56 protein-coding genes and 2 tRNA genes are annotated in these 55,862 nt (G+C 38.9%); 29 read left to right on the forward strand and 29 right to left on the reverse strand.

The features are described 5' to 3' along the window. The 3 genes from MVE01_RS05795 to truD form a co-directional block, all read right to left on the reverse strand. A partial coding sequence (locus MVE01_RS05795; RefSeq protein ID WP_472561228.1) for a hypothetical protein occupies positions 1-200 on the reverse strand: 200 nt, incomplete at its 3' end. 9 nt (positions 201-209) lie between these two features. Then, positions 210-1,976 (reverse strand): M30 family zinc metallopeptidase, encoded by a 1,767-nt coding sequence (locus MVE01_RS05800; RefSeq protein ID WP_472561229.1) that lies wholly within the window; start codon positions 1,974-1,976, stop codon positions 210-212. A gap of 210 nt (positions 1,977-2,186) precedes the next feature. Next, positions 2,187-3,257: a tRNA pseudouridine(13) synthase TruD gene (truD, locus tag MVE01_RS05805; RefSeq protein ID WP_472561230.1), complete on the reverse strand. Its 1,071-nt coding sequence runs from the start codon at positions 3,255-3,257 to the stop codon at positions 2,187-2,189. A 173-nt stretch (positions 3,258-3,430) separates the two neighbouring features. Between truD and MVE01_RS05810 the strand changes: the two genes are divergently transcribed. Both MVE01_RS05810 and MVE01_RS05815 read left to right on the forward strand, forming a co-directional pair. Next, positions 3,431-4,108: a phosphoglycolate phosphatase gene (locus MVE01_RS05810; protein ID WP_472561231.1), complete on the forward strand. Its 678-nt coding sequence runs from the start codon at positions 3,431-3,433 to the stop codon at positions 4,106-4,108. Between the two features lie 83 nt (positions 4,109-4,191). Next, a complete protein-coding gene (locus MVE01_RS05815) occupies positions 4,192-5,634 on the forward strand; it encodes an NAD(P)-binding protein (RefSeq protein WP_472561232.1) in 1,443 nt (480 codons plus the stop codon). Here MVE01_RS05815 and MVE01_RS05820 read toward each other — a convergent pair. Beyond that, positions 5,627-6,448: a thiamine-phosphate kinase gene (locus MVE01_RS05820; RefSeq protein ID WP_472561233.1), complete on the reverse strand. Its 822-nt coding sequence runs from the start codon at positions 6,446-6,448 to the stop codon at positions 5,627-5,629. The genes MVE01_RS05815 and MVE01_RS05820 overlap by 8 nt on opposite strands. Positions 6,449-6,598: 150 nt before the next feature. Between MVE01_RS05820 and MVE01_RS05825 the strand changes: the two genes are divergently transcribed. From MVE01_RS05825 to MVE01_RS05845, 5 genes are all read left to right on the forward strand, one after another. Then, positions 6,599-7,648: a hypothetical protein gene (locus MVE01_RS05825; RefSeq protein WP_472561234.1), complete on the forward strand. Its 1,050-nt coding sequence runs from the start codon at positions 6,599-6,601 to the stop codon at positions 7,646-7,648. A gap of 171 nt (positions 7,649-7,819) precedes the next feature. Beyond that, positions 7,820-9,535: an FAD-binding protein gene (locus tag MVE01_RS05830; RefSeq protein WP_472561235.1), complete on the forward strand. Its 1,716-nt coding sequence runs from the start codon at positions 7,820-7,822 to the stop codon at positions 9,533-9,535. Positions 9,536-9,544: 9 nt separating this feature from the next. Next, complete coding sequence (locus tag MVE01_RS05835; RefSeq protein ID WP_472561236.1) at positions 9,545-10,600, forward strand: succinate dehydrogenase/fumarate reductase iron-sulfur subunit; 1,056 nt, start codon at positions 9,545-9,547, stop codon at positions 10,598-10,600. Between the two features lie 9 nt (positions 10,601-10,609). Next, a complete protein-coding gene (locus MVE01_RS05840; protein ID WP_472561237.1) occupies positions 10,610-11,494 on the forward strand; it encodes a CoB--CoM heterodisulfide reductase iron-sulfur subunit B family protein in 885 nt (294 codons plus the stop codon). 133 nt (positions 11,495-11,627) lie between these two features. After that, positions 11,628-12,011, forward strand: a complete 384-nt coding sequence (locus MVE01_RS05845) for a class II SORL domain-containing protein (protein ID WP_472561238.1) — start codon at positions 11,628-11,630, stop codon at positions 12,009-12,011. A gap of 72 nt (positions 12,012-12,083) precedes the next feature. Here the strand turns inward: MVE01_RS05845 and MVE01_RS05850 are convergent, their stop codons facing one another. Continuing rightward, positions 12,084-12,242, reverse strand: a complete 159-nt coding sequence (locus MVE01_RS05850; protein ID WP_472561239.1) for a hypothetical protein — start codon at positions 12,240-12,242, stop codon at positions 12,084-12,086. Between the two features lie 64 nt (positions 12,243-12,306). Between MVE01_RS05850 and MVE01_RS05855 the strand changes: the two genes are divergently transcribed. From MVE01_RS05855 to MVE01_RS05875, 5 genes are all read left to right on the forward strand, one after another. Beyond that, positions 12,307-13,662, forward strand: a complete 1,356-nt coding sequence (locus tag MVE01_RS05855; RefSeq protein ID WP_472561240.1) for a hypothetical protein — start codon at positions 12,307-12,309, stop codon at positions 13,660-13,662. Continuing rightward, positions 13,663-14,472 carry a hypothetical protein gene (locus MVE01_RS05860; RefSeq protein ID WP_472561241.1) on the forward strand — a complete coding sequence of 270 codons (810 nt, stop codon included), beginning with the start codon at positions 13,663-13,665 and terminating at the stop codon, positions 14,470-14,472. Positions 14,473-14,500: 28 nt separating this feature from the next. Beyond that, on the forward strand, positions 14,501-15,688 hold the full coding sequence (locus MVE01_RS05865) for a S41 family peptidase (protein ID WP_472561242.1): 1,188 nt from the start codon (positions 14,501-14,503) through the stop codon (positions 15,686-15,688). A gap of 24 nt (positions 15,689-15,712) precedes the next feature. After that, the gene (locus MVE01_RS05870; RefSeq protein ID WP_472561243.1) at positions 15,713-16,384 is read left to right on the forward strand and encodes a uracil-DNA glycosylase; all 672 of its coding nucleotides are present in this window, start codon (positions 15,713-15,715) and stop codon (positions 16,382-16,384) included. A 70-nt stretch (positions 16,385-16,454) separates the two neighbouring features. Next, on the forward strand, positions 16,455-18,257 hold the full coding sequence (locus MVE01_RS05875; RefSeq protein WP_472561244.1) for a sensor domain-containing diguanylate cyclase: 1,803 nt from the start codon (positions 16,455-16,457) through the stop codon (positions 18,255-18,257). A 32-nt stretch (positions 18,258-18,289) separates the two neighbouring features. Here MVE01_RS05875 and acs read toward each other — a convergent pair whose 3' ends face one another. After that, on the reverse strand, positions 18,290-20,239 hold the full coding sequence (gene acs / locus MVE01_RS05880; protein ID WP_472561245.1) for an acetate--CoA ligase: 1,950 nt from the start codon (positions 20,237-20,239) through the stop codon (positions 18,290-18,292). 118 nt (positions 20,240-20,357) lie between these two features. Next, positions 20,358-21,392, reverse strand: a complete 1,035-nt coding sequence (locus tag MVE01_RS05885) for a bifunctional 3,4-dihydroxy-2-butanone 4-phosphate synthase/GTP cyclohydrolase II (RefSeq protein WP_472561246.1) — start codon at positions 21,390-21,392, stop codon at positions 20,358-20,360. Positions 21,393-21,543: 151 nt separating this feature from the next. On the opposite strand from MVE01_RS05885, the gene MVE01_RS05890 reads away from it, so the two are divergent. Further along, positions 21,544-21,618, forward strand: a tRNA-Gln gene (locus MVE01_RS05890). A 78-nt stretch (positions 21,619-21,696) separates the two neighbouring features. Then, positions 21,697-21,773: transfer RNA gene (locus MVE01_RS05895), tRNA-Met, on the forward strand. Between the two features lie 3 nt (positions 21,774-21,776). Here the strand turns inward: MVE01_RS05895 and MVE01_RS05900 are convergent. The 12 genes from MVE01_RS05900 to MVE01_RS05955 all read right to left on the reverse strand — a co-directional run bounded on the left by MVE01_RS05900 (position 21,777) and on the right by MVE01_RS05955 (position 30,617). Then, positions 21,777-22,013: a hypothetical protein gene (locus MVE01_RS05900; RefSeq protein WP_472561247.1), complete on the reverse strand. Its 237-nt coding sequence runs from the start codon at positions 22,011-22,013 to the stop codon at positions 21,777-21,779. Continuing rightward, the gene (locus tag MVE01_RS05905) at positions 22,003-22,935 is read right to left on the reverse strand and encodes a hypothetical protein (protein WP_472561248.1); all 933 of its coding nucleotides are present in this window, start codon (positions 22,933-22,935) and stop codon (positions 22,003-22,005) included. The genes MVE01_RS05900 and MVE01_RS05905 overlap by 11 nt, the downstream gene beginning before the upstream one ends. 16 nt (positions 22,936-22,951) lie before the next feature. Beyond that, the gene (locus tag MVE01_RS05910; protein ID WP_472561249.1) at positions 22,952-23,527 is read right to left on the reverse strand and encodes a replication endonuclease; all 576 of its coding nucleotides are present in this window, start codon (positions 23,525-23,527) and stop codon (positions 22,952-22,954) included. A 1-nt stretch (position 23,528) separates the two neighbouring features. Continuing rightward, a complete protein-coding gene (locus MVE01_RS05915; protein WP_472561250.1) occupies positions 23,529-23,747 on the reverse strand; it encodes a hypothetical protein in 219 nt (72 codons plus the stop codon). A gap of 22 nt (positions 23,748-23,769) precedes the next feature. Beyond that, a complete protein-coding gene (locus MVE01_RS05920) occupies positions 23,770-24,969 on the reverse strand; it encodes a type II secretion system protein GspD (RefSeq protein WP_472561251.1) in 1,200 nt (399 codons plus the stop codon). Further along, on the reverse strand, positions 24,938-26,152 hold the full coding sequence (locus tag MVE01_RS05925; protein WP_472561252.1) for a zonular occludens toxin domain-containing protein: 1,215 nt from the start codon (positions 26,150-26,152) through the stop codon (positions 24,938-24,940). Before MVE01_RS05925 ends, MVE01_RS05920 begins: the two co-directional genes overlap by 32 nt. Beyond that, on the reverse strand, positions 26,152-26,529 hold the full coding sequence (locus tag MVE01_RS05930; protein ID WP_472561253.1) for a hypothetical protein: 378 nt from the start codon (positions 26,527-26,529) through the stop codon (positions 26,152-26,154). Before MVE01_RS05930 ends, MVE01_RS05925 begins: the two co-directional genes overlap by 1 nt. A gap of 86 nt (positions 26,530-26,615) precedes the next feature. After that, on the reverse strand, positions 26,616-28,154 hold the full coding sequence (locus MVE01_RS05935) for a hypothetical protein (RefSeq protein ID WP_472561254.1): 1,539 nt from the start codon (positions 28,152-28,154) through the stop codon (positions 26,616-26,618). Between the two features lie 133 nt (positions 28,155-28,287). Then, the gene (locus MVE01_RS05940; protein WP_472561255.1) at positions 28,288-28,638 is read right to left on the reverse strand and encodes a hypothetical protein; all 351 of its coding nucleotides are present in this window, start codon (positions 28,636-28,638) and stop codon (positions 28,288-28,290) included. A gap of 185 nt (positions 28,639-28,823) precedes the next feature. Continuing rightward, a complete protein-coding gene (locus MVE01_RS05945) occupies positions 28,824-29,000 on the reverse strand; it encodes a hypothetical protein (protein WP_472561256.1) in 177 nt (58 codons plus the stop codon). Between the two features lie 141 nt (positions 29,001-29,141). Beyond that, complete coding sequence (locus MVE01_RS05950; RefSeq protein ID WP_472561257.1) at positions 29,142-29,510, reverse strand: hypothetical protein; 369 nt, start codon at positions 29,508-29,510, stop codon at positions 29,142-29,144. A 117-nt stretch (positions 29,511-29,627) separates the two neighbouring features. Continuing rightward, positions 29,628-30,617, reverse strand: a complete 990-nt coding sequence (locus MVE01_RS05955) for a tyrosine-type recombinase/integrase (RefSeq protein ID WP_472561258.1) — start codon at positions 30,615-30,617, stop codon at positions 29,628-29,630. A gap of 106 nt (positions 30,618-30,723) precedes the next feature. Here MVE01_RS05955 and MVE01_RS05960 point away from each other — a divergent pair, with 106 nt between their 5' ends. The 4 genes from MVE01_RS05960 to MVE01_RS05975 all read left to right on the forward strand — a co-directional run bounded on the left by MVE01_RS05960 (position 30,724) and on the right by MVE01_RS05975 (position 34,268). Then, positions 30,724-30,924 (forward strand): helix-turn-helix domain-containing protein, encoded by a 201-nt coding sequence (locus MVE01_RS05960; RefSeq protein WP_472561259.1) that lies wholly within the window; start codon positions 30,724-30,726, stop codon positions 30,922-30,924. A gap of 4 nt (positions 30,925-30,928) precedes the next feature. Beyond that, the gene (locus MVE01_RS05965) at positions 30,929-31,738 is read left to right on the forward strand and encodes a topoisomerase DNA-binding C4 zinc finger domain-containing protein (protein ID WP_472561260.1); all 810 of its coding nucleotides are present in this window, start codon (positions 30,929-30,931) and stop codon (positions 31,736-31,738) included. A 459-nt stretch (positions 31,739-32,197) separates the two neighbouring features. Then, positions 32,198-33,526, forward strand: coding sequence for a sulfurtransferase (locus MVE01_RS05970; RefSeq protein ID WP_472561261.1), 1,329 nt, complete (start codon positions 32,198-32,200; stop codon positions 33,524-33,526). A gap of 151 nt (positions 33,527-33,677) precedes the next feature. Continuing rightward, positions 33,678-34,268, forward strand: a complete 591-nt coding sequence (locus MVE01_RS05975; protein ID WP_472561262.1) for a superoxide dismutase — start codon at positions 33,678-33,680, stop codon at positions 34,266-34,268. On the opposite strand, the gene MVE01_RS05980 is transcribed toward MVE01_RS05975, so the two are convergent. After that, complete coding sequence (locus tag MVE01_RS05980; protein WP_472561263.1) at positions 34,253-35,011, reverse strand: TIGR01458 family HAD-type hydrolase; 759 nt, start codon at positions 35,009-35,011, stop codon at positions 34,253-34,255. The two genes, MVE01_RS05975 and MVE01_RS05980, sit on opposite strands and share 16 nt — an antisense overlap. Positions 35,012-35,176: 165 nt before the next feature. Here MVE01_RS05980 and sufB point away from each other — a divergent pair, with 165 nt between their 5' ends. The 5 genes from sufB to MVE01_RS06005 are packed head-to-tail and all read left to right on the forward strand — an operon-like array spanning position 35,177 to position 39,472. Then, positions 35,177-36,610, forward strand: a complete 1,434-nt coding sequence (sufB, locus tag MVE01_RS05985) for a Fe-S cluster assembly protein SufB (RefSeq protein ID WP_472561264.1) — start codon at positions 35,177-35,179, stop codon at positions 36,608-36,610. Then, the gene (gene sufC, locus MVE01_RS05990; RefSeq protein ID WP_472561265.1) at positions 36,607-37,362 is read left to right on the forward strand and encodes a Fe-S cluster assembly ATPase SufC; all 756 of its coding nucleotides are present in this window, start codon (positions 36,607-36,609) and stop codon (positions 37,360-37,362) included. The genes sufB and sufC overlap by 4 nt, the downstream gene beginning before the upstream one ends. Next, complete coding sequence (locus MVE01_RS05995) at positions 37,359-38,549, forward strand: SufD family Fe-S cluster assembly protein (protein ID WP_472561266.1); 1,191 nt, start codon at positions 37,359-37,361, stop codon at positions 38,547-38,549. The genes sufC and MVE01_RS05995 overlap by 4 nt, the downstream gene beginning before the upstream one ends. Continuing rightward, entirely contained in the window at positions 38,546-38,977 is a 432-nt protein-coding gene (locus MVE01_RS06000) for a SufE family protein (RefSeq protein WP_472561267.1), read from the forward strand. Before MVE01_RS05995 ends, MVE01_RS06000 begins: the two co-directional genes overlap by 4 nt. A gap of 12 nt (positions 38,978-38,989) precedes the next feature. Then, the gene (locus MVE01_RS06005; protein ID WP_472561268.1) at positions 38,990-39,472 is read left to right on the forward strand and encodes a metal-sulfur cluster assembly factor; all 483 of its coding nucleotides are present in this window, start codon (positions 38,990-38,992) and stop codon (positions 39,470-39,472) included. 16 nt (positions 39,473-39,488) lie between these two features. Here MVE01_RS06005 and MVE01_RS06010 read toward each other — a convergent pair whose 3' ends face one another. The 4 genes from MVE01_RS06010 to MVE01_RS06025 all read right to left on the reverse strand — a co-directional run bounded on the left by MVE01_RS06010 (position 39,489) and on the right by MVE01_RS06025 (position 45,094). Further along, positions 39,489-40,601: an OprO/OprP family phosphate-selective porin gene (locus tag MVE01_RS06010; protein ID WP_472561269.1), complete on the reverse strand. Its 1,113-nt coding sequence runs from the start codon at positions 40,599-40,601 to the stop codon at positions 39,489-39,491. Then, complete coding sequence (locus MVE01_RS06015; RefSeq protein ID WP_472561270.1) at positions 40,598-42,076, reverse strand: Pycsar system effector family protein; 1,479 nt, start codon at positions 42,074-42,076, stop codon at positions 40,598-40,600. The genes MVE01_RS06010 and MVE01_RS06015 overlap by 4 nt, the downstream gene beginning before the upstream one ends. A gap of 117 nt (positions 42,077-42,193) precedes the next feature. Beyond that, a complete protein-coding gene (gene polX / locus MVE01_RS06020) occupies positions 42,194-43,912 on the reverse strand; it encodes a DNA polymerase/3'-5' exonuclease PolX (RefSeq protein WP_472561271.1) in 1,719 nt (572 codons plus the stop codon). Between the two features lie 6 nt (positions 43,913-43,918). Beyond that, positions 43,919-45,094: a hypothetical protein gene (locus tag MVE01_RS06025; RefSeq protein WP_472561272.1), complete on the reverse strand. Its 1,176-nt coding sequence runs from the start codon at positions 45,092-45,094 to the stop codon at positions 43,919-43,921. Between the two features lie 356 nt (positions 45,095-45,450). Between MVE01_RS06025 and MVE01_RS06030 the strand changes: the two genes are divergently transcribed. Continuing rightward, a complete protein-coding gene (locus MVE01_RS06030; protein ID WP_472561273.1) occupies positions 45,451-46,929 on the forward strand; it encodes a DEAD/DEAH box helicase in 1,479 nt (492 codons plus the stop codon). Here MVE01_RS06030 and MVE01_RS06035 read toward each other — a convergent pair. Next, entirely contained in the window at positions 46,926-47,159 is a 234-nt protein-coding gene (locus MVE01_RS06035; RefSeq protein ID WP_472561274.1) for a GIY-YIG nuclease family protein, read from the reverse strand. The genes MVE01_RS06030 and MVE01_RS06035 overlap by 4 nt on opposite strands. Positions 47,160-47,212: 53 nt before the next feature. Next, positions 47,213-47,596 (reverse strand): hypothetical protein, encoded by a 384-nt coding sequence (locus MVE01_RS06040; RefSeq protein WP_472561275.1) that lies wholly within the window; start codon positions 47,594-47,596, stop codon positions 47,213-47,215. 193 nt (positions 47,597-47,789) lie between these two features. On the opposite strand from MVE01_RS06040, the gene metG reads away from it, so the two are divergent. Together metG and MVE01_RS06050 are read left to right on the forward strand one after the other, a co-directional pair. Continuing rightward, entirely contained in the window at positions 47,790-49,769 is a 1,980-nt protein-coding gene (metG, locus tag MVE01_RS06045) for a methionine--tRNA ligase (protein ID WP_472561276.1), read from the forward strand. Then, positions 49,718-50,749, forward strand: coding sequence for a hypothetical protein (locus MVE01_RS06050; RefSeq protein ID WP_472561277.1), 1,032 nt, complete (start codon positions 49,718-49,720; stop codon positions 50,747-50,749). The genes metG and MVE01_RS06050 overlap by 52 nt, the downstream gene beginning before the upstream one ends. A gap of 46 nt (positions 50,750-50,795) precedes the next feature. Here MVE01_RS06050 and MVE01_RS06055 read toward each other — a convergent pair whose 3' ends face one another. Next, a complete protein-coding gene (locus MVE01_RS06055) occupies positions 50,796-51,449 on the reverse strand; it encodes a class I SAM-dependent methyltransferase (protein ID WP_472561278.1) in 654 nt (217 codons plus the stop codon). Between the two features lie 87 nt (positions 51,450-51,536). Between MVE01_RS06055 and MVE01_RS06060 the strand changes: the two genes are divergently transcribed. Further along, entirely contained in the window at positions 51,537-52,634 is a 1,098-nt protein-coding gene (locus tag MVE01_RS06060; RefSeq protein WP_472561279.1) for a TRAP transporter substrate-binding protein, read from the forward strand. Between the two features lie 4 nt (positions 52,635-52,638). Then, entirely contained in the window at positions 52,639-53,010 is a 372-nt protein-coding gene (locus MVE01_RS06065) for a YbbD-related protein (protein ID WP_472561280.1), read from the forward strand. On the opposite strand, the gene MVE01_RS06070 is transcribed toward MVE01_RS06065, so the two are convergent. Both MVE01_RS06070 and MVE01_RS06075 read right to left on the reverse strand, forming a co-directional pair. Further along, entirely contained in the window at positions 52,999-54,003 is a 1,005-nt protein-coding gene (locus MVE01_RS06070; RefSeq protein ID WP_472561281.1) for an AAA family ATPase, read from the reverse strand. The two genes, MVE01_RS06065 and MVE01_RS06070, sit on opposite strands and share 12 nt — an antisense overlap. Beyond that, positions 54,000-55,388: a hypothetical protein gene (locus MVE01_RS06075; protein ID WP_472561282.1), complete on the reverse strand. Its 1,389-nt coding sequence runs from the start codon at positions 55,386-55,388 to the stop codon at positions 54,000-54,002. Before MVE01_RS06075 ends, MVE01_RS06070 begins: the two co-directional genes overlap by 4 nt. A 241-nt stretch (positions 55,389-55,629) precedes the next feature. On the opposite strand from MVE01_RS06075, the gene MVE01_RS06080 reads away from it, so the two are divergent. Next, positions 55,630-55,862, forward strand: a 233-nt coding sequence (locus tag MVE01_RS06080; RefSeq protein WP_472561283.1) for a hypothetical protein, incomplete at its 3' end; no start/stop codon positions are given.

The following is a 55,862-nucleotide window of genomic DNA, read 5'->3' on the forward strand; positions in this document are numbered from 1 at the left end:
TTTTGTCTTTTTCCAAGGTTAAATGTTTTTGCATTCTGTATCTTGTAACTCTTATGACTTTTTTGATCTTCGATAACCAGATAGCTATGCGGAGCAGAGCCTTTTACATAAAGCCCTCCTTCAAGTTCCAGATCACCGTTTTGTGTGCATCCCATGAGTGCTCCAAGTGTTAATATGTATACTATGATCTTTTTCTTCATTATTCATCCTTATTTGGCAATAAGCGTAGCTTCTGTTGTACCGTTAAGCGTAAGATCAATCGTTACTGTACCTGTTAGATTCTCATCTACTTTATAATAGTAGTTTCCTTGAGCTTGTACTGTTCCTGCACTTGTTTTAATATTTGGCTGAGGATCATAGTTAAAGAAATTAATAGAGCCAAGGTCATATGTACTCTGATTGTATGTATCTTCTGTGAAATCACCTGTATTGTATGTTGGTAAATCTTGTGCCAGATTATCATTATCTGAAAGCATGACTGCAATACCCCATTCTGTAAGCAGGTCATCAAATGTTTTATTTTCTGCTCCAGGATACTTATGTATAGCATCCATAATGGCATCTTCATGCTCTTTATTATTATGGACAATATCATGCAACACTTTGGCACCACCATAGTTACGTGTTAAAAAAGTACCAAAAGCATTTACTTTAGAGTAATCTGCCAAAGAATTATACCATGCTGTTAAAGAGAGTGTATTATTTTCATTGAAAAGAGGGTATCTTCCTTTTGTGTTACCACTGTTACCGGCACTTCCGTCAGTATCTACAACACCTCTTGGTCCAGTATGGTGAATCTTCGTTGCAACAAGATCTTCTGTTGTCTCAGAGAGCATCTCATTGATCCATGTATCATCTGAGGCATCTAGTAAAACCGTTTTTTGATAGAAGTGGATCATATGCTGAAACTCATGTGCCAGCGTTGAGTACATCTCTTTTTGCCAAAAGTCCCCATTATCCGTATTGGCAAACATAACGGCATCAGCATAGAACATGATCCTTTCATTTGATCCACTTTCATTTGATTGTTTATAATTATCTTTTGCGTGAAAGTATCCTACAATTCCACCTGATGGACTGTTGTCATTACCTATATCTGTAAGGAGAATTGTTATTTCATCATTTGATCCTATAAGATAGCTGTCTTTTGAAGAAGCCTCACTTCCCCACTCTTCTCCAAAAATATTGGTGACCCAGTCATAGATGTCATTATCTGAACCTACTTTTAAAAAGTTATCTGCCAATTCATCTACCATTGTCTGTGTTACACATCTTGATTTTCCACATCCGGTACCAAAGCTGTCATCAGAAACCCAAACATTAAGTGTTTTATTACCAAAATCCGTAGGAACATTTGAAACTACTTTTTTCAATGTTGCCCTTGTTGTTGCTCCATTTGAAGATTCATCCATATAAAAAGTTTCTGAATCTCCTACACTTTTATTTGATTTGGGAGTTACTGCTATTTGTTTTTCTTGATAATCATTGGTTTCATTTCTTTGAATGAATGTCTGCAATTTAGAATTAAACTTTTGTATATATGCTGGCGCATGAAGGATTTTTGCTTGCTTAACAAGTGGCGTAGACATCAGTCTTTTATTTTCCTGAACTGATATTACTTTTGCATTATGCGTGATCGTTGGGTATGCATTATGATTTTTATCATAGTTGCTTAAAAGCACATAGAGACTTTTAGGTTTATTTCCTATATTTACAGTTACATGAATACTATCTTTTCCCAGACTTTCAACTTGATTGTCCTTAGTAATAGTTATAGTTTTTGAGGATGTAGTTGTACCTTCATCTTCTGTGTTGTTACTTCCACCACTGCTACCTCCAGATGTACTATCTGGATTTGATGATATAGGTGTACCACTATTTCCACTTGCAGGAGCAGAACTACCACCCCCTCCTCCACAGCCAATGAGCACAACTGATGCAGCAACTATAGAGAGATATTTAAATTGTAAACGCATTAAGATCCTTTGTTAAAAAGTAGTATCAAATCAAGAAAGTGTATTGAATAATTGTGAGCAAATCATGTATTCAACTACAGGCAACCGAAAATATCTCTAAAGATAATCGGTTTTCTTTACTTACCTCACGGAATGCTCAGCTTTTTCTGTATTGATCTTATCATTATAGTCAAAAAATATAAGAAAAAAGTCAAAAACATAAAACTTTTCTTAAAATGCATTCTCTCCGCAAAGCACATCGAGTACATTGGTCGCATAAGAACCTTTTGGAAGCGTAAAACTCAGCTCATAGTGTGCTTTCTCTTCTATGTAGTTTTTCTTTATTTCTGTAACCTGTATCCAGGCATAGCGTCTGGCTCCGTAGAGTTTCATCTCTTCATCGAACTGTGCTTCAAAAAGCCTTGCCGCTCCTGCTGCCCTTTTGGTCTTATTCCCCGGAATGAGCCCTGTAGGAGCGATGTCTTTAGTTTCAAATCGTTCCGCCTCTTTTGCCAATTCTTCCACTTCAAAAAGCCGTCCGTAAGGGTAGTGCATCATCAGGTCACCTTCCAAAAGTTTAAAGAAATTTGGCTGCTCTTTTGTACCTTTTAAAGAGCCTTTGGGCAGTTTCAAGACCTGTTCTGTCTCCTCTTCGCTGAACTTTTCGAGTAAAAGACTCAATTCCATACGTTTACAGAGCCATTGGTTGTAGAGGTAACTCTGGTAGGACCCCATAAGAAACTCACGGGTCTTCCTGTCACGCATTTTCAGTGTTCCTTCTATGAGCTTTTTGCCATCTATCCAGTTGTCACCGTTGTTTCCAAAACGCTGATGACCAAAATAGTTTGGTACTCCATTGGCTTTGATCCATTTTAACACAGAGTCAAGTTTGTCTTTTTGCACACCCAGTACTTTTTTCAGGCGTATGTTGAAACGGTTCCCTTTCAAGTGTCCTACACGTATTTTGTTGTTATGGCGTGTGGTCTCCAGTATCTTTATATTCTCATGGGAAAAAGTACCGAGTTTCTCTTCAAGCTTGGCAGGAAGTGAAATGTACTGTATCGTCATGGCATATTTGTCTTTAAGACCGGCATATCCGATGTCACGGCGTCTAAGCCCTATGTGGTTGGAAATGGCATCAAGCATCTCCCAGGTGGTCATCTCTTTTTTACGTACCTTGAGTACAAGGTGTTCCCCCTCACCTGTAAATTCATAAAGTGGGATCTCTTCGACAGTAAAGTCACGAGCAGAGGAGTTAAAGACGAATTCGTTTTTGACATTGAGTGGGTAAATGAGTTTCATATTTTACAACTTTTTGATTAAATGGTTTTTTTCCTTCACGGATCGCTTCGTTCACAACGTTACTCTTCCGCATTTACAAATATGAAACTGTTCATATTTGCTAAAAAATTCTCATATTTTACCCAAAATCTGTATAATCACTGGAAATAATAAAAATAATTTTAGGACAGACCTTGAAATTTAATCATAAAACAGCCATACATTTCGACCTTGACGGTACACTCATCGACAGTGTACCTGACTTGGCATTGGCGGTCAATGAGATGCTTCAGGCATTAGAAAAAGAGATTTTCAGTGAAGATATTATCCGTTACTGGGTAGGTAACGGTGCTCAAACTCTGGTAAAACGTGCCCTGCTTGGCAAAAGAGAGATTGAGAACGAGACTATAGATGAAGCAGACTTCAAAGAGGCTCACCGCATCTTTTTAAATGCGTATGCCGATCACCTCTGTGAAGCAACACGCCCCTACCCACATGTTATAGAGACATTGCAGGCACTCAAAGACAAAGGCTACCGCCTGAGTATCATCACAAACAAGCCTTTGCAGTTCGTTGAACCCATTCTTCGGGGACTTGGATTGAATGATCTTTTTGAAACCTGTCTGGGTGGTGATTCACTGAAACAGAAAAAACCTGATCCTATGCCGTTGCTGCATGCATGTAGAGAGATGGACACAAGCGTAGGATCATCCCTCATGATAGGTGATTCCAGAAACGATATTCTGGCTGCCAATGCCTGTGGTATGCAAAGTATTGGTGTTACATATGGATATAATTACGGAGAAGATATCGGAGTATATAAACCTGATTTGATAATAGATGACTTTGGAGAACTGTTAAAGTTCCTGTAGGGTGTTGTCCCCTGACAACACCTTTTATCGGGTATTTATTTTGGTGTTGTAAGGGTACAACACCCTACATGAAAGGAAAGATATTGTCTAACAAACAAACAAAAATAGCTATAGTTGGCGGTGGTATCGCAGGCAGTACTGCTGCGTTACTGCTCTCGCAGACCGATGTAGAGATAACCCTCTTTGAAAAGGCACCAAGTCTGGTCAGCGGTCCGCCCTTTTGTCACTTGCATGCCGGAGGGAACCTCTATCCTGAGATCTCCGATGAACAGTGCCTTACTCTCCTAAAACAATCCATTGACTTTGCCAGACTGTACCCGCATGGGGTTGATCACCGTCCAACGGTCATTGCCCTGCCTGAGTATTGCAGCAGACGAACCAAACATCTGCTGCCACGTCTGCAGAAGTTACAGGCATACTATAAAGCATTGATCGAAGAAGATATGAAGAACAAGGTATTTGGTGATCCCTCTGTTTATTTTAAACTTTATGAGCGTGCTCAAATAGAAGCACTTAAAGACAAGGAGCCCGTTACCATTCCAAAAACCCTTGATGAATGGATGATTCCATTTGCAAAAGAAACCGATCTGGAGAAGATACAGTTTCCGGTTATTTTGGTACAGGAATACGGACTTAACCTCTTTCGTATAGGTGCGAGGCTTATGCTCTCTCTTGATGCACATCCTTCTGTCAATCTGAGACTATCAACGACTGTTACACAGATAGAAAAAGAAGAGGCTCAATGGATACTCCATTCAAACACTCAAAACAGAGACCGGACAGAAAATTTTGACTACCTGATCAATGCTGCAGGCTACCAGACAGGAAAAATTGATGATATGGTCAATGTATCATGCCAGAGAATGGTTGAGTTCAAAGCTGCCTATGTCAGCCAATGGGCGCATGAATCCACACATCTCTGGCCGGAGATCATCTTCCAGGGAGAGCGCGGTACCCCTCGGGGAATGGGTCAGTTCACTCCTTATCCGCATGGGTATTTCCAACTGCACGGTATGACCAAAAACATTACACTTTATGAAGGAGGACTGGTTGCGAACACGGCTTTGAGCTGTCAGCCCAAACTGCCGCAGAATTTCATAGAAAAAATAGAAAACAGTTGGTCTTGGGAAGAGACCGTGGAACGCACAGAAAAAGCAATCGAACATCTCGCACGATTCATTCCCTCATTTACTACGGCAAAAGTAGGCGCAAAACCACTCTTTGGGGCACAACAGATCCCTGGTACCGACCCTACTCTGCGTGTAGCCGAAGTTGCCTTTCCACGATCCCGTTATGCACGCTGTGAGATCGTCAAAGTCTCCTCCACCATCGACATGTCCCATGCTATTCTTGATGATCTGATCAGACAGGGGCTGACAAAAGCTTCTGTATATAACACTATGGCACTTGAAACTATGCAGAAAATAAAGGAAGAGAACATAACAAAACAAGCAGAAGTGCTTTGTCAAATGAGAGAATATCCCAAAGCATTGGCACACCGATGCGTACCGGAAATATCTAATTGAAGTGGTGGCTCAGGCAGGTAAAACGCTCCCTGTTTTTAGCCACTTTTGCAAAGACAGTCAGCGGTGTTCCTGTTTCTTTTGCTATCTTTTCCAAAGTTTCCAGATATTTGGGATCAAAACCAACCAGCATCTCATATTCTTCTCCGCTAAGCCCTTCCCTATCGCTTACAGGCGCCAGAGAGGCAAATCCATATTTATTAATATCTAATAGCTTGTTCGTGTCACAGTAGAGTCCGTCAGAGATATCCATACCTGCATGAAGTAACGGCCTTGATTTTGTGATGAATTGGGCTCTTAGTCGAGGTTCAAAAAAACGTGAATCAGAAGCGATCTTTTCACCTCTGTAAAGTGCATCAAGATCACGTTTGCTTTCGCCCAGTATTCCCGTATAGGCAAGGAGGTCACCTTCTTTTAATCCTTTTCTTAAAAGAGGGTTGTCACTCTTGGAAATAATAGTAATGGAAATATGCAGTTTATCTCCGCCTATGGTATCACCGCCTATGATCTCACAATCAAACTCTTTTGCGGTAGATTCCATACTTTTGGTTAATTCATCTATTTCATTCTTGGTCATCTCTTTGGGAATCGAGACCGTGACAAGGGCAAACTGCGGCTTGGCATTCATAGCAATGGCATCAGAGATATTGACAAGCATTGCTTTTCGCCCTATTTGTGCCACAGACATCCACGTACGTTTAAAATGTACATCTTCAAAGAAAGCATCCATACTATAGAGAGTATCCCCTATCACAGCAGCATCATCACCAATATACTTTGAACTTAGTTTGCTGATAAGGTAATGTTCTTTGTCCATACTTTTTCTTTTATTCCATATTAGATTGGCAAAATTGTAACATACTTTGGAGGATTTTGAGCAGAATTTTTTTATTCATAGCGAATTAAGAGTGTATTGTCGATATAATCATTGTTATTACCGCACCAAGTATAATCATAAGGAAAAACCATGCAGCATACATTAAATATAAGAGTATTTTTCTTTAATGCCAAAACAGACTATTTGCCATATTACAAGAACTTTACCATGACACTGAATGAAGATGACAGAATTCAAACAATGTTGGGTGAGATCAAAAAGCAGAATAAAGATTTTGCCTATCCTTCTGAAAAATTGATCTTAAAACTCAACGATCTTGTAGTTGACGGCAATGAAACCATAGGAAATGTTGTAAAAAAACTGGGAACTTCCCTACAGATTGATCCTGTACTCTCTTACCGTTCAAACCACTGTCTCATCATCAATGATGAAGACTTTATGAAAAGCTATGCACTCCTGGCACCTTACGCAACAGAGGATGACGAAGCCTATTATAAATCACTCTATGCAACACATTATTCATCTGAGACCTTTAGATTTTCACATGACTACATTGGGGATGCCGTACTGCTTTTGGCTCATAGAATAATAGAGAACGGTTCAGAACACAAAGAGGCTGTTTTAAAAGCTGTCTCTGACCCCTATGACGGTCTTGTTGCCTGCGAGTATGAAAACAACCTTTTTCATGCCCGGAACCATACTTCAGTCATAGACGCATTGAACAGTATGGTTACGCATCCAGACAGGAGCAGTTTTTTAGATAAGATAGCAACAAAACTTTCTAAAAAAGCACTTTGCTACTTTAATAAAGAGTCAATTGAGGGTGTACACATTGCTTGTTATGCAGGGTATACCGGCATATTGGATCATGTACATGAAAAGATCATAGAAAATCATGCAAAAGTGATCCGTTTTTCAAGAGAGGGAAAAGGCTGTGGTCGTTCACTGATAGGGAAACAGGATAATCTTGCCTACCTGAAAGCAGCCACAACACTTTTAGGGGCATTAGATGCCGGTGCAGAACTTCTGGTTGTTGCTGACATTGATGATCTTGCAATGTTCAAGAGGCATTTTGCTTCTATACAAAAACGTATTGGAAGAGAGATTCCTCTTCCTCTTATTTCTTATGAAACTTTTCTTGATCTTTGCGAACAAAGTATTAAAACGGCAGCAGTTTAAAATAATTCTAACTTATTATATCTATTAGCTTATATTTTATCCTCTTTTAAGGGGGTGAAAATGTGTAACACCTCCCTCATTCTTTTGCCTTATATCCTCTTTTATTAATCAAACTTATACCAAACTGAAGCTATAATGAAGCCAAATCGTACAACAAAGGACATAGCAACTATGAGTATTAAAATCTATGAATACGATGCTGTCATTGTCGGTTCGGGATTGGCAGGGCTGGCAGCAGCCAAAGAGCTGACCGAAGCGGGAAAAAAGACAGCAGTCATAACGAAACTTCATCCTCTCAGAAGCCACTCCGGTGCAGCACAGGGCGGGATCAATGCCGCACTTGGAGCTGAAGACTCTACAGAACTTCATGAGTTCGATACAGTAAAAGGTTCTGACTATTTAGCAGATCAGGACTGTGTAGAGCTTATGTGTACCAAAGCACCTGAGACTATTCGCTGGGCAGAACAGATGGGATGTGTCTTCTCTCGTAAAGAAAATGGTGATATTGCCATAAGACCATTTGGAGGGCAGAGCAAACCCAGAGCCTGTTATGCAAAAGACAGAACCGGTCTTGCCCTCCTTCAGGCGATCTACGAGCAGGCATTTCGTGCAGGTGTAGAGATCTTCGATGAATGGTATGCTGCTGATCTGCTTTATGAAGATGGAAAGGTCTCTGGTGTTGCTGCATACGACATACGTAATTCACAACCGGCGATCTTCAATGCAAAAGTAACTATGTTCGCAACAGGTGGTCATGCCAGAGCCTACCGCTTTAACTCCAATGCCCATGCCAATACGGGGGATTCACTCTCTATCGTAGCACGTCACGGTCTTCCGCTGGAAGATATGGAATTCGTACAGTTTCACCCAAGCGGACTTGGAGGTTCAGGAGTACTCATCTCTGAAGCAGCCCGTGGAGAAGGTGGACGTCTGTTCAACTCCAAAGGTGAGCGTTTCATGGAAAAGTATGCACCCAATGCTATGGAGCTTGCATCACGTGATGTGGTAAGTCGTGCTATCATGGAAGAAGTGCGTCAGGGACGTGGTGTAGGAAAAGACGGACAGTCTGTCAATCTTGACCTGACACACCTTCCAAAAGAGATCATTCTCGAGAGACTGCCGGAGCTTAGAGAACTTGCCATTGCCTTCCAGGGGCAGGATATGCTCAAAGAGCCTATCCATATCTCTGCTACAGCACACTACTCAATGGGTGGGATCCCGACAAATATCAACTGTCAGGTAAGAAAAAATCCTGAAGAGTTGGTAGAAGGCTTTTATGCTGCGGGTGAATGTTCCTGTGTCTCTGTACATGGTGCAAACCGCCTTGGAGCAAACTCCGTACTTGAAGCCCTGCTCTTCGGTCGCCATGCCGGAGAAAATATGGTAAAAGCACTGGATGAAGGTATTACCCTTCGAAAAGCACAAGAGACAGATGCTGACAATATGCTGGAAGAAGTAAATAGACTCAAAACCTCTAACGGTATGGAAAGCGTCCCCGTACTCAGAGCAGAACTTCAGGCAGGAATGACGGCAGATGCAGGTGTCTTTAGAAGCAAAGAGTCTCTTGAAAGACAACTCAAACTCATAGACAAATTGCTTAAAAAGTTTAACAATATCCGTATTGATGACAAATCAAAAACATTTAACACAGACTTGCAGGAAGCCATTGAGCTTGGGCATATGCTTGAGTTCAGTAAATTTATTGTTGTAGGTGCACTTGAACGTGAAGAGAGCCGTGGCGGTCACTACAGAGAAGACTTCCCTACCAGAGATGATGAAAAGTTCCTGAAACATACCTATGCCTATATGGATAAAGATTTCAACATTACTACCGAATGGGGTGATGTTGTTCTTGGTAAGTTTGAACCAATGGAAAGAAAGTATTAGGAGAAGATGATGAGTACACATACTGAAAAAACTGTAGATGACTATAAAGCATTTGATACTGATGAGCTTGACACTTTTCAGCCTACACGTAAAGTTACATTAAAAACATTCAGATTCAATGCTGAAACAGACTATCTTCCTTATTACAAAAAGTATGAAATGGAAGTAGGGAAAGATGAACTTGTTCTCGACCTTCTCAATCGTATTAAATGGGAACACGACGGAAGCTTCTCTTACAGACGTTCATGCAGGCACGGTATCTGCGGTGCCTGCGGCATCAAAGTCAATGGTAAAGCCACCCTTGCATGTAAGCAGAATGCTATGGAGCTCATTAAACTTTTTGGTGATGAACTGCTCATTGAACCGCAAAGCAAAAAGCGTGCAGTAAAAGATATGATCATCGATAAAAAAGATTTTTGGGACAAACATGCAGCTGTAACACCCTATGTGGTAAGAGATGTACCTGCACGTCCAGAACATGAGACACAGATGAGTCCAAAGCAGGAGCATATGTTCCTTGATGCCGATCTCTGTATCCAATGTGGTGCCTGCCACTATTCATGTCCTGCTCTGGAAGCAAACCCTGAATACTTTGGTCCGGCAGCATTGACAGCGGCATACAGATTTTCTATTGACCCAAGAGATGAGTTCAGTAACGAAAGACTTAAAACAGTAGGAGAGATGGGACAAGGTGTCTGGGACTGTGTCAAATGTTTCGAATGTACAGAAGCCTGTCCAAAAGACATCAACCCTATGGAGAAGATCACAAAACTTCACAATATGCAGTTTGAGCGCGGTGTGGCTGTCAGCAATGTGGCTACACGTCACGCAGAAGGATTCCTCAGAGGTATGAAAAAATACGGTTATCTTGATGAAGCAGATATCGTAACCTACTCAGAGGGTTATTTGGGCATGTATAAACATCTCGGTGCAGCAATAAAAATGATGCGATCAGGCAAGATCCATTGGCATTCAGGTATTCCGTTCATTGACAGTGTCCCTAAGATAAAGAATCTGGATGAAGTCCAAAAACTGATTCAAATATCACAAACGAATAAGCTATAAGGAGAGAAGATGAGCACATTAAAATATGCACTATTTACAGGATGTACGGCAAAACAGTCTACACCCGAACTACTCTCGTCTACTCTTGCAGTAGCTGAGAAACTTGGCATTGAGATCACGATACTGGAAGAAGCAAGCTGCTGCGGTGCCAGTCATCTGCAGGACTTTGATGAGTTTTTGGCACATGTACTCAATGCACGTAATATTTGTTATGCGGAAAAGCTTGGTATGACGATGATCACTATTTGTAATACATGTCAGCTTAACTCTGCCATGACCAAACATGCACTCGATACTGACCCAGAACTAAAAGCACGTGTTAATGAAAAATTGGCAGAAGTTGGGCTTGAATATAAAGGAACAAGTGAAGTAAAACATTTCCTTTACTGTCTAATAGATGAATATGGTCTTGAAAACATTAAAAATCAGGTACAGGTGCCGCTTAGCCACCTGAACATTGCACCATTCTACGGATGTCACAACATTAGACCATCTGAGTTACACGGTACATCCAATGGCAATGAAAATCCATATGCCCCTACTTCACTTGATCAACTCATTGATGCACTTGAAGGACATCCTGTAGACTACGACCACAAAAACAAATGTTGTGGTTTCCATGTAGAACTTCAAGCTAACCATACTTCTGAGGTCTTGGCAGGAAATGCCATGGTAGATGCCATTGATAACAATGCTGACATCATGGTGACCCCTTGTCCTCTTTGTCACCTGAAAATGGATACCTATCAGGATGATGTAGGTAAAGTGATCGGCAGAGATATTGAATTACCGGTACTGCACATGCCTCAAATGGTTGCACTGGCACTTGGCTGCTCTGAAAAAGAGATAGGTCTGAACTTCCACGTACGTAAAGCTACACATCTTACTGCATAAGTTCTGAAACTGTAGGATCTCTTTGATCCTACACAGATACTTCCAATATTTTATTAAATGAGATAAAAAAACTCCTATTTAACTTTTTTTATGCTATAATTGTTCCATTCAAATTAAATAAAAGGATTTAAACATGCCAAAAATCAATAAATACGTAGACATATCAGAAGTAGAGAGAGAAGCAAAAAAAGACCTTATCGACAGACATTCACCTTTCATTCACTGTGCGGACACTGCTGTTGCAGGTGAGCCGTTTGAAGTAACAGTAAAAATGGGTAACGAATACACACACCCGGATGATTATGATCACTTCATTGAGTCCGTAACACTGTTTAACGGTGAAACAAAACTTGCTGAAGCTGTCTATGTTCCCGGTGCACTCGGAAACACTAAAGCACACAATACAACGACATTTACCATTATTCCAACAGGCAAGAAACTTAACCTTGTAGCACATGGTTACTGTACAAAACACGGTATCTGGGAAGGTACAGCTGTTGAAGTAACAGTTAACTAATCAAAGAAGAAGGGGTGAGAAAACCTCTACCTCTTAATAGAACCCTCTGAATGTCTAGATTATTCAGAGGATTCAATAATCTATTCCCTCTTCAGGAAGCCCCTGCTTCTCATAATCTAGCTTCTCTTTTTTACACCCTTGGGTTTTTGATTCACAATATTTGTTATAAGCTGTTTTTGCAAGTACCAGTAGCAGTACAAGAACAATAAAAATTAAAAATGATTTCTTCATACCCTAACTATAGCAAAATATTTTTAGATATAATAATACAATCAATATTTGGGGAGTCGTTTACATGGAAAACATCATCGCATTTATCATGCAGCATCAGATCGAGACAATATTGCTTGTTTTTGGCATTATTTTATTGGCATTTTTTATTACACACTGGCCGGAAGTAAAATTTTGGTGGCTTAACTTCACCTATAATTTTCCAATTTTCGGGAAAATATCAACTTTAGCAAAAGATATAGAAGGATTTGATGAAAATCACAAGTGGTTCTATTCGGAGGAGAGACTCTGTCGTGACTATTATAATTTTTACGAAAAAGTAGATAAGGACTCCGAGAGTTTTGATGAAGCCAAAGCCTATCTGCATGCCGCAGGTGAACTCGGACGCAAACCTACCCCTACATTTATCTGGATCATGATCTTTATTCTTGTCATTGTAGAGGCATTTGGATTTGCCTATGTTCTGGCAGGGTTCACCATTCCCGGTGCTTCTGAAGCCACGCAGCAGAAGGGTGCAGTAGGTGTAGCAGCAATGCTTGCCATTTTACTGGTATGGCTTACACACCTGACAGGACAGGAACTGCATAAAAATACACTTATCAAAAAAATACGCCGCTGGTATAAAAATGACAATGCTGGAGGAAGCAACTGGAGAGACCTTAAACCTGATGAACAACTCATTACTATAGACAATACTTTTAATGACGAGAAATCCCCCAACTATATTCGTATGCTCAACCGTCTGGATGTGAATGATAAAGTCAAAGCAACCTATATAAAAACGATCCTGACCCTCATATTTATCTTTGCTGTTGCCATTGGAGCGACCTATATCAGACATCAGGTACTTACACAGGAGATAGCCTCTTCACATGAGGCTGCTATGAATATCTTTAATGATGATGCCTCTCCGTTTGGCAGTACAGATGCATCTGGTGATGATGAGATCGGTGCGCTCTTTGGGGATGATGATACAAAAGGTGCAGAGGATGACCTGGCATCACTTTTTGGCGACGGTAACAAGGCTGCAACTTCAAACACCAAGAAACAGAGCAACGCATCTATAGAGGATGAGACCAACCAAAAAGGCGGTGATGCTACCTTTGTTATATTGGGTCTGCTCTTTGTATTTATTCAGATACTGGGGATTTTCTTTGGTATGCATTATGATTATGCGGGGCGTGAGTCCAAAGAGGCCTATGAGTGCCTCAGAGGATTTGCAACAAAAAAAGCTTTCCTTTCATTCTATGAAAAGGCTAAAACACATATTGCAAGGGTTGCACAAAAACAGCTTCAAAAACTACAGCATAAAATGAACATTATCAATGACAATTCAGGAACAGATGCGGAAACCACCGCTATTTTGAGGAACAATAAAGACAGAACGTTTAAACAATACCTTTCATTTGAGGATAAATAGATGAAGAAACTACTACTTCTACTCATGACATTAAGTGCCCTGCTCCTGGCAAGAAATGATGTGCCAAGCTGCTATGATGCACTGAAAATCGATGGACCCAAAGGTGCTGCAGAAAAAGAACTTTTCATATTGGTTGACCAAACGACACAACTTGATAAAAATATGATGATCTATACCTATAAAAACATGATGAAGTTCATGAAAAACAGCTACAGGGTGACTATTGCATCATTTTCAGCCAATGCCAACGGGAAATATACCGATGTAGCCTACTCGGGAAAGCTTGAGGCTCTGCTTCCAAACAGTGCAAAGCATGAGATCGCCAAGAAAAAACTGCGCAAATACCAGGGCTGTATGAACAGTCAGTACAGGTACGCAAAGAAAAAAGCGACCAAAGCTCTGGTACATGTCCTTAAAGGAGCCAATAAAAAACTTCCTCACTCTGACATCATTAAATCACTCAACGATATTGCAAAATATATTATCAAACCTTCACAGAGTCATGAAAAAGTAGTACTTTTGGTCTCTGATATGATGGAACACTCCTCCATTACCTCTTTTTACACCAAAGGAAAACTTAAAAAAGTAAATACGGACAAAGAGATGAAAAAAGTCAAAAAGAGCGGATATATGACAGATTTCGATGGTGCAAAAGTCTATGTGATCGGTGCAGGTATGGTAGGAAAAAACAGTTACAGAGATTCTAAAACACTTAAAGCGCTTACAAAGTTCTGGGAAGCGTATTTTGCTGCAAGCAATGCACAGTTGAAAGCTATAGGTACACCGATGCTGTTGGAGGATCTCAATTGAGCTTCCGGCAGCGTAAAGGAATTCTTGTATGACAAATAGATTTCTCTTCACATTTATTCTTCTCCTCTCTGCACTTTTCAACTCCTGTGGTTCCAACTCACATTCAGATGGAAGCTTGCAACTCTTTTCTTCACAGGAAAAACAGTTTGTACACACACTTTTTTTAACAGAATACCTCTGGTATGACAAAGTGGCATCAAACGTAGATTATACGTTGTTTACAGAACCACAGAAGATGATAGACGGACTTAGAGTAAATCCTCCTGACAGATGGAGCTTTTTTATGACTGCTCAGCAATATGAGGATTTTGCAAATCAAAAAACAGTTGGTTTCGGCTTTGGATTTACTGCTGATCTTCAGATCTTTCTCGTACGCATTGGCTCTCCTGCATATGGCAAACTACAACGTGGAGACAAGATCATTCAACTTAATGGAGAAGACGCAAGCAGTCCTCTTATTCAAGAGTCCAGTCAAAGAGTTAATAACGCGACTACTTTTACTGTACTTAGAAACGGTAATATGATAGATGTTACGATTACACCAAGGGAGTACAGTTTTAAAGTTTCTTTGGGAAAGATCATACTGCAAGGTAGTAAAAAAGTCGGATATCTTCGATATGACGCTTTTACAGAGAGTTCCGTAGCTGAATTTGAAACAATTTTTACCACCTTCCACAATCAACATATTGATGAACTTGTGATCGACCTACGGTATAATGGCGGAGGTTCTCTTGCTGCGACAAGCAGCCTTATGGACAATATTATCAGCAACCATCCCGGAGAAAGGCAGATGTACCTGGACTGGAATGCAAACTATAAAAGCAGAAATACAAAGTATACTTTTGAGGATGCAGACTTACAGGATGGTAATGAACTTACTATGCAGCGTGTTGTTTTTCTTGTAACAAAAAACTCCGCCTCAGCCAGTGAAGCACTCATTAATGCACTTAAACCCTATTTGGGTGAGGCAAATGTTATTACTATCGGGGAAGAGACACATGGGAAGCCTGTAGGTATGTCCGGTCGCACTTTTGGTAAAAACTACTATTTCCTCATCAACTTTTTTGTAAAAAACAATGTTGAAAAAACAACTTCTTTTGACGGTATACCTGTTACATGTAAAGCCAAAGACAATATGGATCATATCATGGGTGACACAAATGAAAGTATGCTTTCTACTGCACTCTATTACCTTCAAAACAGTAGCTGTCCATAAGATGCATAGGAGTATAATACTCCTATGAAAAACCTCAAAAATGCACTTCTGCTTAAACAGCTTTATCAACTCAAACAACTCGGTTTCAACTATACATCTGTATTTCCCTATAAAGAAGAAGAATCCAACCTTCTACTTCCTAATACACTTGAAAAACTGAAAAAGCAGGCATTGGAATGCCATCTGTGTGAACTGAGCAAAAGCCGTACGCATGTTGTGTTTGGAGAAGGTGATCCGCACGCAGCATTGATGTTTGTAGGAGAAGCACCGGGAAGTAGTGAAGACAGTATGGGTAAACCTTTTGTAGGACGTTCCGGAGAACTGTTGACAAAAATGATAGAGAATGTACTACATCTAAAAAGAGAGAATGTCTATATTGCAAATATAGTCAAATGCCGTCCACCAAATAATCGCACCCCTACCCCGATAGAAGCACATACCTGTCAGCCCTATCTGTTAAAGCAGATCGAACTTATTAAACCTAAACTCATTGTGGCTTTGGGAGCTACTGCATATCATTATTTAACAGAAGATGAAACACCTATTTCCAAGATCAGAGGCATCCTGCAGCAACAGGAGAATTACACTATTATACCAACATATCATCCCAGTTATCTATTAAGAAATCCTTCTGCAAAAAAAGAAGTTTTTGATGATCTGCTTAAAGTAGCGGTGCTGATGAAAAGCAAACTATAAAATTTTTTGATATAATTAATATATAACTCTATATTATTTAGAGTATAGAAGGAGTAGAAAGGAGTCTTGAATGTATCGTCATTTATATATATTTGTAATTCTAATGACTCTTGCTCCCTTTAGTGCCTTTGCTTCACCACAGATCACTTTGGAAGATAATATATCTTCCTATACCGATTTTAATGTAGAATATTTAAAAGAAGCTACGGAGCAGTCACTGGGAATAGAACAAATATCAAAAATACCATTTAGTAAAACGATCAATAATAAATTTGCATTCGGATATAAAAACAATCATTTCTGGTTCCATTTCTCTGTTTATAATAATTCAATTGAACCAAAAGATATGATAGTAGAATTTACGGAGCAATTTCACAAGATCACAGATATGTATATCATTGGCGACCCGATCATACATAAAAAAAATGGCTTGGCTGTACCTCTGAAAGAGCGTGAGATCAAAACATCAAACCCCGCTTTTTCATTACATTTATCTGCCTATGAACACAAAGAGATATATATCCATATACAGACTATTTATAGTCTTTTTGGTGCTATTCAGTTAAAAACATCTGAACAATTCTACCGTGACAACCAAAGCAGAACTGACGAATATATTTTCTATTTTGGTGCTATGCTGGGTATTGCACTCTATAATCTTTTTATATTCTTTTATTTACGCGCGAGAGTCTACCTCTACTATGTCGGATATGTCTTTGTATTTATACTTTGGACAGCGTTATATAAAGGTTTTTTACTCCCATATATCGACATAAAAGTATATAACCTGTTACAGGTAAGCATACCGATATTTTTTATCTTTCTGATACTCTTTACCCAAAGTATTTTAAAAACAAAAAAGCAGTTCCCAATAATACATAAAATACTAAACAGTTCTATTATTGTATCAGGTATCAGTCTTGTATGGATGCTGATCTCTATGCATACCGGATTTTTATTTATGAATCTCATTTCAACGATCATGATCCCCCTTTTACTGATACTGAGTTTTTGGGCAGCCTATAAAAATAAAACCGTTGCCAAGGTATATCTTATTGCACTTTCTATCTTTATCTTGGGTATGAGTATTATCAGTTTACTTGCTCTTGGGTTACTTCCCTACAGCATACTCCTTAGTAATGCACCTATTATTGCTTCTTCTTTTGAGATCATCCTCTTCTCATTTCTGCTTGCCTATCGTATCAATTTGCTAAGCCAAAAATCGTTTGCAGCCAAAAGAGCATTGGTCAAACAACAGAAAAGTGAACATAAACGTTTGTTTCATGAAGTTGCTGAAAAAACTGTTGCTTTAAATCGGGCAAATAGAAGACTTCAGGAAGAACTTGAAGCAAAAAAAGTGTTGGAAAAGAAATTAAAGTATCAGGCATCTACTGATCCCCTAACGGGTATCATGAACAGACGGGCCTTTATGGATATTTTTGATAAGGAAATGAAAAATGCGAGACTAAGGAAGATAAATCTCTCTTGTCTTATTATCGATATAGACCACTTTAAAAAAGTAAATGATTCCTATGGGCATCATATTGGAGACAAGGTCATACGTATCATTGCCGAGAAAATGGCTCAGCATACACGATCTATGGATAAGATCGGAAGAATAGGAGGAGAAGAGTTTGCCATACTCATGCCCAATACAGAAGCTAGAACAGCCTATCAAATAGCTGATCGGCTTAGGGGATATATCGAAAAAGATGAATTGACATTTGAAAATAAGACAATCAAAATTACTGTGAGTATAGGCTTGACTCACCGAAAAGATGGAGAAGCAGATACGCAAATTGTTCTACAACGGGCAGACAGTGCCCTTTATGAAGCCAAAAGAAATGGTCGTAATCGCGTCTGTTATCTTTAAGAGCACAATCAAATAATTGGTGCCTGTTAGAATTATGCCTCTCTTGCTTTACTGATGATCGCTTCTACAATAGAAGGATCCTCAAGCGTTGATATGTCCTGAGTAATCGCCTCGCCTTTGGCAATAGAACGTAAAATTCTTCTCATGATCTTACCCGAACGCGTTTTAGGAAGTCCCGGTACTTCTATAACATGATCCGCTTTAGCAATATTCCCGATCTCTTCAGCAAGTAACTGATTGATATGATTTTTGATATCTGCATTAATATGCCCCTCTTTTAGAACAACATAGACAAAAATGGATTCACCTTTAATAGGATGTGGTTTCCCGACTACAGCAACCTCTGCTACAGAAGGGTCATCTTTAACTGCTGCTTCTATCTCAGCTGTTCCCATACGGTGCCCGGAGACATTAATAACATCATCTACACGTCCTGTAATGGTAATGTATCCATCTTCATCCAGTACAGCACCATCACCGGAAAAGTAGACTGCTTTACCCTCTTTTACAGCATCACCAAAGTAGGATTTTTTATAACGCTCAGGGTCACCCCAGATCGTACGAATCATGCTTGGCCACGGTTTGGTGATACAAAGCAGTCCCGTTTCGCCAACCTCTTTGGGTGTACCGTCGGGGTCAAGGATCTCCGCCATGATTCCCGGCAGTGCAAATGTTGCACATCCCGGCTTAATAGGTGTAGCCCCCGGAAGCGGAGAGATCATATGTCCACCGGTTTCTGTCTGCCACCAGGTATCGACAATAGCACATTTGGAATTACCAACCACTTCATAATACCACATCCACGCAGGAGGATCAATAGGTTCACCCACGGTTCCCAGTACTTTCAAGCTGGACAGATCATATTTCTTAGGCTCATCTTCACCCATTTTGTGCAATACACGTATAGCTGTAGGTGCCGTGTAGAACTGTGTGACCTTATGATCCTGCACCATTTTCCAGGCACGTCCTGCATCAGGGTATGTTGGAACACCTTCAAACATCAGTGTAGTTGTACCTGCTGCAAGCGGTCCATAGACAATATACGTATGTCCTGTGATCCAACCAATATCAGCAGTACACCAGAAAACATCCTCACCTTTCACATCAAATACCCATTCCATGGTCATTTGTGCCCAAAGAATGTATCCTGCGCCACTATGCTGTACTCCTTTAGGTTTTCCTGTGGATCCGGAGGTATAGAGTAGAAAAAGTGGATCTTCACTGTCCATCTCTTCAAAAGGACAGACATCTGGCTGTGCAGTGATCAGTTCATTATAATTATGATCTCTACCATCTACCCAGTTGATCTCTTCATTGTTTCTTTTAACCACAAGTACACCTTCAACACTGCCAACTCCCTGTTCGAGTGCAGTATCAACCACTTGTTTAAGCATATAAGGCTTACCTTTTCTGTAGGCACCATCAGCTGTAATGACGATCTTCGCCTTGGCATCTTCAATACGGTCTTTCAATGCTTCAGCGGAAAATCCACCAAAGACGATAGAGTGGATCGCTCCTATTCTTGCGCAGGCGAGCATGGCATATGCTGCTTCAGGGATCATTGGCATATAGAGTACGACTCTGTCACCTTTTATAATACCAAACTCATTTTTAAGCAGGTTTGCCATCTTATTCACACGCCTGGAGAGTTGTGCATAGGTAATGTGCTCCACATCCCCTCTGTCCCCTTCAAAAAGAATGGCTGTTTTGTCTGCTTTGTCGGCAAGATGTCTGTCGATACACTGATTGGAGACATTGAGCTTACCGTTAGTAAACCATTTATAGAATGGTGCATTACTTTCATCAAGCACCTTATCATACGGTGTCAACCAATCTATCTTTTCATCAGCAAAGCCTTTCCAAAAACCTTCATAGTCTTCTATTGCCCTGTTTTGTAACTCCCAGTAAGCATCCATACTGGGGATAGCCGCATTTTTTGCGAACTCAGGATTTGGGTTAAAAATTTGTTTTTTATGACTCATTATGTTCCTTTGTAGATATATTAATTAAAATAAGTTTAACATATTTTAATAGAGAAAGAAAGAAAAAGAAAAAGAGTATTTTAAATGGGAGTATTTTAGTCCTATTTGTTACATCTTGCTAAACAATCTCAACCTTTTCCACCACATCAAGCCCAAACCCGGCAAGTCCTATAAATGCTGTCTCTTTATTGGTAGTAAGCAAATTGATATTTTTTATACCAAGGTCTTTAAGTATCTGTGCTCCTACACCAAATTCTTTGGCCTGTTCGTGGGAGATCACTTTTGTATCAAGAAAAATAAGTACTCCACCATTTTGTTTGAGGTAATCTATGGAGTTATTTAATGCATTGAAACGTTTATCATCCAGTACCAGATCTATATCTGTCCCAATATTATGAAACTTTACATTGGCAGTTTCATGTGCCTTGTAGAACTGTATGACCGTATGTGTTCTTTTCAAATGATCCTCATAAATGATCTTTTCTACTTTTATACCTCTAAGTTCACTCTCCTCTTCCGCAATGCGTTTCACCAGTTTTTCATTGGCTAAACGATATTCAACGATATCTGAAATATAGACAATAGGCATATCATGTTTTTTTGAGAAGCGTTCAAGATCATCCATACGTGCCATCTTCCCATCATCTTTGATGATCTCACAGATCACACCTGCAGGAGCAAGACCGGCAAGCTTACAGAGATCAACAGAACCTTCTGTATGTCCGGTACGCACCAGTACACCACCATCTTTTGCAATAAGCGGGAAAATATGTCCCGGACGTACAAAATCATCTGCTACGCTCAAAGGGTTTGCCAACTTAGAGATGCAATCATCTCTCTCAGCTGCGGAAATACCTGTTGTAGCGTTTGCAGAATCTATTGAAACAGTAAACGCAGTTTCATGATTGGAAACATTATTTGCCACCATGGGCATGAGGTCAAGTTTAGTAGCCGTCTCTTTGGTAATAGGTGTACAAATAAGCCCTCTTGCCTCCTTAGCCATAAAGTTTACCATATCAGGTGTAGAAAAAGTAGCTGCATACACAAGATCACCCTCATTTTCGCGGTCTTCATCATCCATCATAATGACCATTTTCCCTCTTTTGATCTCTTCTATGGCTTTTTCTACTCTTTGTATCGCTTCTGTTGACATGAACAATCCCTCAAATTTTATCTATATAATTGTATTATACCTTCTGTGACTTCAAAAATACAAATTTTTTATTTTTTTTAAAAAAGCTCTTGACAAGTAAGAATTTTGGTGATATAATGCCGTCCACATAAGCAATATGACTTATGAATGTTGGGGTATCGCCAAGCGGTAAGGCACTAGTTTTTGGTACTGGTATTCGGGGGTTCGAATCCCTCTACCCCATCCATTTTTAGATTTAAGTTTGAATATATTTATTCAAGCTATAATCGCACTCCAATAACTCTTCTGAGTTATAAATTCCTGTCGCGGGATAGAGCAGTTTGGTAGCTCGTCGGGCTCATAACCCGAAGGTCGGAAGTTCAAATCTTCCTCCCGCAACCAATTTTAAATAAAATCAAAAGATAACTGCAAAAAATCGCTAGATTCAAAACAATCTGATTCAACTTCAATAACATTATCATTTATATGATTATTTAAATCACTAATCAGCCTAGAAACATTCAAATTCCTATCTGAAACATTGATACCTTTCAACCTTTTAATTCTATCCTCAACCCAATATTTACGAAGTATATTAGGTTTACTACTCAATATTTCAGGCAAAGCACTATCACCAATCATTTAACACCCCCGATGCATATAAATTAACATTAACAAAATCTTCAGACAACAAACCTCTATTAACCATTTCATTATGCAAATAAACCCAGCGTTGAGGATTATCTACATCAAAATCAAAATTATAATAAGCATTAAACAAAGACTGATCACTTAAAGTAGGAGATTTATGTGAAAAATAATCACCAAACAAAAGATAATCATTAATAACAGAAAGACTAAATTCCAAATCAGAAGTAACTCCAGATTCAATAAAAAAATCGTCAACAGAACCAAAACTGAAAAAGGTACCATCATCATATGATCTTGAAATATAATAACTGTATTCTTTATGAGGTGTATATATCTCATAGCGATCAAGTATATTGAATGTAGGCGGTTTAAGATCAGCAAATATTGTAAAATTCAAAGAACGTAATCTAATTTTTTTAATATGAAACTCTTTGCTACCATAGGTAGAAATAATACAACCTGCATTAGAAAGTATAAAATAACCATTATCATGCGTGATCGTTCTACCCATTCCGTCATTAAATTTAAAATAATTATTCAACCTATCCATTTTCAAATTACCGTCTAACTTGATACTGGTAAGATAATACCAATCATCTTCAAGCAAAGAAGATTTATGATAAATATCCTGACTTACTAAAGTATGAGTAGATATAATCCTAGGTATTTTGTTATGAACATACCAAGCCTGAAGATAATCTATCTCATTACCCTCAATCAAGTTTCTAAATGATTTTAGAATGTATTTAAGAATATAAGCCGCTGCACTTCTGATCTGTGTTTGAAAACCAAACGTTTCATACATTTTTTTACCGTCTATATCACAAACATAATGACCGTTACGTCTATGCTTACCAGTAGTATTTTTATAAGTGATCTTCCTATGGTTACGAGGTGCAGGAAAGAAACGCATAAATTCCCTATAAAGCCTAGGTACATACTTGCACAGGAAGATACATAAGTATATGAAAATGAGGTACACCGTCCTTATGAGGTTCAGTAACTCTGATAGAGGTATAAATATGACCAGCTTTTTTAATGGCTCTCAATGTTTCACACTTATAAAATCTATGTAACTGATACCCAAGTATTTTATATATGTCCTTAGGAGTCAAAGTACTGTGTTTATCCATATAGTCCAAATAAAAACCATTACGTTTATTGTTTGGAATATGTTTCAAATATTTTTCACGCAGATCGTCAGTCCATTCTGAATAATCCCCCCGCATCATACGTCTAAAAAAACCATCAGCAGTAACTGTTAAAAAGACCGGTACCAGATCAAGCCCTAAAGAAGTAGATACAAAAGTATCAACTTTATTCAAAATACGAGGATAAAACCTCTCTGACAGATTCGCAGAGTAGGAAACATCAAGTAAAGTCTTAACTTTATTATCTTCACCTATAAAAGTTTGTGATTCCATATACTTTTTTTGTTTAGCGATCTTCCACTGAACATTTAATAAGTCTTGTTCAGTTAATCCGTATGTTTCCATGTTTGACATATTATTCCTCCACTATAGAAGCAGAAGCACAATCCAAACCACAAACAAAAACATAAAGAGGAAAATCGTAAAACTCTATAAAAATAGCCTCATTAAAATTACCACAAGTAATAAAATCAAAATCATTATCTTCAGCAAACTTCTCAAAAGACCAAAACTGTTCAATATCGAAAATAGAACCAGTATAATAAACTTGAGTAGGCATTTGTTCCTCTTGCATTAATTCCCTATAATCATTCATCTTAAAGTACCTCCACTAAAATATTTATATTTTGCATATCATTCTGAACCTTTTTCTTTTTAAAAAGTTCACCAATAAAAGGAAGATCACCTAAAATAGGTACACCGTCCTTTTGAATGATCTGCGAAGTTTTTTTAAGACCAGTAAGCAACACAGGCTTACCCTTATAAACCTTTAAAGAATTCTTATAAGATATTTTTTGAGTAACAGGAGTTTGATTATCAGGAGGAGTAAGCAACTCCTCAGAAATCAGATTAAGATCAAGATAAACCCAATTATCTTTTATTTTTGGAAGTATAGAAAGCTTAAATCCTACATCTCTGTATTTTAACTGATCCGTAGTTGTCTCTACATTCTCTTTTCTGGTAACTGAAGAAACCTTATAAGAGATATTCTTAACATAGTCAACATTCGCTTTAATACCATTGGTAACAAGCAGGGTAGGCTCTTGATTTATCTTTGCCAAACCCCTACCCTGCAAAGCAAACAAAGAGAAAGACAAAGAAGCACTATCTTTAATATTGAACCTTTGGGAATTACCACTTTTTAAAGCGGACAAAATACCGTCAATCTGTGAAGAAAAATCATAATTAAAAGCTCTTATATTTGAACCGTAAGAAAGAAGTTTTGATCGGTTCGTAGTAAAAAGAGTAATTCTAATAGTACGGCTTATGACTGTATTATCACAAGAAAGAAGCATACGTCTAATCTTTTGATGCATAGCCTTAGTAGAACGATAAGCAATCATATCAGATTGTTTAAGATAAGTAAATTTAATAGATTCTTTAAACTCATCTGTAAAAATAGACATCACCCTGACCACATCCTGATTAGTAATATTCTTGATCCGATAGGAATAATAATAAACCTTTTGATTATCAGGAATCACAGGAAGCTCAGGAACCGTAACAGGTTCCGTCACGTAATTATCTTTACGGATAATATAACCACTACCTTTAGGTTCAAAAAACATATTATTTTGATCTAATACAGATTGTAAAAACTCAAAAATATCACCCTTTTTAAGTTTCTTACTAAAATCAAAATCAACAATATAATCAGATTTGACCAAAGAACGATCAACAACTATTGATTTACCAATATCATCACTAGCTAATTTAACCAGATCAGAAAAAGAAATATCTTCCGCAGATGCAAAAGAAACCAAACTAAGGAATAAGATTAAAATCTTTATTTTCATAATTAACACTCCTACTTTGAAATAGCTCTAAGAATGAAGAACTTACTAAAAGATACACTTTTGAAAGCCCCAAAGATGACTTGACAATATCCTGCCTTATCAACTTTGAGCGAGTACCCTCTAATAAACTCTTTAAATCACGGATATTTACACGAACACCCTCTTTAACATTTGAACACATATTTTTAATACAGATCAAAGAAATATAATGTAAATCAGTCATATCAACAAACTGTTTATTTTTATGCAAAGAAACATGACTGGAAGAAGAACGGACATTATTATGTTTTACAGAAGAAACTGTTTTACTAACATGTTTTTTTTCAACAGAATCAGGAGTAAACAACTCTTTACGCACAAAGTAAAAAATACCAACAACCAAAATCAAACCTGCAAAAGAACCAATCAACCAAGGCAAAATAACGTTTTTAGTACGAACGCGATCACCACTTTGATAAAGATCAAAAATCTTTTTATCTTTTTTTAATTTAATCGTAGCGACTTCATTTGTTTTATAATAAGGAATTTTAATGTAATGTTTATATTTAAATTTAGTACCAAGAATACGAGAAGAAGGAATAGCATCCAAGAAATATTCAATATCTTTTAAATACGAGGAATGAACCTTATCATAATGTTGTGCAAGTAAAATAACATCCATACACAAATGACGATGATATGATTCCCACCATAAAAGAACAGGATCAGCAGGAGCAGATTTACCAGTTGTACGATCAATAGAAGGAAAATGATTTTGACATTCATCAATAATAAAAAGTGACGGTTTATATTTTGGTTCTGAATATATAGGACTGAAAGTATTCAAAAGATACTGAACAAACGAAGAGTAAGATTCTCTTTTTTTCTTTTTATCCAAATAAGACACATAATCAGAATTTAACTCAATAAAACCAATTTCAAGAAGATATTCAATAATAGGTTCGTCAATAACATTAGATGCAGAACCATCACCAAGCATTGCAATTTGATTATCATAAATCTCTTTACATTGAGAAACGATATTAAAAAGCCTATTAAAGTTCAAAGCTACAACATTATCATGAAACTTCAAACCATTAATATTGCATTCAACAGAAAAGTACTTATCTTTATTTTTAGAAAGATAATCTACAGCATAGAAACTTTTTCCTGATCCTGGTTTACCTGTTATTAGAATAAACATTAATTAATTACCCTAAAAACAGATTCCCTAACATAATTAGTAAGACCATAAATAAAAAGATGAATTTGAGCACCAGACCAAAGTAATAAAAGTCCAGTAGCAGCAACCAAAAAAGAACCAATAGCCTGATCCACACCCAAAGCATGAAGAAAATAATAAAGACAAGACATAACCTCACCACCACCAGTACCAGTACCAGAGCTTAAATAAGAATCAAGACTATGAACAGAATTAGTAACAACAGTCCAAAGACTAATAGCAAGATTGCCCAAAGTAACACCAAGACCAGCAATATATGCCATATAACCAAGATAATAAAAAAGCTTTGCAAAAAACTTCGCAGCTGCAACAAGATCAATAGTAGGTAATCCAAACATAATAACTTCCTTTTATTTTAAATACTGTTCTTTTGGTTCCGCAAAAGAAACAAAACGGTTAAAAGCTATCGTAAACATTAAGATAATCATCGAAATACCCCTGATAACCTAGTAATAACATCATGGTATGCCCAAATAGACAATTTAATAAGCAACACGGCAAAATAAAGATTGAGAATTAGCATTATAATAGGACGCAAAACAGGTATAAACATCTTAAGACCTTTAGAAAGATCAATATGCTTACCAAAAGCAGTAAAACCAAGAGAACAAGAACCAGAAAAATGAACACGAGGAGCTTTTAAAGTATTAACCATAACCAATAAATCACCAAAATTAGTTTTATATGAAGATATAGCAGACTCTGCGGCATCTTTCATTTTACTAAAACCAGCATCCAAATCTTTTCCTAAACCAGAAAAATCACGATTCAAAGAAGCATTAATATCTCTTAAAATATCATTCGTTTCATTCAGATCAAGAGAAACATTAACATCAATAGAAAGATTAGAATCTTTAGAAGAAACACCAATAGAAACACCACCAGTACCATTATTATCAGAATTACCAGATCCTCCAGGACCATTAGAAGAACCATTGCCACCAGAATTGTTTTTATCAGGAGGATTATAAAAAGGTACACACTTATTTTGATTAATAGACCAATACTGATCCGTAGGGCAAGTATGATCAGGATTAGTACTATTATCATCAGGATTATGAGAAATAGGAATACACCTACCATCTAAATATATTTCATTCTTAGGACATTTTGAAGGTTCCGCAGCATAATAACAACAAGTAAGAGAAGTTTTTGAATCACTTAAAAAAGAGTAAGGAACAGTAAAAATATCATTATTACCTGCATGGGATTTACATAAAGGATCAGTTATGCCCTGCTCACGTAAAGGCAAATCATTAACAGAAGCAGGACATGAAGGTTTTTGACAAGACTGAACATGTGTAACAGGATCATATAAGGGAATACCATAATCACAAACACATTCTAACCGTTCCGGATCAGTAGAAACATTATGCATACCTGAAGGACAAGTTTTAGGAGCACCCGAAGAATTAGGATCAATAACACAAATATCAGGATCAGCATCATCAGGCTTTTGACCAACTGGACAAGACTTGTAATATGTTTTAGCTTGACAACAGGCACCCTGTGTTTGAACATACCAAGAAGCAGGATCACCAGTATTAGTATATGCAGGAGTAGAAGTTTCCTCTCCACAAGTATTTACACTATAAACAGCATTCCAAACATGAGTTGAATCATTAGTAGGAGAAGGATCATTAATTTCAGGTTCAGTACAAACAAAACACTCATAATTGTTAGTTGTAGTAAAATAATGATATCTAAGAAATGTACCACTATCATTATATTGGGCTACAGAGCGATCAATATGTTCTGTAAAAGTAGAGCCAGCAGAGATAGACTGCAACTGACCATTACCACAAACACGTCTAACACCCTCTTGTAAAGTAGAACCAGTACCGGTCTCTTTTTCAGGATCAGAAGAAACTAAACGCATAGAAGAATCAATACAACAATCAGAAGCACGTACAAAAACACCAAAAAAAACAATGAAAAAACCAAAAACAATCAATCTAAACATAATTATTTACCAGTAAACAAACCGTATGCAGCAAAGATCGGAGCGATCATAACAGCCAGATACACATAAATAGAAAAAACAGCATTAAAAGTAATGTCAGTAGAAAAGTCCATAATAGTCATAGATAGCCCTTTTATTTAGATATTTTGATAGATAAAAAACCAATTAAAAACAAAAAAGTAAATCCCAAAACATGAGCAAGAACAGCCATAAGATAAGACCACTCACTCTGGGACAAACCCGTTATTTTTAAATCGTTCTTCAAATGACACTCACTATTTTTATATTCATAACCAGATATAAAATCAGTTATTTTTGTTTTAGTATTACAATGAGAAGAATCATCAGATCGTTTTGTATAACACCAACCTTTAGAATTTTGATTAGGTTCAAGATCATAAACACATTGATTAGAAGCTTTTGTATAAAGATAATCAGCAGATGCAAAAGAAAACAATGAAACAAACAAAAATACAAAACGCATCAAAGTTCCTTAACCAATAGACCAACAGCTTTATTTACACCAAAAACAAATGCAAAGAAAGTCAAAAAAGCACCAAACAAAATCATAAAATTTTCATAATTTATTGTAAACTCAAGCATAATCACCCTTTAAATATTCTCGGAGAAACTCCGAGATAAATCCAAGTAAACTGGAAATTTTAAATGCTAACGCACAAGACTGATAGCTTTTTTAATGCCATAAAAGACACCCAATGCAACAAGAACAGCACCAGCAATCGTTTCATAGTTTGTAGTATCAATTGTAGGAGCAGTTAAAGCAGCATTAGCTACACCAGTAGCAGCGAGTACACCAAGACCAAGAACTTTTGAAAACTTTTTCATAATGAAAACCCTTCTATACGATTTAAAAATTTTTAAGACTTCCAACGTATAAATAGAAATCTTTTGGCATAAAGCCATCAAAGCCAACCACTCTTATTTTAAAAAGAGGTTTTTGAGAGATTGGCTTCAATGGATCTACATCTACTTACTATTTTTAGACATCAAAGCCGCAGCATTTTCGTAAGATGTAACCGTGTAAGAATCTTTACCAGCATCACGTGGTAAAGTACCAGTAATAACAAGCGATTTTTTCTGTTTTTGCAGATCACGCAAAAATGCATTAAATTTTTTGAGTTCATTATCCTCACACGGGATCTTAAACTCAACAATCGTTTCTTTTTCGATCAAACCATATTTTTCATCATCTTCCTGACTCACATTGACTGATTTGAGTTTTACGCTACCACTATATTTATTACCGTTCATATCTCCTGATGGAGTTACCTTGATACTTCTAATGTGATCTACTGCATACTCTGTTCTAAATCCTGTTTCTATAAGTTGTGACATAATATAGCTCCTTAATAGCCTTTAAATTTTTGATAGCTCACTGAAAGCCTATACCTACTTGATCTGGAGCTATCGCAAACCAAGCAACCTTTACGGACAAAGGGTATAGGCTAAATATCAATCACCTACCTTAGAAGATTTTTGATCAGAAAATAAAACCGCCTGAATAGATTCACCCAACTTAATAGCTTCGCTAAGCATTTCAACATGTTTTTCACCTTTAGATTTAAGATCGTCAAAAAGAATGTCAATAGAATCTTTAGCAACCTGTGGTTTAACATGCACATATCTTTTGGTTATTGCAGTATCCTGATGTCCAAGAACATAAGAAACATATTCAAGAGATACATTCAATTCATTTAAAAGATATGTAGCAAGAATATGACGGATATTATGTAAACGTGTATAAGAAAGATCATTGGCATCAAGCAATCTTTTCCAAGGTTTACGCAGATCAGTAAATTTATTACCAGTATTAGGATTAACAAAAACATAACCAGTAACGAAAACAGTTCCCTGATCTTCAATAGCACAAGCATAAAGAACTTTTAAACGCTCAACCATTTCGGAAGTAAGTTCATAAGAGAGGAACTTTTTTGATTTATTATGTGTAGCGGGATAATAAACTATACCTTGATTAAGATCAAGATATTCCCATTCAAGGTTAAGAACCTCCCCCAAACGTCTACCGTGTAGCAAGAAAAAGAAAATATCCTTATAAATAGGCTCTTTGGCATTTTTCAATGCAAGTAAGTACCTTTTTTGTAATTCAGGTGAGATCGTAACATAGAATTTATTGTCATATTTTGGGAGTTCTACATCACGTGGATAGATAGTACCGCTATACCAATCATTCTTTTTTGCAAAAGTATAAAGAGAAGAGATGAACTTTAAAATATTGCTGACTGTTTTAGGCTTCAAGCCCGAAACGTGCAGAGTATCAGCGAATTTTTGGTAATCTATGAAATTGATAGCGTTGATATGTCTATAACCGAAAACAGGCTTAATATGCTTTTCATAAGCAGAAACATAAGACTGAACCGTTTTAGGAGCTAAGGTAAGCTCTTTAGTCGGCATGTAAGAAAGATATATGTCATTTATTGTCATTGATAGCTCCTAATGCACATATATTGTGCATATATTATGAAAATGTAACGTATATGAACTTAAGACAATATGAAAAACGCACAATTATTGTGCAAAAAGGTAAAATATGACAAGACAAGAACTTGCTGACCTTATAGGAGTAAGTAGAAATACACTAAACACATGGGAAAAAGAAAAACCTGAATTAGTAAGACTTATTAATCTAGGATTACAAACAGACGTGCAAATAAGTGAAACTAGAAAACTACTTAAAAAGCTTGAAGAGATAGAAAAAAAAGCATCAAGCGGTAAATTTGAACTAAAGTAAAAAAATGACAATATTATTTTTTATAACCATAATAATGAGTACAATTATATTAATAACTACAATTATATTAATTATATTAAATAAAGAAAATCAAAAAACAACATATAAAAAATCATTTCATAAACCATACAAAGAATATACATCATTTGAACAAAAAGAGAAAACACTCAATTCATGCCCAAGATGTAATATAGGTACACTAGTAATAAGAAAATCAAAAAAAACAAACACAAAATACACAACAAATACTTTTATAGGATGTAACAGATATCCAAAATGCAAATATACACAAAAAATAAAAAAAACAGAAGCAAATAAAGAACAAGAAACAACAAATAAAATTAAAAAATATTCTAAAGAATGGTCAGAAGCAAAGAAAAAAATAAATAATTCACACAAAATAAAAAAAACAAGTTACAAAGAAAAAATAATAAAAGGTGCAGAATATGAAGAATATGTAGCCAAAGTATACAGATCAAGAGGATATCATGTAACTGAATACGGTAAAAAAATGGGAAAAAAAGATCATGGTATTGATTTAATAGCAAAAAAAGAAAAACACCTAGTCCTAATACAATGCAAAAACTGGGAAGAAAATGGAAAATGGAAAATCACACATAAAGATATAAAAGTATTTCAATCAGAAGCAAGACTTTTTGTAGAAAATAAACCATTATTAAGAAATTGCCTATTAAATGCAAGATATACAATATCAGGAAATTTCATACATGAATCAGCAATTAAACACTTAGAAGAAATGCAAAAAATAGGAAAAAGAATAGATTACGAAATTATTGAAATGCCAAACTATTAAAACCCGAACAACTTTTGTTAAGTAGACAAGGGGAAGCACATTCGTGGTGCCGCTCCGCGTCACCGCCGAATGTGTTTCCCTCGACAACTTATTAAAATCAACAATATTTAAACCGCACCAGATAAGAGGACAGCCCTCACGCCTTATCAGTTGTGTGAACATTTTTCTATTCAGAAAAATCGTCCTAATAAAAAGCAATATAATTTGATTAACATAATGAGAGTTCTATAGAAAGAAAGAAAAAAAATACAATTAATGTAAGTAAAGACAGCAAAAAACCAATTCTTATGGCTCATAACCCGAAGGTCGGAAGTTCAAATCTTCCTCCCGCAACCAATTTAACCCCTATTATTTTCCTTTCTATCAAACAAAAATCAAAAATTAACATATCGGTAATACTACTACGAAATAATCATTCAGGCTATTTTAGCTTAATATATAGAATAGAGAGGAAAAAGAATGAAAACATATACAAAAGGAATAGCTGTAATAGTGCTATTGATCGGGCTCACGGGTTGTCAACCAGATAATTATGATGATAGAACATCAGGTATTATTACTGCAAAGACTTTAAGCTCATACATAAGCAATTGGAAAGCAAACAGACCAGAAGGTACAACAGGTCGTCTTATTATTGTACAGGCAGGGGCAACATCATCAGGAAAGTTTTTAAAACATGACGATAAAGACGTCGCAGTGTATGAAATACCCGCCGGTGGTGCTTGCGACCCATCATATAGACGTTTTGACGGAATGGCAAACATACCTGGTGCCTTATTGTCCGGGAAATATGTAGATGGTATGATCAGTACTTTCAACATGGATCCAACAAAAGACTTTATTGTATTTGCTGTAGGTAAAGGCTCAACTACAATGCGTGAAATAATTCGCTCATGGTGGGTACTCAAATACTGGGGTTGGGATGATAAGCGTATAGCTGTCCTCAATGGTTCAGTGGATTATGATTTTTCAAAATCAAGCGGATTGTCCAACTATCTGGTAGATCACGCAGATATGCCTCCAGTAAAACTTGGTGATGATGGAATGCCTGAAATGCATAATGGAAAGATGATACCTATAGCACCTTTTTATTCTATGAAAACGGTTCATAATCTTCAACCACATATACAGGTTTATATTGCTGAAATGATGAAACTTGCAGCAAAAGACAATAAAAAAGGCTACTTTATTGCAGATGCACGCGGAACTAAGGAATATAGAGCAGAAAAACCTTCACGATTCAGTGATGATTTACTCTGTGGACCAAATAAAAATGAAAAATGTCTTATGCCTTTACAGGGACATATAAGAGGTGCTGTGGATGTTCCTTATACAGATTTTATTATCATGGATGACCAAAAAGAAGATATAAATAATGATGGGAAAATTGACAGCAAAGATGCTTCATATAAATTCAGATCACCAGCAGTTTCAGAAAAAATCTTTCAGGAAAAAGGATACAAAGATGGTGATGAACTTATTACATATTGTCGTTCAGGTCGTAAAGCTACGGTTGTAAATCTTGTTGCGGATGTCTTAGGATATGCTCCAAGAATGTATGACGGTTCTTGGGTACAATGGGGTGAAATGGCAGGAGGAAGAACAGATGTTGATGGAAATGAGATCCTTCCAAAAGGAAGCTATTTAGATCTTGATAATCCTAAATACACTACTGTTATAAAACGTATGGAACCGGAATACACACAACCCAGTTCTATTTATGATATTGATTTAGATGCAAGAACATCTAATAAGATCATAGAAGAAGATAAAGCATATATGCAATAGGAGCATATGCGAGAGGAGCATAAACACTCCTCTCTTCAAATTCATCTTTTCAGTATCTGTATCATCCATACTCCACATACATTCCACACATTCTATCTATGATAAAAATATAAACTGTATTCTTTTAAGAATATATAAAAAAGGATCTCCCATGGTACATGTATTGATGGATCTACCGTTTGATAAGAGCGCAATGGAACCCTATATTTCCAAAGAAACAATGGAATATCATCACGGCAAACACCATGCCGGATATGTCAAGAAACTCAATACCTTGATAAAAAATACAACCTATGAAAAGATGTCTCTTGAAGAAATCATCATGACTGCAGACGGCGGAATATTTAACAACGCTGCTCAGGTTTATAATCATGACTTTTACTTTAACGGTCTAAGAAGCAGCAAAAGTGCTCCTTCTACCGCACTGGCAACACTAATTGAACTGGATTTCAGTACGATGGAGACTTTAAAAAAAGCGTTCCTTGAAGCTGCTTCGGGTCTTTTTGGATCAGGGTGGACATGGCTAAGTATAAACACACAGGGCAACTTGGAAATAGAGACATTCTCCAATGCAGGAAACCCTTTACTTTCAGGGCATACTCCCCTACTCACCTGTGATGTCTGGGAACATGCCTATTACATAGATTACAGAAATGCAAGAGCTGAGTATCTTGAAAAATGGTGGGCGCTGATCAACTGGGATTTCGTCTCAGAAAATCTGGCTGCCTATACCAACAAATAAGAGTATAATGCTGTAATATCCCCGATCACTATATCCGGAGTAATACCCGTTTCCAGATCAGATGTCTGAAATTTGCCTGTTCTTACCAGTGCAGCTTTCAGCCCTGCATCCTGTGCACCTTGAATGTCAGAGACGATATCATCCCCTATCATTAATACCTCTTCAGGCTTTAGTCCCATGGAAGCCACGGCAAGATGGAAAAAATCCCTGCTTGGCTTGCCTATGAGTTTTGCTTCTACACCTGCTGCAAATTCAAGTGCTGCAATGAATCCGCCTGCATCCATGGAGAGTGTACCATCAACCTCTTTAAAATACCTGTTCTTTGCAGCGGCAATAAGTGCTGCACCCTTTTGTAAGTGTTTGAAGGCTCCATTGAGTTTTGTATAGCTAAAATTGAGATGAGCATCCCCTATAACCACAAAATCGGGTTTCTCCGATTTGAGATCATTGAACCACGCATCTGCTTCATCTGTCAGAACTGTATAGACTGAACCCTTTTGAGAACTGATATACGCTTTTGTAGCATCCAAAGCTGTAAAAAGTTCTTCTGTCTTTACAGAAAAGCCCAGACGGTTTAACTTTTCGACCATTGCAAGGGGTGTCTTTCTGGTTGTATTGGTAAGAAAACGCATCGGATACTTCTTTTGCAGTACCGATATAGCATTCTCTGCACCCGGAATGACCTTTTCCCCTACATACAGCACCCCACCAATATCGAATAATAATCCTTTAATATTTTTCATGCAGAATCCTTTTTATGGTTTCATACCTCATTATACTATGAATTGAATAATGTAAAATAAGAGTCTTTTTATCTTATTTAAGAAAAAAACCTTGACCACTTAATCTATTTGTGCTATAAATAAGTATAGATAAGTATAACTATCTCCCATGAAGGAGCAAATATAATGGCAAATAAAGAACTAGACAATGTCGTATCTGGCGACTACAAACTCGGCTTTGAAGTTGATATTGAGACTGAGACCGTACCACCGGGACTGGATGAGGATACCATTCGTTTTATTTCCAAGAAGAAAGAAGAACCCCAATGGATGACAGAACTTCGTCTCAAGGCATTTGCCAAATGGCAGACAATGGAAGAACCCCACTGGGCACATTTGGAGTATGAACCTATAGACTACCAATCCATCTCCTACTTCTCTGCACCCAAAACAGCACCTGAAAGTCTGGATGAGGTTGATCCCAAAATACTTGAAGCCTATAAAAAACTGGGCATCCCTCTGGATGAACAGAAACAGCTTCAGGGCATTGCCGTAGATGCAGTCTTTGATTCTGTTTCGGTCAAAACCACCTATTCTGAAGAGCTTAACAAACACGGCATTATCTTCTGTTCCATTTCCGAAGCTATACAGGATCACCCTGAACTCATTAAGAAATATATGTTCTCGGTTGTGCCCATGAGTGACAACTATTTTGCAGCACTCAATTCCGCAGTCTTTACAGATGGTACCTTTGTTTACATCCCCAGGGGGGTACGCTGTCCCATGGAACTGAGTACTTACTTCAGGATCAATGCACTCAATACAGGGCAGTTCGAACGTACACTCATCGTAGCTGATGAAGGTGCTTACGTCTCATACAATGAAGGGTGTTCTGCTCCCACACGTGATGAGCACCAGCTTCATGCTGCCGTGGTCGAGCTCATTACCATGAAAGATGCAGAGATCAAATACTCTACGATACAGAACTGGTATCCCGGAGATGAGACGGGCAAGGGGGGGATCTACAACTTTGTTACCAAAAGAGGTCTCTGCAAGGGAGACAACTCCAAGATATCATGGACACAGGTGGAGACAGGTTCTGCCATTACATGGAAATACCCAAGCTGCATCCTCAAGGGAGACAACTCAGTTGGAGAATTCTACTCTGTAGCGGTTACCACTCTGGCACAACAGGCAGATACCGGTACCAAAATGATACATTTGGGCAAGAACACTACTTCTACCATCATTTCCAAAGGGATCTCTGCCATGAAAGGGCAGAACACATATAGAGGCTTGGTCAAAGTAGGTGCCCAGGCCGATGGTGCACGGAACTACTCCGAGTGTGACTCACTGCTCATTGGCGATCAGTGCGGTGCCCATACTTTCCCCTACCTGGAATCCAAAGATACCCAGGGGCAGATAGAGCATGAGGCAACCACTTCAAAGATCAGTGATGAGCAGCTTTTCTACCTGCGCCAACGTGGGATCAGAGAAGAAGATGCGGTCTCTATGATCGTACATGGTTTCTGTAAAGAGGTCTTCAGCCAACTCCCTATGGAGTATGCGGTGGAAGCAAAGGCATTATTAGAATTAACATTGGAAGGAAGCGTAGGATGAGTAAAGTGTTACAGATCAAAGATCTACATGCAAAAATTGGGAATAAAGAAATATTAAAGGGGTTGAGTCTTGACCTTGAAGCAGGAAAAGTACATGCGATCATGGGACCCAACGGTGCGGGAAAATCCACACTCTCAAAAGCTATTGTAGGACATTATGATGTAGAAGTGACTGAGGGGGACATCCTCTATAAAGGCAAAAGCATTAAAGAGATGGAGCCTGAAGAGCGGGCACTTGAAGGGATATTCCTCAGTTTTCAGAATCCTGTGGAGATACCGGGTGTCAACAATGCCTACTTCCTCAGAACCGCACTCAATGCAAAACGCAAACATGAGGGTAAAGAGGAACTCAATGCGGCGGAATTCCTCAGAGCCATGAAACAGCACCTTCAGGAACTTGGTATGAAGTCCGATATGATAAGCCGCTCACTCAATGAAGGCTTCTCCGGCGGAGAGAAAAAACGTAACGAGATCCTGCAGATGCTCATACTCGAACCGGACGTCATCATACTAGATGAGATCGATTCGGGCTTGGATATCGATGCACTCAGAGCGGTCTCTGAAGGTATCAACAAAATGAAGAATGGCAAACGTACTTTTCTTGTCATTACCCACTACTCCCGCATTTTGGATTATATCGAGCCTGACTATATCCATGTACTCAAAGAGGGACGTATCATTAAAACTGCAGGCGCTGAACTGGTTGCCAAACTTGAAGAAGAAGGATATGACGCTATAGAGGAAGCGCAATGAAGCCAAACAGATTAAAAGGCAAAAGCACACAGGAGCTTGCAGCACTTTTACATGTCAAAGGAAGAGACCAGCTGCTTGAGAAGTTCGTCTCACTGGGTCTACCTGACAAAAAGAGTGAGGAGTACCGCTATTTTGACATAGAAAAACTTCTGGATGCAGACTATAGAACACTCGACTACATCCCAAAATCTCTACAAGAAGGGAAGAAAATAGAGATCGTCGACGGTGTGGTCACTACTGCTCCCAAAGGACTGCGTATCTACTATGAACAGTGTGATGCGATGGATATGGATCATTTTGACCCACTCTATTATCTGGGTCACATCCTCAATCCCAATGTCATCAAAATAGAGATAGACGGAGATGCAGAGTTGGAGCTTGTACACCGTTTTACACAAAGCAATGCCCTTATTGCCTACCGTATCGTACTGTTGAACCAAAGTAACCGGCATGCCACACTCTATGAACGTTTTGAAGAGGATAATATAGCCGATACTCTGGTACTCTACGGGTATGATATGCATATTGCACAGGATTCAACGCTCAGAGTCGTGAAAACCCAACATATGCAAAAGCAGCGGTATGCCATGGTCGCTTCCCACAGGATCAATGTCTCCCAACGTGCCAATGCACTGCTTAAAAGCTTTGATCTTGGAGGTGACCTCGGTCTTCAGATGCTCAAGGTCAACTTGGAGAGCTATGCCCATGTGGAAGCTGGACATCTGCTCTATCTGAATCATGCATCAAGACGTGGTACGGTCTCCAAGATCATACATCAAGGAGAGCACTCTACCTCGCAGCAAGAGGCAAAAAATATTCTCGACGGCAATGCCAGAGGGATCTTCGATGCACTGATCAAGGTGGAACACTCTGCCAAGTACACCAAAGCACATCAGAACTCCAAAGCGATCCTCCTTCATGAAGATGCCTATATGGTGTCAAAACCCCAACTGGAGATCTACATCGATGAGCTGGAAGCAAGTCACGGTTCAACCACAGGACAGCTTGATGAAAAACAGCTCTTCTACCTTCGCTCCCGTGGCATCAGTTATGTAGAAGCCAGAAAGATGCTTGTCATCGCCTTTGCCAATACCCTCATAGAGACAGTGAAAGACAGCCGGCATCAGGAGCAGATAAGCGCGTTATTTGAAGAAGCATTTTACAGTGCACATAAGGAATTGTCATGAATATGGAAGAAACCGTAGCACACTATAAAGAAGATTTTGATCTCTTCCCTGATGCCAATGACAAAATAGAATACATCTTTGATCTGGGCAAAAAACATACCACCCTTGACGAAGCGGAAAAAAACGATGAGACCTTTGTAGAAGGGTGCGCCTCTGCTGCGTGGCTTACAGGCGAATGTAAAGATGGAAAGCTCATCTTGCGGGGTGAAGGGACTTCTGAAATGGCAAAAGGCATGCTAACGCTGCTGCTCGATATCTTCAGTAACCGTACCCCTGATGAAATACTGGCTTTCGATCCTGCCAAACTACATGAAATGGGAGTAGTGGAACTTCTTTCCCCTGTACGGCAACAGAGTCTGGAGGCTTTTTTGAAAAAAGTCTATACCTATGCACAAAAGTGCAGTGAAGAATTAAAAATTAAAAATTAAAAAGAGAGCAAGATGGATATTAACAATATTAAAGAGACGGATATTCCTACCACTGCAGAAGAGCTGAAAGCCTATGAAGAGAAATTCGGTAGTAGTACACAAATAGTAGGCGGTGTAGACAGCCGTTTCGATGTGACAGAAGAGAAATGCTTCAAACCTGAGAATGCCCAAGCCGATGAGGCGATGAAAGAGAAGGTCATAGAACAGCTTAAAAGCATTTACGATCCTGAACTTCCTGTAGATATTTACAATCTTGGACTCATCTATGAAGTAGACTGCTGGAAGAATCCTGTTACCAAGCTAAGTGACTGCAAGGTGACCATGACCCTTACCTCTGCAACCTGCTCAATGTCTGAAGTCATCGTTGATCTGGTCAGATCCATCCCTTCGCGCATGGATGGTCTGGAAGCTTTGGATGTGGAGCTGGTATTCGACCCTCCGTGGAGTCAGGAAAAAATGAGCGATGAAGCCAAACTTGCGATGGGATTGCTTTAGTAATTAGAATTGGTGTTTAAAAATCGTATTGTGCTCTTAGTTGGAAGACATTTGCATCTTTTGATTTTCCTGTCAATTCATCAGCATACGTATACTCAGCCATCAGACGTAAATTGGATTTCAAATACCAGTTTACGTCCAATGATAGGTCACGCTCCTTTCCGCCATTTTCATCTTTGTCACTTAGGTCAAGCTGTGTCACACGTAATGCTACTTCAACTGCGCCATATCCACCTTTATCAACAGGCTTAAGTGGCTTTACACGGGAAAATACGGCGGATTTTGCTTTGTATTTTCGGGACTCTCCGGTAAGAAACCAGCTCGCCTGTGCATACCATCCGCTAAAATTATAGGTAACGAATTGTTTTGCTATAGCATATGCAACATACTCTCCCTGAAAAGAAAATGCACCAGAAACAAGAGCGCTCTCCAAGCCTATACGCTTTGTATGGTCAACCTTTTTTACCTTTGTCTTGATGAAGGAGCCTTTATACAAACTCGACCCAATATCTGATGAGAGTTTTACCGAGTCCTTGTCGTGGGTTGTATAGGAGGCAGATAATCCCACATGATATATCTGATCTTTGGAAACAATCTTTGTATATGTTACCCGTCCGACCAGAGAGTTCTCTCCTTGTTTATGGTCTATTGCTTCATCAAGAGATTTGCCAAATCCTCCCAATGCATAGGTCACTACATTATTATCACTCTTTTGATACCCCTTGATTAGAAGACCTATCTTTCGAGAATTATAGAAGTCTGCTAAAGCACGTTCCATAAAGGTATTGTATTTTGAGCTTGTAAGTGCTTCCAATCCAAAAGGTTCTTTAATATTTCCAGCATAGATCATCCAGCCGGGAAATCCTGTATATTTGAGATACACATCTTTCCAGTCATTTTTGCCGGTAAAGCTATACTCCAACTCATAAGATAAATACTTTGTTATATCGCCTTTCAGGTAGACACGTGCTCGACGAATTTTACTATCATGATAGCTATGCCCACTATCATCTATCCATGCCGTATCAGCCACGATCTGTCCACCAGCTTCAATCTTACTTTCTCCTCTCTCAAACGTGGCAGCATGAGCATAAAGTATAAAAGAACATAAGATGATTACTATTTTCACTTTTTCTCCTTCATTGATGACGTGTTTGTATCAATTATACTGTAATTGGCTCCGTGTGTGGAAATACTTCCGTCATCATCGACGACCAAAATGCGACCGTCAGGAAGTGTCGCAAGACCCTCGGCATACCCAAGATTAGAGATATCCTTGATCTTTTTCACTTGATTTTTGTCCTTATTCCAAAACCATAGACTAAAACTCTCATTCTTTCGGCTGCCGACGCTTCCTCCAGAGATCCAATACCCTTGTTTCTTTTCATCCCAGCTCATGCCGCGAATCCCGTGTCCTTGCAGATCCAATAAAATGGGACCTTTCAAGTGAGGTTTTTCATGCTTATCAAAGACACCATTGGGGTTTGTAAGAGTCACGACAGGCGCTTTTCCGTCAATCAGAGGACTTCTAAACCCGATCAATAGTGTTTTGCTTTTTTTATCCCAAGTAAGTGCTTCAATATTTATCTGTTTCTTTCGTGAACCATACTTTAAATCAGCAAGTGCCTGCTTGAATTTCGGGTGCAATAACGAAAGTTTATCAAGAAGACCATGATAGAGTTTCAGAGTGTCTATTTTGCCGTTATGATAGTCAAAACGCACAATCTGTTCACGCGCTTTTTTACGTTTACGTGATTTGTTGGTACTGTGTGATGTGATCGCATAGATTCTGTCATGACCATCGTTCGTCACACCCTCAACATCCCGTACCTTTTTCTTAAGTATCTTTTTGATTTTTTTATCCATAACAGGTGTGCCAAGCTCACTCACAGTATTATCATTGTTTGCTTTTACCAGATGCATGGTATTTAAACTTTCATCTTCCATAAGCAAGACTTTACCATCCGTTAGCAAAGTAGCTCCCGATGGTTCAAATATCTTTTCAAACTGCTTAGGCGGTGCAAGTTCCTTTTCCATTTTAACCATAGAAAATACAACAAACACCGTACTGATCAGCAACCCCAATGCAAATGCCGCATACGCACGCCTAAGCCACTTATATTTTATGGCGATTTCAACACCCAAAATATAAAAATGTTTAATGAGATGTTCATAGATGTCTTCTTTATTTTTGAGGACTCCTTTAACATTTTGGACATATTCGTTTGGATCCATATTTGCCATATCTTGATAGTATAAAATACTATTGAACTCCTCAAGAGACCCTTTCTTTATCAACTGTTTTTTATATCTAGGGTGAATAGCCATCGCAGCCAGTGCTATGGAGATCAAAGCGGTGATGATGATTGAAATAAAAGGATATATCATATCAGGATTGCTTAGATACACACCCGAAGCTGTAACCATAACGGTCAATATAAATCCGTTAACCGAGATCAAAATACTCGCTTTTGAATCTGCCAAAGAGGTGAGATCCAGATTTGAACGCAAGGCATTTCGAAAGAAGGTCTCCGTCGTACGGGATTCTTTTTCTTTTTTTTTGATGCTTTTGACGCTCCTTTGCGTATCCATACTTTGGGTCAAAATTTCCTCCTTTTTCTAAATTTGAATTGCCATTCTATTACCTTTGTATTACCTTTGTATTAGTTACTGTTTGTTAAGAGTTAAGGGGAAATTCCCATCCCTCATAATTATCCGTTTTTATCTTCCAAGCACTTTCCTCAATTTCCCCAAAGACAGCGTATTGATCACATCTTCTTTCTCCAGCCATCCCCGTCTGGCTTGATAGACACCGTATTTCATATAGTGCAGAGAAGCTGCATTGTGTGCATCGGTCGATATGCTGAAACGTACACCTGCCTCTTTTGCTCTTTTGGCATAGATATCATTCAGATCAAGCCGTTTGGGCTGTGCGTTGATCTCCAGAAAGCACCCTCTCTCTTTCACACCTTCAAACAGTTGTTTCATATTGACCTTATAGGGTGCTCTTTCACCTATAAGCCTTCCCGTGGGATGCGCAAGAATGTTGAAACAGGGATTGTCCATGGCTTTGAGTATGCGTTTGGTCTGCATCTTTTGAGACAGGTTGAACTTGTCATGTACGGCACCTACCACCAGATCGAGCTCTTTAAGCACAGTGTTTGGCAGAGCCAAAGTACCATCTTCGAGAATATCTACTTCAATACTTTTAAGGATCGTAATACCTTTTAGTGTCTCATTGATCCTGTCTATCTCTTCCATTTGCTCTCTCAGTCTCTTTTCATCCATACCATGAACAATGGAGAGGTGTTTTGAATGATCTGTGATCGCGATATAACTGTGACCTATGGCTTTAGCAGCTTCTGCCATCTCAACAATGCTGTTTCTTCCGTCACTGTAGTGGGTGTGCATATGCAGATCACCTTTCATATCTTCAAGTGTGATCAGTTCAGGAAGTCTGCCTTCTCTGGCGGCTCTGTGTTCTCCCCTGCTCTCACGAAGTTCCGGCTCGATATAGCGAAGCCCTACCGTCTCATACATCTCCTCTTCTGTCGCTCCGGCTATTTTTTCATCACTTTTGAAAATACCGTATTCATTGACCTTCAATCCCATATCTCTTGCCATGATCCTTATGGCAATATTGTGCGATTTTGAGCCTGTAAAATAGTGTAAAGCAGCACCATAGCTCTCTTTGGCTACACATCTGAGATCGACCTGCATACTGTTTGCAAGGATCACAGTCGATCTTGTATCTCCTTTTGAAAGTACCTCTTTGATATCGGGGTATTGCACAAAATAGTCTATGAGGAGTGCAGGATGAGCGGATGTAGCAAGAATATCGAGATCACCCACCGTCTCTTTTCTTCGCCTGAAACTTCCTGCAACGATGACCTGCAAAGTCTCTTTGAAGTTTTTCAAATACGCTGTAAGCGCCTCCGCATAGGGTTCTGCAACAGAATACATGAAACGTATCCCCTCCTTTTTTGCCAGAAGCGTGCCTTTGAGTATCTTCTTTTCCAGTTTTTCACTGAAGCCTTTGAGTGCGCTTATCTGATGTTTTTCAGCAGCCTTTTTCAGCCCCTCAAGTGAAGATATATTTAATTCACGGTAAAGCACTTTGGCTCTTTTGGGACCGATCCCCTCCACTTTGAGAAGATCAAGAAGATGGGGAGAAAAAGTATGTTTAAGGTACTCAAGTTTGGCAAGCTTGCCAGTTTTGATGATCTCCTCGATCTTCAGAGCAATATGCTCACCAATGGTAGGGATCTGGGAGATATCCGCACCATCTTCCAGCATTTTTCTCAGGTCCGTACCCAGATTTTCTATGGTACGTGTAGCATTTCTGTAGGCTCTGGTCTTAAAGGGGTTCTCTCCCTTGATCTCTAAAAGATCAGCCAACTGATCAAAGATAGAAGCGATCTCTACATTGGATATGACCATCTTGTATTACCTTTCATTCTTTCTCTTTCCTAAAGTCAAATATCCATCCGTATCCAGACTGGTAGCCAGCATGACACTGTTAATCTCAATATGCTCGATCCAAGTACTGCTTTTTTGATTTTCATTTTCCAGCCAAAAATCTTCGATCAACTCACTTAAAAGCAGATATTTCTCAAGCTCTTCCAGTTGTGAGAGCAAAAAAGTATCATTGATAAAAGCATCTACATGTTTCTTAAGTAGTGAATGCATCTTCTTTACTCCGTGCAGGCCGATACTTAAACCAAGTTCACGAAATGCCAGCCTGTACTCTGCCGGGTACTTCAATGTGTCCGCACGAAGAAAGAGTGTTATGCCCTTTGAAGCATGTTTTAGGAGTTTGGAAAGCAGTTCGGAAAGTTCTTTTTTTTGTTCAAAGATGATCAATTGGGTTAAAAAAGCAGAATCACTCAAAAGTCCGCCGATCCCAAGCGGGTCATCCGTATCCCAATTGATGGATTGTGCCATTTGCGACAAGCCTGTTATCTCAATATCCAGTGAATTCTTATCATATTCTGAAGATGTACTGCTAAGTTCAAGATAGGTAATATAGCCATCCAGAGGATCATGCTGTCCCATCGACGAGACTAAAGGATAGCTAAGGTCAATACTCATTTTCCAAACCATACGTCTGGCTCCGGCAGGTGTTGCATAAGTAAATCTTTCATACGCTGTTTTGGCAAGTTCTATCGCCAAGCGACCGTACTTAGGGTCATCCGTGATGTCACCTACCCGATTCAAAGCATGCATCCATTTGGTCAGATAGTGGAAATACTGTCCATCCTGTTCCCACTCCAAACGTTCATCCTGAGGCTCATTCTTTTTCCGCTCATTTCGCTTTTTACCTATGCGCAGTCCTCCGATCGTAGGATGCAGCTCACCTTCTATATCACTCAAACCGCTGATCCATCCGGTACGGATATCATCCTGGCGGTGTTTCCCCAGTATATGGTGAACCTGGTCAACAAGCAGCAGCGCTTCTTCTTTATACTTTTCTTTACCTGTTCTCTTATAAAGTTCAAGATAATTACACACAGCAAAAGCATCTGTCCATAAATAGCGTACAGGAGAACAATTTTCTTTCTCTAAGCAGGTACGCTTGGAAAAATCACTCATTATTTTCTCGATCATAGCTATCTTTTTCATACTACACTCCTTAGGGGTGCTATTTATTATGATACACCTTTATTGCTTTTTATTTCCTATTTGCAGTAAAATAGAATAATAATAGCAGTCTACTTTTTATCATTTTAAGAAAATTTCATACAACCTCTATCTTTTTATCTTTATTCCTGCTATAATTTCGCACTTTTCTGCAAGAGAGTATCAAACTCCTTATTTGAGATACATAGCTATCTCCTCTATTTTCCACGACATTGACGTGTGACACAGTTTGGTATCAGCTGCATAAAACAGGGTTTTAAACCTCTTAATACCATTAGATGAACACCTAATACACAAGATGAATACAACGCCGACTATTTTAACACAAAGAACTACCTATGAAATTTACAGATTTTAACTTAAAACCAGAAATACAAGCTGCCGTTGATGAGGCAGGCTTTAAAGAACCAAGCCCCGTACAAAAAGATGCCATCCCCCTTGTTTTGGAAGGACATGACCTCATTGCACAGGCACAGACAGGTACAGGAAAGACAGCAGCATTCGGTCTGCCAATCATGAGTATGATGAAAGGTGACGGTTCTGTTGAAGGACTTGTCATTGTTCCTACACGTGAACTTGCCATGCAGGTAAGTGATGAACTTTTCCGTTTCGGTAAGAGTGCAGGACTTAAAACTGCCACAGTTTACGGCGGTACTGCATATGGTAAACAGATAGAGCGTATCAAACAGGCTTCCATTGTTGTAGCAACTCCTGGTCGTCTTCAAGACTTGCTTCAGAGCGGAAAGATCAAGATCAATCCTCACTTCATTGTCCTCGATGAAGCTGATGAGATGCTTGATATGGGATTTTTGGATGAGATCAAGAATATCTTTACCTTCCTTCCAAAAGAGCGCCAGACACTGATGTTCTCTGCTACCATGCCCAATGCCATCAGGAAATTGGCAGAGCAGATCCTTAAAAATCCTAAAACGGTTTCTATTACCAAATCAGAAACGACCAATACAAATATCACCCAGTTTTACTATGTGGTGCAGGAACGCGAACGTGATGACGCACTCGTAAGACTGATCGACTATAAAAATCCACAAAAATGTATCATTTTCTGTCGTATGAAAAAAGAGGTGGACAGACTTGTCGCCCACATGACGGCACAAGGGTTTAAAGTTTCAGGTCTTCACGGAGACATGGAGCAGAAACAAAGAGAAGTAACCATCAGAGCATTTAAACAAGGCGGCATAGATATTTTCATCGCTACCGATGTTGCTGCCCGGGGACTTGATGTCAACGATGTCACCCATGTATTCAACTACCATATTCCTTTTGACTCTGAATCTTATGTGCACCGTATCGGTCGTACAGGTCGTGGCGGGAAAAGCGGTGAAGCGATCACGTTGGTAAGCCCCAATGAGCTTAGAACCATCAAACGCATCGAAAAAGATGTAGGTACCAAGATGACCACACAGGTGATCCCTACACGTATGGAAGTACAGAACAACCGTAACGATGCACTTATTACCAAGATCGCCGAAACACAGATTACCGACAAAGCCATAGAACTTGTCAAAACACTGCAGCATGATCTTGACATTGTGACCATTGCCCACCTGTTGGCTTCTATGGTTCAAAATGAAATTTCAGTTAAAGGAAAAGATAATATCGGTCTTGGTCTTGAAGAGATAGAACTGCTTATAGAACGTGCCATGCAAAACCGTGGTGGCGGTGGAGGCGGTCGTAACCGTGGACGTGGTAATTACCGTGGCGGAAACAGACGTAGAAACAGCAATAGCGGAGGAGAGCGTAATGGAAGACACGGTCGCAACGGACGTAACAGCCGTAACGGTGGTGGACGCAGCTAAGGCTTGATCATCAGCTTTAGTTTTTCTGCCCTGCTCATCTTTTTCTTAATCTCATATTCTCGTTTTGAGGCAGAACTTCTATCGGGGTATGTTTCACAGTAAACCAGTTTGACGGGTCTTCTGACCCGTGTATATTTGGCACCTTTCTCAGAGCTGTTGTGTTCTTCAATACGACGTTCCAACTCTGTAGCAATACCCGTATAAAGTGTCTCATCAGCACACTGCACCATATAGACGTAGTAAATAATTTATCCTTAACTTAATAAGCTAACCCAAAAAGGGATTATTCTTTCTCCAGATCGTACATCTTAAAATAGTCACGTGTCGTTGCTTGAGTGATGAACAACTTATCTGAATACTTTGTGAATTTTGCATAACATTTCATGGTTTTTAATCCATGGAAAGTATAGGAGTAAAGTGTCACTGTTGACTGCTTTAAACCTATTTTTTCATAATCAGATATCTTAATATAGTACTCACCCATCATTCTGAGAATTTTGTAATAGCTTTCATTTTTGAAAGTATAACATTTTTCATGAAGGAATCGACCTTTTCTACACTCTTCTTTCTTTTGACGTAAGAGTCTGTTTTCATTCAGTTGATTCCATATTCTTTGTTTCTCAGATAAAAGATTTTTTTCATCTACTTTTAAATTTAGGGTTCCCATATTCAGCTCCTATGTTATTTCAACGATATAACCAAATTTATCAAAAGAGTATTACCTGAATGTTACCACTTGTCATTGGAAATTTCCATATTTTAAAAATAACCTATGTTCCAGAAAAATTTAGCTAGAATATCTTTTATAAATTTACTCTTCACAGTAAATCCAAAACTCATTTGTTTAAGGAAACCCCAATATGTCAAACTCATGCAAAAAAGCTTACATCACAACACCGATCTATTATGTAAATGATATCGCCCACATCGGCCATGCCTATACAACGATTATTGCAGATACCATTGCACGATATTCACGAATGTCAGGGCTGGATACATTCTTTCTTACCGGAACCGATGAACATGGTCAGAAAATAGAGGAATCAGCAAAGATAAGAGGCAAAAGTGCCCAGGAGTATGCAGATGAGATCTCTGCAACTTTTAAAGACCTTTGGGATGACTTCGGTATCTCTTACGATAAATTCATCAGAACAACCGATGCGGAACATATCATAGGGGTACAAAAAGCCTTTGGTGTCATGTATGATAATGGGGATATATACAAAGATGTCTACAAAGGTCACTACTGTATCTCCTGTGAGACTTTTTTCCCTGTATCACAGCTTGTAGATGATGAGTTCTGTCCTGAGTGTGGGAAAAGCACAACGATTGTAGAAGAAGAGAGCTACTTTTTCAGGCTTTCTGCCTATGAGGACAAACTTCTTGCATGGTACAACGAAAACCCAAACTGTATTTTGCCAAAAAACAAAAGAAATGAAGTGATCCGTTTTGTTGAAGGCGGTCTGGAAGATCTTTCCATTACACGTACAAGTTTTGACTGGGGTGTCAAACTTCCGGAAAATCTGGGTGATCCAAAACATGTCATGTATGTATGGCTTGATGCATTGATGAACTATGTTACTGCTCTTGGTTACGGTACAGATGAAGCAAACATGGATTTCTGGCCGGCACGTGTACACCTCATAGGAAAAGATATCTTACGTTTTCATGCCATCTACTGGCCTGCATTCCTTATGAGCCTTGATCTGCCGATGCCCAAGCATATTGCGGCACACGGCTGGTGGACACGTGACGGTGAGAAGATGAGTAAATCCAAAGGAAACGTGGTCAACCCAAGAGAAGTAGCCGATGCTTACGGACTGGATAACTTCCGTTATTTTATGCTGCGTGAAGTACCCTTTGGAGGAGACGGTGATTTTTCCCAAAAAGCACTCATTGACCGTATCAATTCTGACCTTGGAAATGACCTTGGCAACCTGCTTAACCGTCTTATCGGTATGAGTGGTAAATATTTTGAAGGTAAAGTTGATTCTTCGAATGCGGCAAAGTATTATCAGGCAGAACTTGACGAGGTACAAGCTTCACTGGACAAACTCGAACCGCTTCTGTTTGATATGCAGATCCACAAGTACCTTGAAGAGCTTTGGAGACCACTTACTGTAGCAAATAAAGCCATAGACAAATACCAGCCCTGGACACTTATGAAAGAAGGCAAAGAGGAAGAAGCCATGGCACTTAACGGACTCATAGCTGCTATATTGGCAAAGGTATCCGTCATGCTCTACCCTGTGATGCCTGAGATCTGTACAAAAATTTCCGAAGCACTTGCTTTCACCATAGACAATGCAAGCTGGAATGCACTCATTAAAGAAAAAAAACTTCTTGATACCTTTACTATAGAGAAGATCCCACCTCTTTTCCCTCGTATTGAAGAGCCTCTGCTTGAACAGGCAGAACCAGAAGATACGAACCTTTCAACAGGCTCAGTGAAAAGTGATAAAGATACAAAGGCAACAGTAGCTGAACCTGCCAAAAGCAAGGAAGAAGGGATCGCCCTTATCGGCATAGACCAGTTCTTCCAGACTTCTCTTAAAGTAGGTACGGTTATAAAAGCAGAAGAGGTTCCTAAAAGCAAGAAACTTCTACTATTACAGGTAGATATAGGCGAAGCACAGCCGAGACAGATTGTGGCAGGGATCAAAGAGTGGTATTCCGCCAATGAGATGCTTGGGACTCAGGTGTGTGTTGTTGCCAACCTTAAACCGGCTAAACTTATGGGTCTTACGAGTGAGGGAATGCTCCTTGCTGCCAAAGATGAGAACGGTCTTTGTATGATCCGTCCCGAAAAGCCAAAAACAGCCGGAACACCGATCAGCTGATGAAAATAGAAGATATTTTGAACCTCACAGAGGGAACACTCACAAATACACCTAAAGTACAGGCCATAGAAGCTGCTACAGTCTACCCTTCCAAAGTAGATCATGGTGACCTCTTCTTCTCTTCTAATCAGGAAGAGATAGACAAAGCACTGCAAAATGGTGCCTATGCCATTGTCTATGACGATGAAAATATTGTCAAAAAAGATGATGAGATCGCATGGATCAAGGTAAGCGATATTCAACTTGCCGCCTTTAAACTCATCCGTTATATCATTATTAAAAAAGAGGCAAGTTTCTACTTGCTCTCTGAGCATGAAATGACCTTTTTAAAAATGATACTCACACATAAGACCAATATCGCTTTTATAGCCGATGACTGGCGCAAAGCATTTGAGCAGATACTTAATTCTAATGATGCTCTTTTTGTAGGGACAGACAAATCACTTTTGGAACTCATCAAACCTGATGTTCCAAAACTAAACAGAGAAGTAGACGGTTACGCAGTCTCAGATACACTTTTTAGAACAACCTTTAAAGTAGATGGATTTGTTTATCAGGAAAAAGAGTTGATTCCTTTTCATTTGGAATATCTGCTTAGAGTCGTTGATTTTTGTAATAAAGAAGATCTTCCTTATGATCTTGACCGTATCAAATACACAAAACATTTTATGCCGGTATTTATTGACCTAAAACTCAAAAGTACCCGACCAAGCAATTCTGACAGGGTTGCCATCTTTACAGATAACCTTTTAGACATTACCAAAGCAAGAGAATATGTGATGCGAAGTAATATGTGGGTAAAAAGTATTGTCCTTACACCACCCAAGACCAAAGTACCCGGTATTGACCACCCACATTGGTTTGAGAGTGAGGAGCAAGTAAGGGAAATACTTAAAAGTATTCACTTTAACTATGCATTTATCTATAATGCAGACAGAAGTATTTTAAATACGATACAGGAAGAGTATAGTCTCTTCTAGCTTCGATAGGCTCACAGCTACCGCTTTAGCTTCGACAGACTCAGAGCTACTGCCTAAGTTCCTGATCACGTTGAAAGACTACCATATTTTTCCCATTATCCCCTACAAAATCACACTTATACATTTCAGCTAATATTTTAAAGGTTTGTGGTCTGAAAAAGACGATGTGTGTCGGATCCTGATGGTAATACCACTTTTTAAAAACCTCTGCATTATTAGGATGAAACTGTGTCTGAAGTGCAAGATAGCCACCAGGAACAAGTCTTGACAGAAGTCCTTCGAATACTATTTTTGGATCATGCAGATGTTCAAAAACCTCTGTTGAAACAATAAGTTCATATTTTTTACTATTATTTGATATATCAGGATGGTACAGAGGATCATAAACATTACATTCTACTCCATTTTCCTTCAGCATCATTGCCAAAAGTTTACTTCTTCCACAGCCGAAATCCAAGGCTGTTTTTGGTCTGCCGACCAAAGGCAGCACAAAATCCAGAAAACGTTGGAAGTAAGCTCTGTAACCTTCATTTTCTTCACTGTTTTCATGCAGATCATAACGCTCTTTTTGTACCTCTATGCTTTGATAGTACTCTGAAGATTTGAAGATGTACTCACAACCTTTGCAATGGTAGTAGATAATACCTGTTTTTTCATGGAGAAATGAGTCTGTAGATCTATTGCAGATATGGCACTTCAATACGATACTCCTTTAGGGCACTTCTAATAAGTGTTATGTTACTATTTAACTCATTAATATTTGGCGTTTGAAGGAATAAGATACACTATGAAAAGAAGAGATTTCATTACCACTACGGCACTAGGTGCCTCTGCATTGGCATTTGGCGGATGTCACAGAGCTGAAGATAAAACAGAAGCCAACTCGTTCAACATTAACAGAGGGAAAAAAGTCACCCTTAAACTGGCCACCTCTTGGCCCGCCCATTTTCCCATTATGGGAACAGGGGTCGATACATTTGCCAAACGCTGTAGTGAGCTTAGCGGTGGTACACTGGAGATCAAAATATTTGCCAAGAATATCCTTGTGCCTGCCCTGCAGGTCTTTGATGCAGCTAGTGCTGCCCAGATAGATGCTTTTCACTCAGGAGTTTACTACTGGAAAGGTAAAAACAGTGCCTTTAGTATTTTTGGCGGTATGCCCTTGGGGCTTACAAGCGAAGAGATGATCACATGGTTCAAGTTTGCCGGAGGGTATGACCTTTGGCGTGAAATGTATGGAAAATACAATCTCTACCCTCTTATAGGCGGTACAACCGGTCCACAAATGGGTGGATGGTTCAAAAAAGAGATCAACTCTTTAGCTGATCTTAAGGGACTGAAGATGCGTATCCCCGGTCTGGGTGGAGAGGTGATGAAAAAACTGGGTGCCAACCCTGTTCTGCTTCCTGCCGGAGAGATCTACACCGCATTGGAACGCGGTACTATTGATGCTACCGAATGGGTAGGTCCTGCACTTGACAGTATGATGGGCTTTGCCAAAGCAGCCCCATACTACTATGAAGGCTGGCATGAACCGGGTTCCATTTTAGAGCTCACCTTCAACAAAGCACGCTGGGAGAGACTCAGCTCTGAACATCAAGCCATTATCACAGCAGCCAGTGAGGAGATGACTTCCAATATGCTTCAGGAGTTTCGTTACAAAAATGCTGTGGCACTGCAAAAACTTCCTAAAACGGTACAGATCAAAACATTTCCTGATGAAATGATGCGTGCTGCAAAAAAAGCACTTGCAGAGATATTGGCAGATGAAAGTGCCAAAAGCAGTGATTTCAAACGTGTACTGGAGAGCTATGAAGCATTTGTCAAACTCAACCAACCCTGGGATGACATCGCAAGAAAACATATTTTAGAAATACGAGGATAACACAATGAAATATTTTATAATAGCTATGCTTGCCGTAGCTGCTCTGGTCTACTTTCTTTTCTCTGCCTTTTTTACGGATATACAGATCAATAAATATGACAATATTCAAGCGGTTCAAGAGCAAAAAGCTATTCAAAAAGGCTGGATTCCCGCTATTTTGCCTGAATCTGCTTATGAGATAGCCGAAACTCATGATATTGACAAGAATGAACTTTTCGGGAGTTTCAGATACAAAGAGAAAGATGAAGCCTCTTTTCTAAAATACCTTCAGGCTGTCGGTGATGAAAAAAAGACCATGTACTGGAAAGACTTTCTCTTTAGAGTAGACAAAAAGAAAAATTTTGTGAAATACAGAAACAGAACACTAACGCAATAAATAGGCAAACTTTCTTACCCACTCTCCCCATGCGGCAGAGCCTTCCACCTCGATGTTGTTCTGCTGCATATCTTTGACCAGCATAATGGCAAACTCTCCGGGAAGTTGTAGCGAAAAGTACAGTACATTTTCAACTGCTTCTTCACTTGCATTCTCCAAAAGAGCATTGACCAACCCGATAGCAAGTGCCATCATCACTTTACTGTCATCTTCTTCGACTATTGTGAGTGTACCGTTCAGTATACTGTTTAAATCAGGAATCTCTTTCATTACTTTTTTAAAGCTGATGTAGCCTACCGCTGCTTCACGCCCCACCGCCCCGCTGATACTGTCTAAAAGCAAGTCATCATCAATACCAGACTTAATGATACTGTCCACATACTCCCATGACCTTGGGGTAGCAAAAGATTTTTCATTGGAGGTAGCATCAAAGGTAAAAAGCATCGATTTGTCATAAGCCAGATAGGCAATAATACTGCTCTGCAACCCTGCATGAAATGCCCAGACTTTCCAGTCTGCAAAATCCACCTCCATCTCAAAATGCACAAAACGGTTGGCAAGCGGCGGTGGCATTTTGTAGACCACCCCTCTGTCATTTTCACGGTTACCTGCAGCCACTATACTCCACCCCGCAGGCAGTTCATACTCCCCTACTTTACGGTCAAGTATGAGTTGATAGGCTGAAGCCTGCACGGCTGGGGGTGCAGTATTTATCTCATCTAGGAACAAGATGCCTTTAGAGTCTGGCTCTGAAGGCAAAAAGCTAGGCTTTGCCCACACACCCTCGTTTGTTTCTGCATTAAAAAACGGGATACCTTTTAGGTCAGTCGGATCAAGCAGAGACAAACGCAAGTCCAAGAACTCCAACTCCTGCTCTTTTGCGATCTGCTTTACAATAGAGGACTTTCCAATACCGGGTGCTCCCCAAATAAATACAGGAAGTTTTTGTACAATGAGCCTATTTACAACTTTGGTTATGTCTGATGCTTTCATAAGAGTCCTAGTTTTTGTGTAATGCTTTCTACAAATGTTTTGTTAGTAGTGAGTTCATTGCGTAAGCGAGTATCTATCTTTAAAATATTGAGTATTTCCAACGGTACAGAAGCGTTTGATGCTATGCCTTTGGTAATTTCAAATTCATCTCTTTCATAGAGTGCTGTCAATATCTCTACAGGTGTAGCTGTATTGTAAGCCAGTCCAATGAGAATATCTTTTACATCACTATAATTTTCATAAAGTTCTCTCAGCAATGCTACAGGTGTCGCACTGTTTATCGCCAGGTATTGATAGGTCTCTTCGATATTTCGTCTATAGATACGCTCTAGACTTTTTGCATCCAAGGTATCATTTCCTGCCATATTTACCAGCAGTGCACTGTTTTTGGATTGTAACAGTCTCTCTACTACCTCTTGATCTATAGTCCTGTTGTCACCAAGAGAGCCAAACAATGTTTCATCTATGCACCTCTTTTCTATCTGTGCATACCTCTGTATAGTGATGGGTTGGTACCAGAGTAACAGCTGTATAACTGTATCACTTTTATACAACAAAGAGCTAAAGAGTACTTCGTCTAACTGCGGATTGGAAGCCAAAGACTGATTAATCTCCTCTTCGTCTCTTTGTGCATACTTTTGCAGTACGCTTAAAGGTGTAGTGCTGTTGGCAGCTAGATACCTGTCTACCCCTGCATCTCTTAGACGCATCAAACGCTCTCTGGTCTCTTTGTCAACATGGGGATTGGTTGCAATGGACTCTCTTAGGGTGATTTTCTGTTTGCCTTTTTGCAAAAAGGTAATGTTGGGAAATTTTATAAGTACTTCCAGCAGTCTTGGGTCTGTAGCTTCTCGTGCTAAGCGTTTGAGTGTAAGTGAGGAGTAGAGCAGGTCCTCCTCATTGGGCTTGATCTTAATGTACCTTCGCAAAGTATACATAATGACATCCCTGTCCTCTCTATTGTCCTCATCCTCTTCATGCCATGCGTACATCCCCAAAAGTTTTACAAAAAGTGAATCACTTATATGGGTATTGCCCAAAAGTCTGAAGATACGCTCCTGATCATTCCCAAGCTTTACACCCATAAGCAGTTCGTCATCATTGATACTCTCAGAGAGAAGCTTTTCAAAATCAAGAAGTTTAAAAAGAGGGATACCGTCATCATACGCTGCACAGGAGATATCTTCTTCCACAGGATTTAAGGTATGATGCTCTACTACCCCTACAACACCCTCTTCGTAGTCGGCTGTCATCGCTATATCATACTTTTTTAAAAAACGTGCAATCTCTTTGACTGTAAAGATACCTTCACGCCCAAGAAAAAGTATTTTCTTGCCTTGTGATGATTCTAGTAATTCGGGGAATGTCAATTTTTCTGTAATCATGCTTTAGTATAGCATAGAGGATTTTAAATCGGAGTTAATCAGTCTTATTTATTCCTCTATATACTGCCCACTATCAATAAATACAAAACTTTCTGTGATGCAATATTTCTAAAAGGGAAGACGGTTCTTTTTAAAAAAACTGCAAATATATTGAAAAGTTTTGGATGTTACATACTGGCACCTCTAAAAACCTTAAAAAACTTTAGCTAAAATAGTCCTTATTATATTCTAAGGAAAAAGTATGCAAATTGTCGGTCAGGTCATCAAGGGTACGGTTGTTGTTGTCGATATTTATGGGAAAGAGCAAACTTTAGGTAAAGGGCAAACTATTGTTCTGGGAGATACCATTAAAGCCAAGAGTGAAGATGCCTATGTTCTCTTCGATACCAATCCTGATCCTGTACTCATCTCAAAATCTGATGCTATAGAAGTAGATGAAGATTTCCTGGACTACCTTGCAGCTCAAGCCAAAAA

It is taken from the genome of Sulfurovum sp. (assembly GCA_026990595.1).
Taxonomy (GTDB): Bacteria; Campylobacterota; Campylobacteria; order Campylobacterales; family Sulfurovaceae; genus Sulfurovum.

Coding starts and splice junctions, on each gene's coding strand:
- MVE01_RS05800 (WP_472561229.1), bottom strand. CDS start 1,976: ATGCGTTTACAATTTAAATATCTCTCTATAGTTGCTGCATCAGTTGTG.
- truD (WP_472561230.1), bottom strand. CDS start 3,257: ATGAAACTCATTTACCCACTCAATGTCAAAAACGAATTCGTCTTTAAC.
- MVE01_RS05820 (WP_472561233.1), bottom strand. CDS start 6,448: ATGGACAAAGAACATTACCTTATCAGCAAACTAAGTTCAAAGTATATT.
- MVE01_RS05825 (WP_472561234.1), top strand. CDS start 6,599: ATGCAGCATACATTAAATATAAGAGTATTTTTCTTTAATGCCAAAACA.
- MVE01_RS05830 (WP_472561235.1), top strand. CDS start 7,820: ATGAGTATTAAAATCTATGAATACGATGCTGTCATTGTCGGTTCGGGA.
- MVE01_RS05835 (WP_472561236.1), top strand. CDS start 9,545: ATGAGTACACATACTGAAAAAACTGTAGATGACTATAAAGCATTTGAT.
- MVE01_RS05840 (WP_472561237.1), top strand. CDS start 10,610: ATGAGCACATTAAAATATGCACTATTTACAGGATGTACGGCAAAACAG.
- MVE01_RS05845 (WP_472561238.1), top strand. CDS start 11,628: ATGCCAAAAATCAATAAATACGTAGACATATCAGAAGTAGAGAGAGAA.
- MVE01_RS05850 (WP_472561239.1), bottom strand. CDS start 12,242: ATGAAGAAATCATTTTTAATTTTTATTGTTCTTGTACTGCTACTGGTA.
- MVE01_RS05855 (WP_472561240.1), top strand. CDS start 12,307: ATGGAAAACATCATCGCATTTATCATGCAGCATCAGATCGAGACAATA.
- MVE01_RS05860 (WP_472561241.1), top strand. CDS start 13,663: ATGAAGAAACTACTACTTCTACTCATGACATTAAGTGCCCTGCTCCTG.
- MVE01_RS05865 (WP_472561242.1), top strand. CDS start 14,501: ATGACAAATAGATTTCTCTTCACATTTATTCTTCTCCTCTCTGCACTT.
- MVE01_RS05870 (WP_472561243.1), top strand. CDS start 15,713: ATGAAAAACCTCAAAAATGCACTTCTGCTTAAACAGCTTTATCAACTC.
- MVE01_RS05875 (WP_472561244.1), top strand. CDS start 16,455: ATGTATCGTCATTTATATATATTTGTAATTCTAATGACTCTTGCTCCC.
- acs (WP_472561245.1), bottom strand. CDS start 20,239: ATGAGTCATAAAAAACAAATTTTTAACCCAAATCCTGAGTTCGCAAAA.
- MVE01_RS05885 (WP_472561246.1), bottom strand. CDS start 21,392: ATGTCAACAGAAGCGATACAAAGAGTAGAAAAAGCCATAGAAGAGATC.
- MVE01_RS05900 (WP_472561247.1), bottom strand. CDS start 22,013: ATGATTGGTGATAGTGCTTTGCCTGAAATATTGAGTAGTAAACCTAAT.
- MVE01_RS05905 (WP_472561248.1), bottom strand. CDS start 22,935: ATGCGTTTCTTTCCTGCACCTCGTAACCATAGGAAGATCACTTATAAA.
- MVE01_RS05910 (WP_472561249.1), bottom strand. CDS start 23,527: ATGTCAAACATGGAAACATACGGATTAACTGAACAAGACTTATTAAAT.
- MVE01_RS05915 (WP_472561250.1), bottom strand. CDS start 23,747: ATGCAAGAGGAACAAATGCCTACTCAAGTTTATTATACTGGTTCTATT.
- MVE01_RS05920 (WP_472561251.1), bottom strand. CDS start 24,969: ATGAAAATAAAGATTTTAATCTTATTCCTTAGTTTGGTTTCTTTTGCA.
- MVE01_RS05925 (WP_472561252.1), bottom strand. CDS start 26,152: ATGTTTATTCTAATAACAGGTAAACCAGGATCAGGAAAAAGTTTCTAT.
- MVE01_RS05930 (WP_472561253.1), bottom strand. CDS start 26,529: ATGTTTGGATTACCTACTATTGATCTTGTTGCAGCTGCGAAGTTTTTT.
- MVE01_RS05935 (WP_472561254.1), bottom strand. CDS start 28,154: ATGTTTAGATTGATTGTTTTTGGTTTTTTCATTGTTTTTTTTGGTGTT.
- MVE01_RS05940 (WP_472561255.1), bottom strand. CDS start 28,638: ATGCGTTTTGTATTTTTGTTTGTTTCATTGTTTTCTTTTGCATCTGCT.
- MVE01_RS05945 (WP_472561256.1), bottom strand. CDS start 29,000: ATGAAAAAGTTTTCAAAAGTTCTTGGTCTTGGTGTACTCGCTGCTACT.
- MVE01_RS05950 (WP_472561257.1), bottom strand. CDS start 29,510: ATGTCACAACTTATAGAAACAGGATTTAGAACAGAGTATGCAGTAGAT.
- MVE01_RS05955 (WP_472561258.1), bottom strand. CDS start 30,617: ATGACAATAAATGACATATATCTTTCTTACATGCCGACTAAAGAGCTT.
- MVE01_RS05960 (WP_472561259.1), top strand. CDS start 30,724: ATGACAAGACAAGAACTTGCTGACCTTATAGGAGTAAGTAGAAATACA.
- MVE01_RS05965 (WP_472561260.1), top strand. CDS start 30,929: ATGACAATATTATTTTTTATAACCATAATAATGAGTACAATTATATTA.
- MVE01_RS05970 (WP_472561261.1), top strand. CDS start 32,198: ATGAAAACATATACAAAAGGAATAGCTGTAATAGTGCTATTGATCGGG.
- MVE01_RS05975 (WP_472561262.1), top strand. CDS start 33,678: ATGGTACATGTATTGATGGATCTACCGTTTGATAAGAGCGCAATGGAA.
- MVE01_RS05980 (WP_472561263.1), bottom strand. CDS start 35,011: ATGAAAAATATTAAAGGATTATTATTCGATATTGGTGGGGTGCTGTAT.
- sufB (WP_472561264.1), top strand. CDS start 35,177: ATGGCAAATAAAGAACTAGACAATGTCGTATCTGGCGACTACAAACTC.
- sufC (WP_472561265.1), top strand. CDS start 36,607: ATGAGTAAAGTGTTACAGATCAAAGATCTACATGCAAAAATTGGGAAT.
- MVE01_RS05995 (WP_472561266.1), top strand. CDS start 37,359: ATGAAGCCAAACAGATTAAAAGGCAAAAGCACACAGGAGCTTGCAGCA.
- MVE01_RS06000 (WP_472561267.1), top strand. CDS start 38,546: ATGAATATGGAAGAAACCGTAGCACACTATAAAGAAGATTTTGATCTC.
- MVE01_RS06005 (WP_472561268.1), top strand. CDS start 38,990: ATGGATATTAACAATATTAAAGAGACGGATATTCCTACCACTGCAGAA.
- polX (WP_472561271.1), bottom strand. CDS start 43,912: ATGGTCATATCCAATGTAGAGATCGCTTCTATCTTTGATCAGTTGGCT.
- MVE01_RS06025 (WP_472561272.1), bottom strand. CDS start 45,094: ATGAAAAAGATAGCTATGATCGAGAAAATAATGAGTGATTTTTCCAAG.
- MVE01_RS06030 (WP_472561273.1), top strand. CDS start 45,451: ATGAAATTTACAGATTTTAACTTAAAACCAGAAATACAAGCTGCCGTT.
- MVE01_RS06035 (WP_472561274.1), bottom strand. CDS start 47,159: ATGGTGCAGTGTGCTGATGAGACACTTTATACGGGTATTGCTACAGAG.
- MVE01_RS06040 (WP_472561275.1), bottom strand. CDS start 47,596: ATGGGAACCCTAAATTTAAAAGTAGATGAAAAAAATCTTTTATCTGAG.
- metG (WP_472561276.1), top strand. CDS start 47,790: ATGTCAAACTCATGCAAAAAAGCTTACATCACAACACCGATCTATTAT.
- MVE01_RS06060 (WP_472561279.1), top strand. CDS start 51,537: ATGAAAAGAAGAGATTTCATTACCACTACGGCACTAGGTGCCTCTGCA.
- MVE01_RS06065 (WP_472561280.1), top strand. CDS start 52,639: ATGAAATATTTTATAATAGCTATGCTTGCCGTAGCTGCTCTGGTCTAC.
- MVE01_RS06070 (WP_472561281.1), bottom strand. CDS start 54,003: ATGAAAGCATCAGACATAACCAAAGTTGTAAATAGGCTCATTGTACAA.
- MVE01_RS06075 (WP_472561282.1), bottom strand. CDS start 55,388: ATGATTACAGAAAAATTGACATTCCCCGAATTACTAGAATCATCACAA.